We start from the raw sequence: 57671 nt of genomic DNA on the forward strand, positions 1-57671 counted from the left end.
GGCCAGTTCGGGGCCCCCCCCCCCCCCCCCCCCCCCGCGGGGGGCGGGGCGGGGCGGCGGGGGGGGCGCGGCCCCCCCCCCCCCGGGCCCCGCCCCCCCCCCCCCCCGGGGGGGGCCCCCCCCCCGGCGCTTGCGGGGGCGCGTACAGGGTGTCGGGTGACGGGTGTGAAGCCTGGGGTTGCGGGAGGTGCGGGGTGCGGAGCCTGGGCGCGCGGCTCGGGCGTCCGGGACGCGGGGGCGTGGCACAAGCCCGAGGCAGAGGCGCGGGTGCGGGTGCCGGGTGCAGGGGGCCAGGGGCCGGGGGCCGGGGGCCGGGGGCCAGGGGCCGGGGGCCAGGGGCCGGGGGCCAGGGGCCGGGGGCCGGGGGCCGGGTGTGAAGCCTGGGGTTGCGGGCGTGCGGAGCCTGGGCGCGCGGCTCGGGCGTCCGGGACGCGGGGGCGTGGCGCGAATCCGAGGCAGGGGCGCGGGTGCGGATGCGGGTGCAGGTGCCAGGGGCCGGGCGCGGGGCGCGGGGTGCAGGGGTGATGCCCGGACCGCAGGAGGGTGCGGAGCCTGGGGCCGCCGGTGCGGGATGCGGAGGGGCGGGGCCCGGGCGGCGAAGGCGCAGGGTCCGGGACGCGGGTCCCGGAACCCGGCGGCGGAGACGTGAGGACCGGGACGCCGGGACACCAGGACCCCGGGGCTCGCGGACGCCAGGACGCGAGTACCCCGGGACCCCGCGGACGCCAGGGCCCCGGGACCCCGCGCACGCCAGGACCCCGGGACGAAGGCTCCGCGCCCGGTGGTGGGTGTCGGACGTTCCGGTCCGGCGGGTGAGCAGCCGTTGCTCAGCCCCGCCGGCCGTACCCCCGGAGCCGTTCCGCGACCTCCGTCAGCTGGTCTTCCGTCAGGAGTGACGGTGTGCGGCCCGGCAGCGAGGAGGCCGTCAGCCAGAGGCGGCACATCCACTCCAGTTGGGCCGTGCGGTCGTAGGCCTGGTCCAGGGAGGCGCCGTAGGTGATCGTGCCGTGGTTCTGGAGGAGGCAGCCGGTGCGGTCGGTGAGGGCGTCGAGCGTGTTGCGGGCCAGTTCGTCGGTGCCGTAGGCCGCGTAGGGGGCGACCCGGACGGGGCCGCCGAGCGCCGCGGTCATGTAGTGCACCGGCGGGAGCTCGGGGACGAGCACCGAGACCGCCGTCGCGTGCACGGCGTGGGTGTGGACGACGGCCCGGGCGTCGGTGGCGCGGTACACGGCGAGGTGCATGGGCAGTTCGCTGGTGGGGACGAGAGTCCCGAGCACCTGCCGGCCGTCGAGGTCGACGCCGGTCACGTCGTCCGGGGCCAGACGGTCGTAGGGCACACCCGAAGGGGTGACCAGCACCGTGTCGTCGACGCGCACCGAGACGTTGCCGGACGTGCCGACCACCAGCCCGTCCGCCACCGTGCGCCGGGCCGTCGCGACGAGTGCTTCCCAGGCCGCCTCCCTGGCCTCCTCCCCGCCCCGCGTCCCGTCCCCGCGCACGCTTCCGGCCTCCGAATACGTCACAGTCACCGTCTCCTCCCGGGCGCCCCGCGCCCCTGGCCGCGCCGCCGTGTACCGGCGGCGCGGCGATCCTGCCAGGCACGTCTCCGGAGAGCATCGGGCCGGGTACACAGAGGGAGGCGGTAGCGCCGGTTCCGGTCACCGTGGCGCCCAGCCCAGTTCATCTTCCGTTCACTCTGGTTACCTACGTTCGACGCGCCAATGACCTCGAACGATTGCCTGGGTAAATGGAAAGCTTCTCGCTGATCCTCGCGATTGTGGTGGTAACCGCACTCGCGTTCGATTTCACGAACGGTTTCCACGACACCGCGAACGCGATGGCAACGACCATTTCGACCGGTGCGCTCAAGCCCAAGGTGGCGGTGGCGATGTCCGCCGTCCTCAACCTTGTCGGCGCCTTCCTCTCCGTGGAGGTCGCCAACACGATCTCCAAAGGTCTCGTCGACGAGACCGGCATCCGTCCCGAGGTCATCTTCGCCGCGCTGGTCGGCGCGATCCTCTGGAATCTGCTGACCTGGCTGGTCGGTCTCCCGTCCAGTTCCTCGCACGCCCTCATGGGCGGCCTGATCGGTGCCGCGGTCGCCTCGGCGGGCGTCGGCGCGGTCAACGGTGACGCGCTCGTCACCAAGGTCCTCCTCCCGGCGATCGCCGCCCCCCTCGTCGCGGGCCTCGCGGCGTTGCTCGGTGCGCGGCTGACGTACAAGCTCGGCCGCAAGGCCGACGGCAAGGCCGCCGCGAAGGGCTACCGCGCCGGGCAGATCGCCTCCGCCGGGCTGGTCTCGCTGGCCCACGGCACCAACGACGCCCAGAAGACGATGGGCATCATCACCCTCGCCCTGGTCGCCGGCGGCTCCCTCGCCCCCGACTCCGACCCGCCCATGTGGGTCATCCTGTCGGCGGGCGTCGCCATCGCGCTCGGCACCTACCTCGGCGGCTGGCGCATCATCCGCACCATGGGCAAGGGCCTGACCGACCTCCAGCCGCAGCAGGGCTTCGCCGCCCAGACCAGCGCCGCCACGGTCATCCTGGCCTCCTCCCACCTCGGCTTCTCCCTCTCCACCACGCACTCGGTCTCCGGTGCGGTGATGGGTGCGGGCCTCGGCCGCAAGGGCGGCGTGGTGCGCTGGTCCACGGCCACCCGGATGTTCGTCGCCTGGGGTCTGACCCTGCCGGCCGCGGCCCTGGTCGCCGCGATCGCCGAGTGGGTCTGCGGCCTGGGTGACTGGGGCACCGCCCTCGTCGCGGTCTTCCTGGTCGCCTCCAGCGCCGCCATCTGGAAGCTCTCCCGGCGCGAGGTCGTCGATCACACCAACGTCATCGACACCGACGAGCCCGAGTCGTCCGGCGTGGTGACCACGGCGATGGCCGCCGTCTCCCCGCCCCCGGCGGGCGTGACCGAGGACCTGGCCACCGCCGCCCCGGCCTCCGCGTCCGACTCCAAGGCCCCGTCGGCCACCACCACCGTCTGATCCCGCGCCCCGGGTACGAAGGAAGCGAAGAACCTCCATGAGCATCGACTGGGCAGCTCTCGGCTCCGTCTTCGGGGTCAGCCTCGTGGCCACCGTGGCCCTGGTGGGCCTGTTCACCCTCGGCATCGTCGGCCTCTCCCGCCAGGAGCGGGCGGCCGCGCAGGGCGGCTCCGCGGCCCTCGCGGTCACCGGCGCGTACGCGTGCTTCGCGGCCTGCGCGGCGGCGGTGGCGTACGGGATCTACCTGATCGTCGCCTGATCCACGAAGCACCACCTGCCCCACCAAGCAATCACCTGACGCACGAGCATCACCTGAGCCATGAGCATCGGCTGAGCCGTGAATATCGGCTGACGCGCGACGGTGGGCCGGACGCACGAACCCGTGCTCCGGCCCACGAACGACGCCTGGCCCCCGGCGCACACCAGTGAGGCGGGGCGCGGGACGGACCACCGTCCCGCGCCCCGCCTCTTCTCGTGCCGGCGCGCGCCTGCCGCGTGTGGGCCTTCGCACACTCCCCCGCAGCAGGTCAACGTCAGGTTGACGGGTGTTCGCGAGCCGTGGTGGACTTCCGGAGCCAATACGGCGGCAGGAGAGGAAGCCCGGTGCGAATCCGGCGCGGTCCCGCCACTGTGACCGGGGAACAGCCCCCGGGAGCCAGGAACTCTCACCGCCGGTCTCTTCGAACCAGGGCGTGGACACCCTGAGTGAGGACATACCGCCATGCTCGGCTGCCGATCGACGTTCAGTAGCAGGTCCTTCCCTGACCGTGTGACCGGCTGAGCCCATGCGTGCCGAACGCGTCTTCGCGTACGGTGCCGCCGCCGGCCTCCTCGGCGACCTCCTCCTCGGCGATCCGCGCCGCGGACACCCGGTCGCCGCGTTCGGCCGTGCCGCCGGTGCCGTGGAACGGGTGCTGTGGCGGGACCACCGGGGTTGGGGCGCGCTGCACACACTTGTGTGCGCCGGCGGCGCCGCCACCCTCGGATCGGCCGCGGCGCACGCCGTACGCCGCTCCCCCGCCGCCTCCGTCGCACTGACCGGCGCCGCCACCTGGGCCGTCGTCGGCGGGACCTCGCTCGCCCGCGAGGCCCGCGCCATCGGCCGGGCCCTGGAGGCCGGTGACGTCGAGGCGGCCCGCGCGCGGCTGCCGCACCTGTGCGGACGGGACCCGCAGGCGCTGGACGCCGACGGGATCGCCCGGGCCGTCGTGGAGTCCGTCGCCGAGAACACCTCGGACGCGGTGGTGGGTGCCCTGGTGTGGGGCGCCGTGGGCGGGGTGCCCGGACTGCTCGGCTTCCGGGCCGTGAACACCCTGGACGCCATGGTCGGCCACAAGTCCCCCAAGTACCGGCGGTACGGCTGGGCCTCGGCCCGCCTCGACGACCTCGCGGGCTGGCCGGGCGCCCGGCTGACCGCCGTCCTGACCACCGTGGCCGGTGGCGATCCGCAGGGTGCCGTACGGGCCTGGCGCGCCGATGCCGCACAGCACCCGAGCCCCAACGCCGGGCCCGTGGAGGCGTCCTTCGCGGGCGCCCTGGGGGTGCGGCTCGGCGGCACGCTCTCCTACGGCGGCCGGGTGGAGCACCGGCCCGTCCTCAACGGGGCGTCGGGACGCGCCGTCCGGGCCGGCAGCGGCGACATCGACCGGGCCGTACGGCTCTCCCGGCGCGTGGGCTGGCTGGCGCTGGGCGTGTGCGCGGGCGCGCGGCTGATCGCGCGCGGAGCCTCCAGGAAGGGGCGTACGTCATGAACGGTGGCATCAGCAGTGACGCGAGCGGTGACACGAGCAGACGCCTGAGCAGTGGCACGAGCGGTGGCATGGGCGGTGGCATGGGCGGTGGGCTCCTGGTCGCCGGGACCACCTCCGACGCCGGCAAGAGCGTCGTCACCGCCGGGATCTGCCGCTGGCTGGCGCGGCAGGGCGTCAAGGTCGCGCCCTTCAAGGCGCAGAACATGTCGCTCAACTCCTTCGTCACCCACGAGGGCGCCGAGATCGGGCGGGCGCAGGCCATGCAGGCCCAGGCGTGCCGGGTGGAGCCCACCGCGCTGATGAACCCGGTGCTGCTCAAGCCCGGTGGCGAGCGCAGCAGCCAGGTCGTGCTGCTCGGCAGGGCGGTCGGTGAGATGAGCGCCCGCGGCTACCACGGCGGCCGGCAGCAGCGGCTGCTCGGCACGGTGCTCGACTGCCTGGCCGAGCTGCGGAGCACGTACGACGCGGTGATCTGCGAGGGGGCGGGCAGTCCGGCCGAGATCAACCTGCGCCGGACCGACATCGTGAACATGGGGATCGCCAGGGGCGCCGGGCTCCCCGTCCTCGTCGTCGGCGACATCGACCGCGGGGGCGTCTTCGCCTCCTTCTTCGGCACGGTGGCGCTGCTGTCGCCCGAGGACCAGGCGCTGGTCGCCGGGTTCCTCGTCAACAAGTTCCGGGGCGACGTGTCGCTGCTGGAACCGGGCCTCGACATGCTCCACGGCCTCACCGGGCGGCGGACGTACGGCGTCCTGCCGTTCCGGCACGGGCTCGGCATCGACGAGGAGGACGGGCTGCGCGTCTCCCTGCGCGGCACGGTGCGGGAGTCGGCCGTCGCCCCGCCGGTCGGCGAGGACGTGCTGCGGGTCGCCGTCTGCGCCGTCCCCCTGATGTCCAACTTCACGGACGTGGACGCGCTGGCCGCCGAACCGGGTGTCGTGGTGCGGTTCGTGGACCGGCCGGAGGAGCTCGCGGACGCGGACCTCGTGGTCGTGCCGGGGACGCGCGGGACGGTGCGGGCCCTGGAGTGGCTGCGGGAGCGGGGGCTGGCGGACGCCATCTCGCGCAGGGTCGCCGACGGCCGGCCCGTGCTCGGTGTCTGCGGCGGCTTCCAGCTCCTGGGCGAGCGCATCGAGGACGAGGTCGAGTCGCGCGCCGGGCGCGTCGACGGGCTCGGACTGCTGCCCGTACGGGTGCGGTTCGCCCGCGAGAAGACCCTCGCCCGGCCGGTGGGCAAGGCCTTCGGCGAGCGCGTCGAGGGGTACGAGATCCACCACGGGGTCGCCGAGGTCCTCGGCGGCGAGGCGTTCATCACCGACGACGAAGGACACGGCCTGGACGGCTGCCGGGTCGGCCGGACCTGGGGCACGCACTGGCACGGGTCGCTGGAGTCGGACGGCTTCCGGCGGGCGTTCCTGCGCGAGGTGGCCGGCGCCGCGGGCCGCCGCTTCGTACCGGCCCCCGACACCTCTTTCGCCGCGCTGCGCGAGGAGCAGCTCGACCGGCTCGGCGACCTGATCGAACAGCACGCGGACACGGACGCGCTGTGGCGGCTCATCGAGTCCGGCGCGCCACAAGGACTGCCATTCATTCCACCGGGAGCGCCCGCATGAGCACAGTGTTGTTGTTGTCGACCGCCGACACGGATCTGCTGGCGGCCCGCGCGTCGGACGCCGTCTACCGGATCGGCAACCCGACCCGGGTCGACGTGACGGAGGAGCTGCCCGGGCTCCTCGACGGCGCGGACATCGCCGTCGTACGTCTGCTGGGCGGCAAGCGTGCCTGGGAGGAGGGGCTCGCCGCGCTGAGGGCCGCCGGTGTCCCGACCGTCCTGCTGGGCGGCGAGAGCGTGCCGGACGCGGAGCTGATGGCGGAGTCGTCGGTACCGGCCGGGGTGGTGGCGGAGGCACTGCGCTACCTCGTCGAGGGCGGGCCCGCCAACCTCACCCAGCTCGCCCGGTTCCTCTCCGACACCGTGCTGCTGACCGGCGAGGGCTTCGACGAGCCGCAGAAGATGCCGGAGTTCGGTGTCCACGGTTCCCGGGCCGTCGTGGCGGGCCGTCCGACGGTCGGTGTGCTCTTCTACCGGGCACACCAGCTGAGCGGCAACACCGCCTTCGTCGACACGCTGTGCGACGCGATCGAGGCGCACGGGGCCAACGCGCTGCCCGTGTACTGCGGTTCGCTGCGCGACGCGGACGCGGGGCTGTACGAGCTGCTGGGCCGGGCCGACGCCCTGGTCGCCACCGTCCTCGCGGCCGGCGGCACGCACGCCTCGCAGGCGTCGGCGGGCGGCGACGAGGAGGCCTGGGACATCGGCGCGCTGGCCGACCTGAACGTCCCGGTGCTGCAAGGGCTCTGCCTCACCTCCTCCCGGGCCGCCTGGGAGGCGTCCGACGCCGCACTCTCCCCCATGGACGCGGCGATGCAGGTGGCGATCCCGGAGTTCGACGGGCGCCTGGTCACCGTGCCGTTCTCCTTCAAGGAGCAGGGGCCCGACGAGGTGCCGGTGTACGTCGCCGACCCCGAGCGGGCCGGGCGGGTCGCCGGGATCGCCGTACGGCACGCGGCGCTCGGGTACAAGGCGAACGCCGACAAGAAGCTCGCGCTGGTCTTCACCGCGTACCCGACCAAGCACTCCCGCGTCGGCAACGCGGTGGGCCTCGACACCCCGGCCTCGGCGGTGCGGGTCCTGGACGCGCTGCGGGACGCCGGGTACTCCCTCACCGACTACCCGTCCGGTGGCGACGAGCTGATCCACCGGCTGATCGCGGCCGGGGGCCACGACGTCGAGTGGCTGACGGAGGACCAGTTGGCCGCCGCCCCCGCGCGGGTGCCGCTGGCCGACTACCGGGCGTGGTTCGAGAAGCTGGACCCGGAGCTGCGGGAGGGCATGCGGGAGGCGTGGGGGGAGCCGCCCGGTTCGCTGTACGTCGACGGGGACGACATCGTGCTCGCGTCGCTCCGGTTCGGGAACGTCGTCGTGATGATCCAGCCGCCGCGCGGCTTCGGCGAGAACCCGATCGCGATCTACCACGATCCCGACATGCCGCCGTCGCACCACTACCTGGCGGCGTACCGCTGGCTGGACAACAGCTTCGGCGCCGACGCGATCGTGCACATGGGCAAGCACGGCACGATGGAGTGGCTGCCGGGCAAGGGCCTCGGGCTGAGCGCGGGCTGCGCGCCGGACGCGGTGCTGGGCGACCTGCCGCTGATCTACCCGTTCATCGTCAACGACCCCGGCGAGGGCACCCAGGCCAAGCGGCGCGGGCACGCCACGGTCGTCGACCACCTGGTGCCGCCGATGGCGCGTGCCGACACGTACGGCGATCTGGCCAAGCTGGAGCAGCTGCTCGACGAGTACGCGCTCGTCTCCGACCTGGACCCGGCCAAGGCGCCGGCGGTCCGCGCGCAGATCTGGACGCTGGTCAAGGCGGCCGAGCTCCATCACGACCTGCACGTCGACGACCAGCCGGACGACGACGCGTTCGACGAGTTCGTCATGCACATCGACGGCTACCTGTGCGAGATCAAGGACGTGCAGATCCGCGACGGCCTGCACATCCTGGGCGGCGGCCCGGTCGGCGAGCCGCGCGTCAACCTCGTACTGGCGGTGCTGCGCGCCTCGCAGGTGTGGGGCGGGCAGGCGAACGCGCTGCCGGGGCTGCGGGCGTCGCTGGCCGGGCACTTCGGGCTGGTGGAGAAGGAGCTGCTGGCCGAGCCGGGCGCGCCGGTGAAGGTGCCGGTGGAGCTGACGGACCTGGTCGAAGGGCCCTCCCGCAGCGCCGCCGACGCGGTCGACCTGCTGGAGCAGCTGTGCCGGCGGTTCGCGGAGGGCATGGAGTCCCGGGCGTGGGACACCGCGGCCGTACCGGCCCTGGTGCGCGAGGTGCTGGGCTGCGGCGAACTCCCCGACGCGGTGGCCGTACTGGAGTTCGCCTGCACGGAGGTCGTGCCGCGGCTGGCCCGGACGACGGACGAGATCGGGCACATCCTGCGGGCCCTGGACGGGGGTTACGTCCCGGCCGGACCGTCCGGATCTCCGACGCGCGGGCTGGTCAACGTGCTGCCGACCGGCCGGAACTTCTACTCCGTCGACCCGAAGGCGATCCCGTCCCGGCTGAGCTGGGAGGTCGGCCAGTCCCTCGCGGACTCGCTGATCCAGCGCTATCTGAGCGACACCGGCGAGTACCCGGAGTCCGTCGGCCTCACGGTGTGGGGCACGTCCGCGATGCGCACCCAGGGCGACGACATCGCCGAGATCCTCGCGCTGCTGGGATGCCGTCCGGTGTGGGACGACGCCTCGCGCCGGGTCACCGGCTTCGAGGTGGTGCCGGTGACCGAGCTGGGCCGGCCGCGCGTCGACGTCACGGTGCGTATCTCGGGCTTCTTCCGGGACGCGTTCCCGCACGTCGTGGGGCTGATCGACGACGCGGTGCGGGCGGTGGCGGAGCTGGACGAGCCCGCCGACCAGAACTACGTACGCGCCCACGCCGACGCGGACACCGCCGAGCACGGCGACCGGCGCCGGGCGACCGCACGTATCTTCGGCTCCAAGCCGGGCGCGTACGGCGCCGGTCTGCTGCCGCTGATCGACGCCCGCAACTGGCGCTCCGACGCGGACCTCGCCGAGGTGTACGCGGTGTGGGGCGGCTACGCCTACGGGCGCGGGCTGGACGGGCGGGCGGCGCGCGGGGACATGGAGACGGCGTTCCGGCGGATCGCGGTCGCGGCGAAGAACGTGGACACGCGTGAGCACGACCTCGTCGACGCCGACGACTACTTCCAGTACCACGGCGGCATGGTCGCCATGGTGCGGCACCTGACGGGGACCTCCCCGGAGGCGTACGTCGGCGACTCCGCCACTCCCGACCAGGTGAAGACCCGGACGCTGGGAGAGGAGACCCACCGCGTCTTCCGCGCCCGCGTGGTCAACCCGCGCTGGATGGCGGCGATGCGGCGGCACGGCTACAAGGGCGCCTTCGAGATGGCGGCCACCGTGGACTACCTGTTCGGGTACGACGCGACAGCCGGGGTGGTGGACGACTGGATGTACGAGAAGCTCAGCGCCGAGTACGTCTTCGACCCGGAGAACCGGGACTTCATGAAGAAGTCCAACCCGTGGGCGCTGCGCGGCATCACGGAGCGGCTGCTGGAGGCCGCCGACCGCGGTCTGTGGGCGGAGCCGGACCAGGAGACGCTCGAGCGGCTGCGCGCCACCTACCTGGAACTCGAAGGCGACTTGGAGGGTGACGAGAAGTGAGTACCCCGTTCCCGTTCACGGCCGTCGTCGGCCAGGACGACCTGCGGCTCGCACTGCTGCTGAACGCCGTCTCACCGGCCGTCGGCGGCGTGCTGGTGCGCGGCGAGAAGGGCACCGCCAAGTCCACGGCGGTGCGTGCGCTGTCGGCGCTGATGCCGGAGGTGGACGTCGTCTCCGGGTGCCGGTTCTCCTGTGACCCGGCCTCTCCCGACCCCGGCTGCCCGGACGGTCCGCACGAGTCGGGGGCCGCCGGCTCCCGGTCGGCCCGGATGGTCGAGCTGCCCGTCGGGGCCTCCGAGGACCGGCTGGTGGGCGCCCTCGACATCGAGCGGGCGCTCGCCGAGGGCGTGAAGGCTTTCGAGCCGGGGCTGTTGGCCGACGCGCACCGCGGGATCCTGTACGTCGACGAGGTCAACCTGCTCCACGACCACCTGGTCGACCTGCTGCTGGACGCTGCCGCGATGGGCGCCTCGTACGTCGAGCGCGAAGGTGTCTCCGTACGGCATGCGGCGCGGTTCCTGCTCGTGGGCACCATGAACCCCGAGGAGGGCGAGCTGCGGCCGCAGTTGCTGGACCGCTTCGGCCTCACCGTCGAGGTCACCGCCTCGCGCGAGCCCGACCAGCGCGTCGAGGTCGTACGGCGCCGGCTGGCGTACGACGACGCCCCCGACGCCTTCGCCACGCGCTGGGCCGGCGAGGAGGCCGCCGTACGGGCGCGGATCGTGGCGGCTCGGGAGCTGCTGCCGTCGGTGCGGCTCGGCGACGGTGCGCTCAGGCAGATCGCGGCGACCTGTGCGGCCTTCGAGGTGGACGGCATGCGGGCCGACATCGTGATGGCGCGGACGGCGACCGCGCTGGCGGCGTGGGCCGGGCGGACCGACGTGCTCGCGGAGGACGTACGGCAGGCCGCGTTGCTCGCGCTGCCCCACCGGCGGCGGCGCAATCCCTTCGACGCCCCCGGGCTGGACGAGGACAAGCTGGACGAGACGCTGGAGGAGTTCGGCGGGCAGGACGGGGGCGGAGGCGGGGACGACGATCCCGATCCGGGGCCCGGCGGCGGTCCCGGTGGGCAGCCCGAGCCCGATGACGCGCCCCAGGGTGGTGGCGACACCGCCGCGCGGCCCGAGGCCGGGGAGGGCGGGGAGCCGCAGCCTGCCGGCGGCGGTGCCGGTGAGCAGTCCCCCGCGCGTGCCGCCGAGCCGTTCCGCACCAAGGTGCTGAGCGTGCCCGGACTCGGCGAGGGCGCCGCCGGGCGGCGTTCGCGTGCGCGGACCGAGCACGGGCGGACCACCGGGGCCCGCCGGCCCCGGGGTGCGCTGACCAAGCTGCACTTGGCGGCGACGGTGCAGGCGGCGGCGCCGCACCAGCGGGCGCGGGGCCGGTCGGGCCGCGGGCTGGTGATGCGCAGGGACGATCTGCGGCAGGCGACTCGCGAGGGGCGTGAGGGCAACCTCGTCCTGTTCGTCGTGGACGCCTCCGGTTCGATGGCCGCGCGGCAGCGGATGAGCGCCGTCAAGGGCGCCGTGCTGTCGCTGCTGCTCGACGCCTACCAGCGGCGGGACAAGGTGGGGCTGGTGACCTTCCGAGGTTCGGCCGCCGACGTCGCGCTGCCGCCGACCTCTTCGGTGGACGCGGCGGCGGTGCGGCTGGAGTCGCTGCCGACGGGCGGGCGGACGCCGCTGGCGGCCGGGCTGCTGCGCGCCCACGAGGTGCTGCGGGTGGAGCGGCTGCGGGACCCGGCGCGGCGGGCGCTGGTCGTGGTCGTGACGGACGGGCGGGCGACGGGTGGCCCCGAGCCGGTCGCGCTGGCCGGGCGGGCGGCGCGGCTGTTCGCGGCCGAGGGCACCGCCTCCGTCGTCGTGGACTGCGAGTCGGGGCCGGTGCGGCTGGGCCTGGCCGGGCAGCTCGCGGGTGAGCTGGGCGGCACCGCGGTGACGCTGGACGAGCTGCGGGCGGACTCGATCGCCGGTCTGGTGAGGGACGTTCAGGGCAGCAGGAGGGCCGCGTAATGCCGCAGGGCAAGCCGAGTGTCGTACCGGACGACGGGCTGACGACGCGTCAGCGGCGGAACCGGCCGCTGGTCGTCGTGCACACGGGTGTGGGGAAGGGCAAGTCGACCGCCGCCTTCGGGCTGGCGCTGCGGGCCTGGAACCAGGGATGGCCGATCGGGGTGTTCCAGTTCGTCAAGTCGGCGAAGTGGAAGGTCGGCGAGGAGAACGCGCTGCGGGTGCTGGGCGCCAGCGGCGAGGGCGGGTCCGTCGACTGGCACAAGATGGGCGAGGGCTGGTCGTGGGTCCAGCGCGACGCGCAGATGGACAACGAGGAGAAGGCCCGGGAGGGCTGGGAGCAGGTCAAGCGGGACCTGGCCGCCGAGACGTACAAGCTGTACGTGCTGGACGAGTTCGCCTACCCGATGCACTGGGGGTGGGTCGACACCGACGAGGTCGTGTCCGTGCTGCGGGACCGTCCCGGGACCCAGCACGTCGTGATCACCGGACGGAACGCGCCGGAGAAGCTGGTGGAGTGCGCCGACCTCGTCACCGACATGTCCAAGGTCAAGCACCCGATGGACGCGGGGCAGAAGGGGCAGAGGGGCATCGAGTGGTGACCTCGCTCCCGGCCGGCTCCGTGCCCCGGCTGGTCGTCGCCGCGCCCTCCTCGGGGAGCGGCAAGACCACCGTCGCCACCGGGCTGATGGCCGCGCTCGCCTCGCGCGGGCTCGCCGTGTCGCCGCACAAGGTCGGGCCCGACTACATCGACCCGGGATACCACGCGCTCGCCACCGGGCGGGTGGGGCGGAACCTGGACGCGTACCTGTGCGGGGCGGAGCTGGTGGCTCCGCTGTTCCTGCACGGGGCGCGCGGCTGCGACATCGCGGTCGTCGAAGGTGTCATGGGGCTGTACGACGGTGCCGCCGGGGAGGGCGAACTGGCGTCCACCGCCCATGTCGCCAAGCTGCTGCGCGCGCCGGTCGTGCTGGTCGTCGACGCGTCGTCGCAGTCGCGGTCGGTGGCGGCGCTGGTGCACGGGTTCGCGTCCTGGGACCCGGAGGTGCGGGTCGGGGGCGTGATCCTCAACAAGGTCGGGTCGGACCGGCACGAGGCGCTGCTGCGGGAGGCCTTGGACTCGGCGGGGGTGCCGGTGCTGGGGGTGCTGCGGCGGGCGGCGCCGGTGGCGACGCCGTCGCGGCATCTGGGGCTGGTGCCGGTCGCCGAGCGGGGCTCTCAGGCGGTCGAGGCGGTTGCGGCCATGGCCGCGCTGGTGGGCGACGGGTGTGATCTGGAGGCCCTTGAGACGTTGGCGCGGGCCGCCGGGCCGTTGCCAGGGGGCTCCGCCCCCTGGACCCCCGGGCCGTTGCCCGCCCTCCCCCACGCTCGGCTGCGCTCGCGCGGGGGGACCCCCGTCCCGACTCGGTCGGACAGGAAGTCGCCGCCGCGCGTCGCCGTCGCCGGCGGTCCCGCCTTCACCTTCTCCTACGCCGAGCACTCCGAGCTGCTCGCCGCCGCCGGGGCCGAGGTCGTCACCTTCGACCCGTTGCGGGACGAGGAGCTCCCCGAGGGGACCGCCGGGCTCGTCGTCGGGGGCGGGTTCCCCGAGGTGTACGCGTCCGAGCTGTCCGCCAACGAGCCGCTGCGCAAGGCCGTCGCCGAGCTGGCGCTGAGCGGTGCTCCCGTCGCCGCCGAGTGCGCGGGGCTGCTGTATCTGTGCCGGGAGCTGGACGGACTGCCCATGTGCGGGGTGCTGGACGCGTCCGCGCGGATGTCGGAGCGCCTGACGCTGGGCTACCGGGACGCCGTGGCCGTGTCCGACAGCGCGCTGGCCGTCGCGGGGACGCGGATGCGGGGGCACGAGTTCCACCGGACGGTCGTGGAGCCGGGGGCCGGGGCCGCGCCGGCGTGGGGGATGCGGGCGCCCGAGCGGCGCGTCGAGGGATTTGTGGAGCGCGGTGTGCACGCGAGCTATCTGCACACGCACTGGGCGTCCGAGCCCGGTGTCGCCCGTCGGTTCGTGGAGAGGTGCCGGACGTCATGAGCAGCAGGCTGATCGGGGTGGGGGTCGGGCCCGGGGACCCCGAGCTGGTGACCGTCAAGGGGGTCAACGCGCTGCGGGCCGCCGAGGTCGTCGTCGTGCCCGTGATGGCCGCGCCTGATGGAGGAGATGGTGGCGAGCGGGGGCGCGCCGAGGCGACCGTGCTGCACTACGTGGACGCCGAGAAAGTCGTACGAATCGTGTTCGCGCTGAACGAGCGGACCGACCGGGCGCGGCGCGAGGCGGCCTGGGACGCGGCCGGGGAGCGGGTCGCCGGGCTGCTGCGGAGCCACGGCCGTGTCGCCTTCGCGACCATCGGCGATCCGAACGTGTACTCGACCTTCACGTATCTCGCGCAGACCGTCGGCGAACTCGTGCCGGGCACCGTCGTGGAGACCGTGCCGGGCATCACCGCCATGCAGGACCTCGCGGCGCGGTCCGGCGCCGTACTGACGGAGGGCACCGAGCCGCTGACGCTGGTGCCGGTCACCGCGGGGGCCGCCGTGCTCAAGGAGGCGCTGAACGGGCCGGGCACGGTCGTGGCCTACAAGTTCGGCCGGCAGGCGGCCGAGGTCGCCGAGGCGCTGCGGGAGACCGGGCGGCTGGACGACGCCGTGTGGGGATCGGCGCTGGGGCTGCCGGAGGAGTCCGTACGGGCGGCGGCGGAGCTGGACGGTGGGCCGCTGCCCTACCTGTCGACGCTCATCGCGCCCGCCCGGCGCGAGAGCGGCCGGGGCGGCAAGCTGTGAACCTCCCGGGCGGGGGCGCCTCACTCGGCGACGCCCACCACCAGCCAGATGAACGCCGCGCCCGCGACCGTGCACAGCAGGGTCGAACGGGCGGGGTGCTCGTGATGGGCCTCGGGGAGGATCTCGGCCGCGGCGAGGTAGAGCAGCACGCCGCCGAACAGGCCGAGATACGCGCCGAGCGCGCCCTCCGGGATGGTGAAGAGCAGGGTGGAGGCCGCACCGGCCACGGGGGCCAGGGCGTCGGCGACCAGCATCGCGATCGCGCGGCGGCGGGCGTTCCCGTACAGGCTGGTCAGCGTGTAGGTGTTGAAGCCGTCCGCGAAGTCGTGGGCGATCACGGCCATCGCGACGGCCGCGCCCATGCCGCCGCCGACCTGGAAGGCCGCGCCGATCGCCACGCCGTCCATCGCGCTGTGCCCGACCATCGCGGCGGCGGCCGTCAGGCCCACCTGGGGCGAGCGCTGCCCGTGCTCGTCGGCGCCGTGCGCGGCGCGGCGGGCGGCCAGCAGGCGTTCCACCAGGTGCGCGAGCAGGAATCCCGCGACGAAGAGCAGCAGTGCCTCGGGCACGCCGAACACCTCGTCGCCCGCCGCCCGGAGCGCCTCCGGCAGCAGGTCGAGGCCGACCACGCCCAGCATCAGGCCGCCGGCCAGGCCCAGGACCAGGTGGCGCCGGTCGGTCACGCGCTGTGCCGTCCAGCCGCCGGCCAGCGTCATCAGGAACGCGCCGAGCGCTACGAAGACCGCCATGGGCCCTTGCTATCCGATCAGAGCGCGTATCCGTGCGCACGACAGCGGCAACCGCAGTAAATATGCGAAATATGCGCAGGAAAGGACTCCATCCCATGGCTTCTGTTGCTCCCGAGGCTTCCGTGGCCGGCGTTTCCGTGGCCGATGTCTCCCCCGGCAGGGTGACCTTCGTCGGTGCCGGTCCCGGCGCCGCCGACCTGCTGACGTTCCGCGCCGCGCGGGCCATCGCCGAGGCCGATGTCGTGATCTGGGCGGCGAGCCTGGTCCAGGCGGAGGTCCTCCAGCACGCGCGCGAGGACGCGGAGGTCCTGGACTCGGCGACGATGTCGCTGGAGGACGTCGTCGCCGTCTACCGGCGGGCCCGCGAGGAGGGGCTGCGGGTGGCCCGCGTCCACTCCGGCGACCCGGCGCTGTGGGGCGGCACGCAGGAGCAGCTGGACCGGTGCGCGGAGATCGGCATCGCGACCGAGATCGTGCCCGGCGTCTCCGCCTTCTCCGCGGTCGCCGCGCTCGCCGGGCGGGAGCTGACCATTCCGGAGGTCGCGCAGTCCGTCGTCCTCACCCGGCTCGGCGGCGGCAAGACGCCGATGCCGCCCGGTGAGGAGGTCCGCGAGTTCGCGAAGCACGGCACCACCATGGCGATCTTCCTGTCGGCGGCCCGCAGCGGCCAGCTGGTGCGGGAGCTGCTGGAGGGCGGCTACCCGACCGAGACACCGGTCGTCGTCGCGTACCAGGCGACCTGGCCGGAGGAGCTGGTCGTGCGGTGCACGATCGGCACGCTGGAGGAGACGGTCAAGGAGCACAGGCTCTGGAAGCACACCCTGTTCCTGGTCGGCCCGGCCCTCGACGCGCACGGCACCCGCTCGCACCTGTACCACCCGGGGCACTTCCACGGTTACCGCAAGGCGGACCCCGAGGCACGCCGGGAGCTGCGCACGCGGGGTGCCGGCACGTGATCACCGTGGTGGGCATGGGGGCCGGGGCGCCGCCTGCCCCGGACGTCGCCGCCGGTGCGGAGCTGGTCGTCGGCGGGCGGCGGCATCTGGACGCCGTACGGCTGCCGGAGGGGGCCGAGCGGGTCGTCCTCGGGGCGTTGGCGCCCGCCCTCGACACGGTCGCGGAGTACGTCGCCAAGGAGCGGCGGGTGGTCGTGCTGGCCTCCGGGGACCCGGGGTTCTTCGGGATCGTGCGGGTGCTGGCCGAGCGGTTCGGGCCACAGCGGCTCGACGTACGGCCGGGTGTCTCCTCCGTCGCCGCCGCGTTCGCGCGGGCCGGGCTGCCGTGGGACGACGCCGTGGTGGCCAGCGCGCACGGGCGGGAGCTGCGGACGGCGGTGAACCTGTGCCGGGCCCATCCGAAGGTCGCCGTGCTGACGGGGCCCGGGGCCGGCCCGGCGGAACTCGGCGCCGCGCTGCGCAACGACACCAGGGTCCTCGTGGTCGCCTTGGCGCTGGGCTCCGCCGAGGAGCGCGTGGAGCGGCTGACGCCCGCCGAGGCAGCCGTACGTGACTGGGGGACGGCGGTGAGCGTGGTGCTGTGCCTGGACGCGGCGCGGGAGCTGGGGCCGGTACGGACGGTCGCCGGGCCGCCGCGCCCGGTTTCCGCCGGATGGGCGCTGGACGAGGCCGCGTTCGCGCACCGCGATTCGATGATCACGAAGTTCGAGGTGCGGGCGCTGGCGCTGGCCCGGCTCGGGCCCCGCCCCGGCGACCTGGTCTGGGACGTCGGTGCCGGCTCCGGGTCCGTCGCCGTGGAGTGCGCACGCCTCGGCGCCGCCGTCACCGCCGTCGAGAAGACGCCGGACGGTGTCGGGCGCGTGCGCGCCAACGCCGCCGCCCACGGTGTCGACGTCCGGGTGGTGCACGGTGCGGCGCCCACCGTGCTGTCCGACCTGGGCGAGGACCCCGACGCCGTGTTCGTCGGCGGCGGCGGGCGTGAACTGCCCGCGATCGTCGCGCTGTGCGCGCGGCGGGCGCGGCGCACCGTGGTCGTCGCCATGGCGGCGCTGGACCGGGTGCCCGCGGCCCGCGAGGCGCTGCTCGGTGCCGGGCTGGAGTGCGACGGAGTGCTGCTCCAGTCGTCCCGGCTCGCGCCGCTGCCGGGGGACGTGACCCGGCTCTCGGCGACCAATCCCGTCTTCCTGCTGTGGGGCGTGAGGCCGCACAGCCGTACCGAAGGAGTTTCCCCTTGATCGGCCTCATTTCCGCCACCGCGGCGGGGGCTGCGGCGCGGGACCGGCTGGCCGCGGCGTGGCCGGACCGCACGCGCGTGTACGAGGGTCCCGTCGCGGACGCCGTACGGACCGCGTTCGCCGAGTGCGAGCAGCTCGTGTGCTTCCTGGCCACGGGGGCCGTCGTCCGGCTCGTGGCGCCGCTGCTGGACGACAAGCGGACCGACGCCGGTGTGGTCTGCGTCGACGAGGGCGGGCGGTTCGCCGTGTCGCTGGTCGGCGGCCACGGGGGCGGCGCCAACGAACTCGCCCGTGCGGTCGGCGAGGTGCTGGGTGCCGAGCCGGTGGTGACGACCGCGACGGACGCCGTCGGACTGCCCGGCCTGGACACCCTCGGGCTGCCCGTGGAGGGTGACGTCGCCGGGGTCTCGCGGGCGCTGCTGGACGGTGAGCCGGTCGCGCTGCGGTCGGACGTGCGGTGGCCGCTGCCGCCCCTGCCCGTCGCCGGGCAGGGGGCGTACACGGTCCGGCTGACGGACCGTCTGGTCGAGCCGGCCGAGCGCGAGGTGGTGCTGCGTCCGCCGACCCTGGTGGTCGGCGTCGGCGCCTCCAGGGGCGCCCCGGTCGGCGAGGTGCTCGCTCTGGTGGAGGAGTCCCTGCGCGGCGCCGGGCTGTCCGCCGCGTCGGTCGCCGAGCTGGCCACCGTGGACGCCAAGGCGGAGGAACCCGGGATCGTGGGCGCCGCCGAGCGGCTGGGGGTGCCCCTGGTGACGTACTCCGCCGGGGACCTGGCGGGCGTGGAGGTGCCCAACCCCTCCGACGCCCCGCTCGCGGCCGTGGGCACGCCGTCCGTCGCGGAGGCGGCGGCGCTCGTGCGCGGCGGCGAACTCCTCGTGCCCAAGCGGAAGTCGGCGGCGAGTCCCGCCATGGCGACCTGTGCCGTCGTACGGCGGCCGGGGCGCGGGCGGCTCGCGGTGGTCGGGCTCGGGCCGGGTGCCCGGGACCTGGTCACGCCGCGCGCGCGGGCCGAGCTGCGGCGGGCCTCCGTGCTGGTCGGCCTCGACCAGTACGTCGACCAGATCCGCGACCTGCTGCGGCCCGGCACACGGGTCCTGGAGTCGGGGCTCGGCGCGGAGGAGGAGCGGGCCCGGACCGCGGTGGAGGAGGCCCGGCGCGGGCACGCCGTCGCGCTGATCGGCAGCGGGGACGCCGGGGTGTACGCCATGGCCTCCCCCGCGCTGGCCGAGGCGTCCGACGACATCGACGTGGTCGGGGTGCCCGGGGTGACGGCGGCGCTGGCGGCCGGGGCGATCCTGGGCGCGCCGCTGGGCCACGACCACGTGTCGATCAGCCTCTCCGACCTGCACACGCCGTGGGAGGTCATCGAGCGGCGGGTGCGGGCGGCGGCCGAGGCGGACATCGTCGTGACGTTCTACAACCCGCGCAGCCGGGGCCGCGACTGGCAGCTGCCCAAGGCGCTGGCGGTCCTCGCGGAGCACCGGGAGCCGGCGACGCCGGTGGGTGTCGTACGCAACGCGTCGCGCGCCGACGAGTCCAGCCGGCTCACCACGCTCGCCGCCCTCGACCCGGCGACGGTCGACATGATGACGGTCGTCACGGTGGGCAACACCGCGACCCGTCGGATCGCCGGGCGCATGGTGACGCCGCGCGGCTACCGCTGGCAGGGAACGTCGTCCCGGGAGGAGCCGAAGTGAGCCGTGTCGTGCACCCCATCGAGCAGGAGTCCTTCCGGCGGCTGCGCGCCCGCCTGGACACCTCGCACTTCCCGCCGCTGACCCGGGCGGTCGTGGAGCGGGTCGTCCACTCCGCCGCCGACCTGGAGTACGCGTCCGACCTCGTCATGGACGAGGCCGCGCTGGAGAAGGCGTACGCCGCGCTGCACGCCGGGGCGCCTGTCGTCGTGGACGTGGAGATGGTCGCGGCCGGGATCACCCGGCGGGAGACCGTGTGCCGGCTGAGGGACGCCGTCGCCGAACCCGGCCTCACCCGCTCCGCGCACGCCGTGCGGCTGGCGTACGAGCAGGTCGGGCCGGGCGCGCTCTGGGTGATCGGCTGCGCGCCGACCGCTCTGGAGGAGCTGCTCACCCTGGACGCCGCCCCGGCGCTCGTCATCGGTCTGCCCGTCGGTTTCGTCGGCGCGGCCGAGTCCAAGGCCGCGTTGCGCGAGAGCGGGCTGCCCGCCGTCAGCAACGTGTCCGAGAAGGGCGGCTCGGCGGTCGCCTCCGCCGCGCTCAACGCCCTGCTGTACCACCCCACCTCGTACGACGATCCGTACGCCGACCCGCACTCCGAGGAGCCATCGTGACCACCCCGCCGCCCGCCCTGCTCATCGCCGGACACGGCACCCGGGACGAGGCCGGAGCCGAGGCGTTCCGCGACTTCGTGCGCGAGCTGGGCCGCCGCCACCCCGAACTGCCCGTCGCGGGCGGCTTCATCGAGCTGTCACCGCCGCCGCTGGGCGAGGCCGTCGCCGAGCTGGTCGAGCGCGGTGTGCGCCGGTTCGCCGCGGTGCCGCTGATGCTGGTCTCCGCCGGGCACGCCAAGGGCGACATCCCGGCGGCGCTGTCCCGCGAGAAGGAGCGGCACCCCGGCATCTCCTACACGTACGGACGTCCGCTGGGCCCGCACCCCGCGCTGCTGCGGGTGCTGGAGCGGCGGCTGGCCCAGGCGGTCGACCCGTCCTGGGACCCGGCCGAGGTGACCGTGCTGCTGGTCGGGCGCGGGTCGACGGACCCGGACGCCAACGCCGAGGTGTTCAAGGCGGCGCGGCTGCTGTGGGAGGGGCGCGGCTACGCGGCCGTGGAGACGGCGTTCGTGTCGCTGGCGAAGCCGGACGTGCCGGGCGGCCTGGACCGGTGTGTGCGGCTGGGGGCGCGGCGGGTCGTCGTGCTGCCGTACTTCCTGTTCACCGGCATCCTCCCGGACCGGGTCCGGCACCAGACCGAGGAGTGGGCCGCCGCCCACCCGGAGGCCGAGGTCCGGTCGGCCGACGTGATCGGGCCGGAGCCGGAACTGCTCGACCTGGTGTGGGAGCGGTACGAGGAGGCGGTCAAGGGCGATCTCCGGATGAACTGCGACTCGTGCGTGTACCGGATCGCGCTGCCGGGGTTCGAGGACAAGGTGGGGCTGCCGCAGCAGCCGCACTTCCACCCCGACGACGACGGCCATCACCACCACGGGCACCATCACGGGCATGGACACGCACACTCCCATGCACACTGAGGCCGCGGCCCGGGCCGGTTGTTGGGGCCCCGACCTGCGGCATCACGGGGACGCCGAGGTACGCGACGACGGCTCGGCACTGGTGGACCTCGCGGTGAACGTCCGCGCCGGCACACCGCCGGCCTGGCTGCGCGAGCACGTCGCCGCCTCGCTCGGCTCCCTCGCGGCCTACCCGGACGGGCGGGCCGCGCGGGCGGCGGTGGCGGCGCGGCACGGGCTGCCGGTGGAGCGGGTGCTGCTGACGGCGGGCGCGGCGGAGGCGTTCGTGCTGCTGGCGCGGGCGCTGAAGGTGCGCCGGCCGGTCGTGGTGCATCCGCAGTTCACCGAGCCGGAGGCCGCGCTGCGGGACGCGGGGCACACGGTCGACCGGGTGCTGCTGCGGGACGCGGACGGCTTCCGGCTGGACCCGGCGGCCGTCCCCGAGGGCGCCGACCTGGTGGTGGTCGGCAACCCGACGAACCCGACGTCGGTGCTGCACCGGGCGGCCTCGCTCACGGAACTGGCCCGCCCCGGGCGGACGCTGGTCGTGGACGAGGCCTTCATGGACGCGGTGCCGGGCGAGCGGGAGGCGCTGGCCGGGCGCACGGACGTGCCCGGTCTGGTCGTCCTGCGCAGCCTCACCAAGACGTGGGGTCTGGCGGGGCTGCGCATCGGGTACGTCCTGGCGGCCCCGGAGACCATCACCGAGCTGGAGCGCGCCCAGCCGCTGTGGCCCGTGTCCACGCCCGCGCTGGCCGCCGCGGAGGCGTGTGTGACTCCGAGGGCGCTGGCGGAGGCGGCCCACGCCGCGCACCGCGTCGCCGCGGACCGGGACCGTCTCGTCGCCGGGCTGGCTCAGTTCGCCGGTGCCGGGGTGCGGGTCGCCGGGCCCGCCGAGGGGCCCTTCGTCCTCGTCCGCCTCCCGGACGCCGCCGCCGTACGCCACCGGCTGCGCGGCCTCGGGTACGCGGTACGGCGCGGGGACACCTTCCCGGGACTGGGCGAGGAGTGGCTGCGCCTGGCGGTACGGGACCGGACGACGACGGACGGCTTCCTGCGGGCGCTGGGACGGGCGGTGACGGAAGCGGTTTGAGGGGCGCGGGGAGGACGGCTCCTGGCCCACGTCGGCCAGTGCCGCGCCCGGATCAGCCGCGCCTGCGGCGGGCGGCGAGCAGGGCGCCGCCGCCCGCCAGGACCAGGGCCGCGGCGCCGGCCGCGACGTACGGGGTCGCCGAGCTGCCGCCCGTCTCGGCCAGGCCGGCCTCGGTGCGGGCGCCCTGGGCCCGCGCACCGGCCACCGGCTCCGCGGCCGGACCGGCGTCCTGTCCCGCGTCCTGTCGGGCGGGCGGCGCCTCGGCCTCCGGGGCCGCCGGGGACTCGCAGGTCGCCTTCGCCAGGGTCAGGGTGCCGTCGACCTCGGCGACGTTCAGGTCGAAGGGGTTGACGGAGACCTCGAGTTCGAGCGCGGTGGCGGCGGCCGTACGGGAAGTGGTCCCGGTCTTCGAGAGGTCCAGCCGCACCTCGCCGACGCCGGGCACCTTCACCTCCGTCGTCCCGCCGGTGGTGAGCGTGACCTTCTTCCCGAGGACCGTCACCGCGCCCAGCAGGTTCGCCTCGGCGACCGGCTTCTTCCCGGCCTCGCAGGTCGCCGTGGAGGTGACCTGTTCGACCTCGATCACCGACAGCAGCGGCAGGCCGGGGACGTGCAGCTCGGCGCGGGCCAGCTCGGTGCGGCCCTCGCTCTTTTCCGCGGTCGCCGTCGCCCCCGCGTCGGCCACGTCGGCCCGCAGGACGCTGAAGGGCTTGCCGCCGTCGACGCCGTCCAGCTCGGCGGTCAGCGCGGTCTTCCGGGCGCTCTCGGGCGCCCGCACCTCGTTGAGGGTGACCGCGAGCGGGACGTTCACGGTCTTGTTGAGCAGGGACACGTCGAGCCCGGTGCGCAGGACGGTGGCGCTCGCGCTGCCGTGGTCGCCGGTCGCGTGGGCGGTGCCCGCGCCGGCCAGGGCGGCGGGCCCGGCGGCGAGGGCGGTGGCCGCCGCGACGGTGACGAGGCGGCGTGCGGGCATGCGGAAGGTGTTGCCGTTCAAGGTGGTGGGACCCCCGGTGAGACATACGTGCGGGACACGCACGAGCGAGACGCTCGAGACCCGGACAGGATGTCCCCGCGCCCGCCGAACCGTCAGCGATCCGAGGGCACTTCATCCCTTCGTGGCGTTTTCGCCAGCCTTTTCGAATGTGTCGGTACGGGTGTTCCCCGGCCTCACCCGCGTCGGCTAACCGACGACCCGCCCGTTCAGCACCACCCGGCGCGGAGCGGCGAGCACACGCACGTCCGCGCGCGGGTCCTCGTCGAACACCACCAGGTCCGCCGGCGCGCCCTCGTCCAGGCCGGGGCGGCCGAGCCAGCGCCGGGCGGCCCAGGTCGTCGCGGCGAGGGCCTCGACGGGCGGGAAGCCGGCGGTGACCAGTTCCCCGACCTCCGCCGCCGCCAGGCCGTGGGCCAGGGACCCGCCCGCGTCGGTGCCGACGAAGACCGGGATACCGGCGTCGTAGGCGCTGCGCACGGTGTCGTAGCGGCGTTCGTGGAGCCGGCGCATATGGGCCGACCAGCGCGGGAAGCGGGACTCGCCGCCGTCGGCGAGCGCCGGGAAGGTGGCGATGTTGACGAGGGTGGGCACGATGGCGACGCCCCGCTCCGCGAAGAGCGGGATCGTGTCGTCGGTGAGGCCCGTGGCGTGCTCGACGCAGTCGATGCCGGCCTCGACCAGGTCGCGCAGGGAGTCCTCGGCGAAGCAGTGCGCGGTGACGCGGGCGCCCAGGCGGTGGGCCTCGGCGATCGCGGCCTCGACGGCGCCGCGCGGCCAGCAGGCGGACAGGTCGCCGAGGCCGCGGTCGATCCAGTCGCCGACCAGCTTCACCCAGCCGTCGCCGCGCCGGGCCTCCTGGGCGACGTACGCGACGAGGTCCTCGGGCTCGACCTCCCAGGCGTAGTCGCGGATGTAGCGGCGCGTGCGGGCGATGTGCCGGCCCGCCCGGATGATCTTCGGGAGGTCCTCGCGGTCGTCGATCCAGCGGGTGTCGGAGGGCGAACCCGCGTCGCGGATGAGGAGGGTGCCCGCCTCACGGTCGGTCAGCGCCTGCTTCTCGGCGACGTCCTGGGGGACGGCACCGTGCTGGTCCAGGCCGACGTGGCAGTGCGCGTCGACCAGGCCGGGCAGCGCCCAGCCCTCGACGGTACGGATGTCGGCGGCGCCGGCGGGGCGGTCGTAGGAGACCCTGCCGTCGATCACCCACAACTCGTCGCGGACGTCCTCGTCCCGCGGTCCGACGAGCACCCGACCCTTCACGTGCAGCACCGTGCGATCGCTCATGCCACGCACCTTAGACCGGCCCCCCGGGGTGTTCGAGGGCCCGGTCACCGGCCGCCGTCGCGAGCGGCCGCGCGGGCTCGGAGTTCGGTCGCGTACCCGGCGGCGACGGCGCTCCCGGCGGCGGTGAGGGCGAGGACGGCGATGCCGGGGTTGACGTAGCCGGGGACGTCGTCGGAGGCGTAGCCGTCGCCGTCGGCGGTCTCGCAGTCGAAGCGCAGGGGCAGGTAGGAGACCGAGTAGTCGACGATCCGCCCGGACAGCTCCGGGTGCTCGCTCGTGCGGCAGGGCGGCAGCGGCGCGGAGCCCGTGCCGCCGTCCTCCGCCTGGATGACCGCCCCCGCCACGCACAGCGCCCCCCACACGTACAGCAGGGCGGCTCCCGCGCCGGCGCACCCCGCCAGTGCGCGGAACCCCGCACCGGCGCGGGCGGGAGCGGCCCCGGGCGACGTGGGAACGGCGCCCTCGGGGACGCCTCGGGGGTACGTGCCGCCGTGGCGGCCGAGGACGACGGCCGTCACCACCGCGACGAGGATGAGCAGCAGGAGAACGAGCACAGGGGCGAGTTCATCACCCCAACGATCATGTCGGCTATGGCGGAAGCCACGATTCCGGGCGTGGGGGTGTCGCAACGGATGGCCTCCGGCGCGAGTGGCGGCGGGGGGCATGGTTACTCTCGATTCCGTACGTGCCGTACACCTGCCCGTGAGCGAAGAGAGCACCACCGTGACCCATCCCTTCCTGGACCTCGCCCCCCTGAGCGCCGGCTCCTTCGCCGCGATCGAGGACCGGGTCGCGCGCCTGCTCGGCACCGGCCAGGACGTCGTGATCATGCAGGGCGAGGCGCTGCTGCCGCTGGAGGGCGCGATCCGCGGCGCCGCGGGACCGGGCACCGTCGCGCTGAACGTCATCACGGGGCCGTACGGGCAGACCTTCGGGAACTGGCTGCGGGACTGCGGCGCGACCGTGCACGACCTCGCCGTGCCGTTCCACACGGCCGTGTCGGCCGAGCGGGTCCGCGCGGCCCTCGCCGAGCACCCGGAGATCGACTTCGTGTCCCTGGTGCACGCCGAGGCGGCGACCGGGAACACCAACCCGGTCGCGGAGATCGGCGAGGTGGTGCGGGCGCACGGCGCGCTCTTCTACCTGGACGCCGTGGCCTCCGTGGGCGCCGAGCCGGTGCTGCCGGACGCGTGGGGCGTGGACCTGTGCGTCATCGGGGCGCAGAAGGCGATGGGCGGTCCGGCCGGTGTGTCGGCCGTGTCGGTGAGCGAGCGGGCGTGGGCGCGGATGGCGGCGAACCCCGGGGCGCCGCGCCGGTCGTACCTGTCCCTGCTGGACTGGAAGGAGCGCTGGATCGACGGCGGGCGCAAGGCGCTGCTGCACGCGCCGGCGCAGTTGGAGATGCTCGCGCTCCAGGCGTGCGTGGAGCGCGTCGAGGCGGAGGGTCTCGGGACGGTGATGGCGCGGCACGCGTCGGCCGCGGCGGCCACCCGGGCCGGCGCGCTCGCGCTCGGCGGCCTGGAACCGTACGTGTACGAGGCGAAGGACGCGGCGCCGGTCGCGACGACGCTGCGGGCGCCGTCGGACGTCGACGCGTCCGAGCTGGTGGCCCGGGCGCTGGCGTCCGATCCGGCGCTGCCGCTGGCGGCGGGCGGGGGCGCGCTGGCCGGGGAGATGATCCGCGTCAACCACTACGGCCCGGACGCGACGCGAGGGGCCGTGCAGGGCTGCCTGGCGGCACTGGGTGCCGCGCTGGCCGAGAGGGGCCTGAAGGCCGATCTGGAGGCGGCCCGCCGGGCCGTCGAGGACGCCTGGGGCGGGCCGGCCGGCCCCGGCCTTTCGGTCGCGTGAATTCAGAGAATTACCGAAGCTCACACAAACAGAATTAAGTAATTACTCTCAGCACAGCTTCCCGTATTCTTCTGCCCGCTTTCCGGGGACCTAAACACAAAGATTTCACGAACCTCAACCCTCGCATTTCGGGCACGTCTCGCACGGGTTACGCGATTGTGACCCGATCCACATGCTGCCCGCTTTGCGGCGTATGACCCGGTCAAACCCTCACAGATCGCCGCCTCCTCGCGTGGTGGCACGCGCCCGCGTGATAACACATGACGCCTTCATACGTAACCCCATCCGGCGATGCAATTTTGAATTTCTCTGGGTAAATTCAATTTGCATGACTGCCGCGCAAGCAGACCTGCAAATCGACCGTCCGAGAGTGGCCGACGGGGCCGCTCTGTGGCGGATAGCGAGGGATTCCGAGGTCCTCGACCTGAACTCGTCCTACAGCTATCTGCTCTGGTGCCGGGACTTCGCCGCCACGTCGGCCGTCGCCCGCGACGGGCACGGTGTGCCGGTCGGCTTCGTCACCGGCTACATACGGCCGGACCGGCCGGACACCCTGCTCGTGTGGCAGGTGGCGGTGGACCATGCGTACCGTGGACGGAGGCTCGCGGCTCTCCTGCTCGACGGACTGGCCGCCCGGACCGTCGCGGAACGCGGGATCACCACCGTGGAGACCACCATCTCACCCGACAACACCGCGTCCCAGCGACTGTTCACCTCGTTCGCCGAGCGGCACGGCGCCCGGCTGGAGCGCGAGGTGCTGTTCGACACGGAGCTGTTCCCCGACGGGCCGCACGAGCCCGAGGTCCTGTACCGCATCGGTCCCCTGCCCGCAGCCGCCGGCTGACCGACCGGCTTCCCGGACGACCCGGCACCCCTGGCCGTCCGGCCCCGAGACTTCCCGGCCGGGACCGCACCGGTCCCCCGGATCCGTACGACCTTCCTCTCCCACCCTCACCCAACGAGGAGCGATTCGTCGTGACCATCACCCAGCCCGACCTCAGCGTCTTCGAGACCGTCGAGTCCGAGGTGCGCAGCTACTGCCGCGGCTGGCCCACCGTCTTCGACCGCGCGCTCGGCAGCCGCATGTACGACGAGGACGGCCACGAGTACCTCGACTTCTTCGCCGGAGCGGGCTCGCTCAACTACGGGCACAACAACGCCGTTCTGAAACGCGCGCTGATCGACTACCTGGAGCGGGACGGCGTCACGCACGGTCTCGACATGTCGACCACCGCCAAGCGCCGCTTCCTGGAGACGTTCCAGAACCTGGTGCTGCGGCCGCGCGACCTGCCGTACAAGGTCATGTTCCCGGGCCCGACGGGCACCAACGCCGTGGAGTCCGCGCTGAAGCTGGCGCGGAAGGTGAAGGGGCGCGAGTCGATCGTGTCGTTCACCAACGCCTTCCACGGCATGTCCCTGGGCTCGCTCGCCGTGACCGGCAACGCCTTCAAGCGGGCCGGCGCCGGCATCCCGCTGGTGCACGGCACGCCGATGCCGTTCGACAACTACTTCGACGGCACCGTCGAGGACTTCCTGTGGTTCGAGCGGCTGCTGGAGGACCAGGGCTCCGGTCTCAACAAGCCGGCCGCAGTGATCGTCGAGACCGTGCAGGGCGAGGGCGGCATCAACGTCGCCCGGGCCGAGTGGCTGCGCGCCCTGTCCGAGCTGTGCAAGCGCCAGGACATGCTGCTCATCGTCGACGACATCCAGATGGGCTGCGGCCGTACCGGCGCCTTCTTCTCCTTCGAGGAGGCGGGCATCACGCCGGACATCGTCACCGTCTCCAAGTCGATCAGCGGCTACGGCATGCCCATGGCCCTGACCCTGTTCAAGCCCGAACTGGACGTCTGGGAGCCGGGCGAGCACAACGGCACCTTCCGCGGCAACAACCCGGCCTTCGTCACGGCGACCGCCACCCTGGAGGCCTACTGGGCCGACGGGTCGGCGATGGAGAAGCAGACCCGCAAGCGCGGCGAGCAGGTCGAACAGCACATGATCGCCATCACCGAGGAGAACCTCGCCGACGTCAAGGAGTACCGGGGCCGCGGCCTGGTCTGGGGCCTGGAGTTCCACGACAAGGCCCGCGCGGGGAAGATCGCGGCGCGCGCCTTCGAACTCGGGCTGCTGATCGAGACGTCCGGCCCCGAGAGCGAGGTCGTCAAGCTGCTCCCGGCGCTCACCATCACGCCCGACGAGCTGGACGAGGGCATGAAGACCCTCGCCCGGGCCGTGCGCGAGACCGCCTGACACCCTCGGCGCCGCCTGACAGCACCGTACTTCCGGCGCCTTCGGCCCCCGCGGCCGAGGGCGCCGGGGACCCTTGCACACCCTTCACCTAGGAGGCATCGCAACACCGTGATCGTCCGTTCGTTCAAGGAGATCGAAGGCACCGACCGGCACGTGAAGTCGGCGTCCGGCACCTGGGAGAGCAAGCGCATCGTCCTGGCCAAGGAGAAGGTCGGCTTCTCCGTCCACGAGACGATTCTGTACGCGGGTACGGAGACGTCGATGTGGTACGCGAACCACATCGAGGCCGTCGTCTGCACCAAGGGCGACGCCGAGCTGACCGACCGCGAGACGGGGAAGACGTACCACATCACGCCTGGCACCATGTATCTCCTCAACGGCCATGAGCGGCACACGCTCAAGGTCAAGGAGGACTTCCACTGCATCTGCGTGTTCAACCCGCCCGTGACCGGACGGGAGGATCACGACGAGAACGGCGTCTACCCGCTGCTCACCGAGGAGGTGTGAGTCACCGTGACCACGACCACGACCACGAACGTCACCGACCTCTATCCCACCCGCGGCGCCACCGAGGTGGCGACTCCCCGGCAGGACCCGGTCGTCTGGGGCTCCCCGGACGCCCCCGGTCCGGTCGCGCCCGGTGACCTGAGGTCCCTCGAGCGCGACGGCTTCCTCGCCATCGACCAGCTCATCGGACCGGACGAGGTCGACGTCTACCGGCGCGAGCTGGAGCGGCTCACCACCGACCCGGCCGTCCGCGCGGACGAGCGCTCGATCGTCGAGCCGCAGTCCCAGGAGATCCGGTCCGTCTTCGAGGTGCACAGGATCAGCGAGGTCTTCGCGAAGCTCGTGCGTGACGAGCGGGTGGTCGGGCGGGCCCGGCAGATCCTCGGCTCGGACGTCTACGTCCACCAGTCGCGGATCAACGTCAAGCCGGGCTTCGGGGCCAGCGGCTTCTACTGGCACTCGGACTTCGAGACCTGGCACGCCGAGGACGGCCTGCCGAACATGCGTACGATCTCCGTATCGATCGCGCTCACCGAGAACTACGACACCAACGGCGGTCTCATGATCATGCCGGGGTCGCACAAGACGTTCCTCGGGTGCGCGGGGGCCACGCCGAAGGACAACTACAAGAGGTCCCTGCAGATGCAGGACGCGGGGATCCCGTCCGACGAGGCGCTGACGAAGATGGCCTCGGAGTACGGCGTCAAGCTGTTCACCGGCAAGGCCGGCTCGGCGACCTGGTTCGACTGCAACTGCATGCACGGATCGGGCGACAACATCACGCCGTTCCCACGCAGCAACGTGTTCATCGTCTTCAACAGCGTGGAGAACACGGCGGTCGAGCCGTTCGCGGCACCGATCCGGCGGCCGGAGTTCATCGGCGCGCGGGACTTCACACCGGTGAAGTGACCCGCGTCTGAGCCCGGGCAGGGGCCTTTTCGTGTGGGACGGCAGGCCCCTGCCCGATACTGTCCCGGACCGGCGGGCTCAGCCCGCCAGCACGTCCAGCAGCCGGTCGACGTCCGCCGCGGTGTTGTACAGGTGGAACGCGGCCCGCAGACTGCCCGCCCGGTCGGAGACCTGCACGCCGGCCCGGCCCAGCTCGTCCTGCCGGTGGCCCAGTCCGGGCACCGACACGATCGCGGATCCCGGCGCGGGCACCGGCTCGTGCCCCAGGGAGCCCAGTCCGTCCCGATACCGGTCGGCGAGGGCGGTGTCGTGGGCGTGCACGGTGTCCACGCCCAGTTCCTCGATCAGGGCCAGGGAGTGCCGGGCGCCCGTGTAGGAGAAGAGGGCCGGGCTCTCGTCGAAGCGCCGGGCGGAGTGCGCGAGTTCCTCGACGGGGCCGTAGCAGCTGTCCCAGGGCCGCTCGCCCGACGCCCACCCCGCGAACAACGGCGTCAGCCCACCGAAGTCCTCCGGTACGACGAGGAAGGCGACGCCGCGCGGGCAGAGCACCCACTTGTAGCCGACGGCGGCCACGAAGTCGAAGTCGCCGGCGGCCAGCGGCAGCCACCCGTTGGACTGCGAGGCGTCGATCAGCGTCCGCGCCCCGTGCGCCCGGGCGGCGTCCCGCAGCGTCGCGAGATCGGCGATCCGGCCGTCGGCGGACTGGACGGCGCTGACCGCGACGAGCGCGGTCCGAGGGCCCACCGACTCGGCGACGCGCTCCAGCGGCACGCCGCGCACCTTCAGGTCGCCGCGCGTGTGCAGCGGGTTCACCAGGGAACTGAAGTCGGCCTCGGCGGTGAGGACCTCGGCGCCCGCGGGCAACGAGGCGGCGACGAGCCCGCTGAAGGTGGCGACCGACGCGCCCGCCGCGACCCGGGTGGCGGGCACCCCCAGGAGCCGGGCGATGGCGGACCGGCTCGCCTCGACGTCGGCGAACATGTCGAGCGGCTGGCCCTCCGCCGCGGACGCCGCCGCGTCACGCATCGCGACGAGACTCCGGGCGGGGAGCAGGCCGGTACTTGCGGTGTTCAGGTACGTGGTCTTCGGGGCGAACTCGGCGCGGACGAGGTTCTCGAAGCTCTCCATGGCATCACTGTGCGGCCCCGGCACCTCCCCGTCCATCGCGCATTTCTGCGCGGTTCCTCCAAGCAGGGCTTATGTAAGGGCCCTCACCTGGGGTTCTCGGCCCCCGGCACCGCGCACCCGTCGGGACCGCACGCCTCGGCACCCCCGTCGTCGATCAGCTTCAGGGGCGTGCGCTCGCCCCAGGCCTGGGTCAGCGCCTGGGCGAAGACCTCCGCGGGCTGGGCGCCGGAGACGCCGTACGCCCGGTCCAGCACGAAGAACGGCACGCCCGTGGCGCCGAGCTGCGCGGCCTCCCGCTCGTCGGCGCGCACCTCGTCGGCGTAGGCGGCGGGGTCGGCGAGCACCTCGCGGGCGGCGTCCGCGTCCAGGCCCGCGGCGACGGCCAGCTCCACGAGCCGCTCGTCGTCGGCGAAGACGGAACGCTCCTCGGCGAAGTTGGCCCGGTAGAGCGCGTCCAGCAGCGCCTCCTGCCGGCCCCGTTCCCCGGCGAGGTGCAGCAGCCGGTGCATGTCGAAGGTGCTGCCGTGGTCACGGCCCCGGGTGCGGTAGTCCAGGCCCTCGGCGGCGGCCTGCGCGCCCAGGTTGTCCTCACCGGCCCGCGCCTGCTCCTCGCTCATGCCGTACTTCGCGGTGAGCATCGTCAGCACGGACTGGACGTCGTCCTTGGCCCGCCCGGGATCCAGTTCGAAGGACCGGTGGACCACCTCGACGCCCTCACGGTGCGGGAAGGCCGCCAGCGCCTTCTCGAAGCGGGCCTTCCCCACGTAGCACCACGGGCAGGCGATGTCGCTCCAGATCTCGACGCGCATGTCTCGGCTCTTCTCCAGGTCGTACGGGTACGGAGGCGCTCTCCGCCTCGCACGTGAACGTCCGGGCGGCGGGCCTCATTCCCCCGGTACGTCATTCCCCCGGCACGTCGAAGCGCAGGAACAGGTGGTGGTCCCCCTCGGCGGGCGGGTTCTCCGGGTCGGGGAGCCAGCCCCGGCGGGCGTAGAAGGCCTGGGCGCGCCGGTTGTCGGTGTGTACGTCCAGGACGGCCGTCCGTCTGCCGTCGGCGCGCCACTGTTCGACGCAGGCCGTGTGCAGGGCGGTGCCGATGCCGGAGCGCCAGTGGCCGGGGTCGACGTGGAACTGGAACAGCTTGACCGTGTCCGCCGGGCCGTCGTCCGGGACGCGGAAGGAGGCGATGCCCACGAGGGCGCCCCGTTCCACGGCGCAGAGCACCTGCCCGTCGGGCCGTTCGGCGGCGGTACGCCAGACGGACACCCAGTCGAAGCCGTCGTCGGGGAGTCCGTCCGGGTAGTACGTCGCCCGGGCCCGGGCGTGCAGGGCGGCGACGGTCTCGGCCTCCACGGGCAGGGCGGTGCGGATCACCCGGCTTCCGGTCACACGTTCGCTGATCACGCGATGCAGGACGCGGAAGCCGGGGCCTCCGGTTGCGTCAGCCGCCGTCGCGCAGGTCCGCGGGCGAGGACGGCCGGAACTCCAGGTGGTCGTAGGTCACCACGCACCCCTCCCCCGTCGGTGCCTGGGCCAGGAAGCCGACCAGGGCCGCGCCGGTCTCCTTCTCGTCGCCCAGGGTGAACAGCCGGACGAAGGTCCAGCGCTCACCGTCGAGGGAGGCGTGGAAGGCGAAGGCCCGTCCGGTCCGGCTGACCCGCAGCCAGACGGAACTTCCGTCCACCGGGAAGGAGTTGCAGTCGTCGGAGTGCCCCCGGGTGACCACCGTGCAGACGGTGGGCACGTCCGGGGAGTACTCCAGGCACAGCTTGGCCCAGGCCCGGTCGCCGACGTGGACGTAGAGCACCCCGGCGTCGAAGGCGCCGTTGAACCCGACCGTGACGCGGGCGATCAGCTGGAAGTCGCCGTCGGGAGCGCCCAGCAGCCGGGGCGCGTCGGAGGCGGGCTCCAGTGCCTCACCGGTGGGCGGCACGAACCGGTCCTGCCGGGGTCCGGCCGTGCCCGTGAGCACTCCGTCCCCGTAGGTCCAGCCGCCGTCGGGGCCGTGGGGGCGGAGGGGGAAGGGCAGTTCGGGGATTTCGAGATCCATGGCCTATCGCTCCAGAATCCCGTTGAACCGGCGAGGCAGCCCCAGCGGGTTCCCGTCCCGCAGCTCCGCGGGGAGCAACGCCTCCGGCGTGTTCTGGTAGGCGACCGGCCGCAGCCACCGCTCGATCGCGGTACCGCCCACCGACGTGGACGTCGAGGTCGTGGCCGGGTACGGCCCCCCGTGCTGCTGAGCCGCGGCCACGGCGACGCCCGTGGGCCAGCCGTTGACCAGCACCCGTCCCGCGAGCGGCGTCAGCTCCGCGAGGATCTCCGCCCCGCGGCCCTCGCCGGCCGCCTCCTCGGCGGAGAGCTGCACGGTCGCCGTGAGGTTGCCCGGCAGCCGGGACAGCACGCCCCGGATCTCGGACTCGTCCTCGTAGCGGGCCACCACGGTGACCGGTCCGAAGCACTCCTCCAAAAGCAGGTCGTGCTCGCCCCGGGCCGCCAGCCGCCCGGCCGGCACGGTGAGGAAGCCGGCGGCGACGGTGTGCTCGCCGCCCGAGCCCGGCGTCACCGGGGAGTCCACGTCGGGCAGCGCCGCGCGCTCGGCGACGCCGGCGACGAAGTTGTCCCGCATGCGGTGGTCGAGCAGTACGCCGGCGTCGGTGTCGCTGACCGCGTCCGTGAGGGACTTGACCAGGCCGTCGCCGGCGGCGCCCGTCGGCACCAGGACCAGGCCGGGCTTCACGCAGAACTGGCCGACGCCCAGGGTCATCGAACCGGCCAGCCCCGCGCCGATCGCCTCCGCCCGCTCGGTGGCCGCCGCCTCGGTGACGACGACCGGGTTCAGCGAGCCCAGCTCGCCGTGGAAGGGGATGGGGACGGCACGGGCCGCCGCCGCGTCGAACAGCGCGCGGCCACCGCGTACGGACCCGGTGAAGCCGGCCGCCGCGACCAGCGGGTGCCTGATCAGTTCGACGCCCGCCTCGAAGCCGTGCACCAGGCCGAGGACGCCGTCCGGGAGGCCGTGCCGGTCGGCGGCCCGGCGCAGCACCTTGGCGACCAGCTCGGACAGGGCCGGGTGGTCGGGGTGCGCCTTGACGACGACCGGGCAGCCGGCCGCGAGCGCGCTCGCGGTGTCGCCGCCGGGGACGGAGAAGGCGAAGGGGAAGTTGGAGGCCGAGTAGACGGCGACGACCCCGAGGGGCACCTTGTAGCGGCGCAGGTCCGGGATGGGCGGGGTGGCGGTGTCGTCGGGGTGGTTGACGACCACGCCGAGGAACTCGCCCTCGTCGACGATGTCGGCGAAGGCCCGCAGCTGGTAGCAGGTGCGGGCGAGTTCGCCGGTGAGCCGGACCGGGCCGAGCGCGGTCTCCGCGTCGGCCACCTCGACGAGGGTGCTCTCGGCCGCCTTCAGCTCGTCGGCGGCGGTACGCAGGAAGGCCGCGCGGACGCTCCGGTCGGCGAGGGCGTCCCGGGCGGCGTGCGCGGCGCGGACAGCGGCGTCCACCTCCTGGGCCGAGGCTTCCACCGCGACCTGTTCACGCTGCTTCCCGGTACGGGGGTCGACACTCCAGACTGGTGCTGCTGCCACCGCGGGTCCCTTCACATGCTCTGCGTCGGACGTGCTCTGCATCGGAGGCGTTCGGTCCCGACTCGTTCGATATACTGAACGCTGTCTCTGATGATGAATATGCTGTTGGAGACTATATCTTCAGCTTCCCGTCGAACGAAGGGGTCAAGGCGATGTCTGCTGTCGAGACGGGGGGCGGAGCGCAGGTCAAGTCCGCGGTACGGACGGTCGAGCTGCTCGAGTACTTCGCCGGGCGCCCCGGTATGCACTCCCTCGCGTCGGTCCAGGAGGCCGTCGGTTATCCCAAGTCGAGTCTCTACATGCTGCTGCGCACGCTGGTGGAGCTGGGCTGGGTGGAGACGGACGCCACGGGCACGCGGTACGGCATCGGCGTGCGGGCGCTGCTGGTCGGCACGTCGTACATCGACGGCGACGAGGTGGTCGCGGCGGCGCGGCCCACGCTGGACCGGCTCTCCGACGACACCACGGAGACCATCCACCTCGCGCGCCTGGACGGCACGAACGTCGTCTACCTGGCCACCCGGCAGTCGCAGCACTACCTGCGGCCCTTCACCCGGGTCGGCCGCCGGCTGCCCGCGCACTCGACGTCGCTGGGCAAGGCGCTGCTGAGCACGTACACCGACGAGCAGGTCCGCAAGATGCTGCCCGAGACGCTGCCCGCGCTGACCGAGCACACCATCACCGACCGGGAGCGGCTCATCGGGGAGCTGCGCCAGGTGCGGGAGCAGGGCTTCGCCGTGGACCGCGAGGAGAACACGCTGGGGCTGCGCTGCTTCGGCGTGGCGGTCCCCTACCGCACGCCCGCGCGGGACGCGATCAGCTGCTCGGTGCCGGTGGCGCGGCTGACGCCCGCGCACGAGCAGATGGTGAAGGACGCGCTGTTCGACGCGCGGGACCGGCTGACCCTGGCCACGCGTAGGCTCTGACCCATGCACATCGCTCTGCGCGAGGTTCACGACAGCGATCTGCCCGTCTTCTTCCGGCAGATGAACGACCCGGAGGCCCTGCGCATGGCGGCCTTCACCCCCGAGGATCCGGCCGACCGGGAAGCCTTCGAGGCCCACTGGAGGAAGATCCGGGCCTCGGTCGACGTCGTACGGACGATCCTGGGCGACGGTGACGTCATCGGCAGCGCGGCGGTGTACGGGGAGCCGGGCGAGCGCGAGGTGACGTACTGGGTGGACCGCGCCTACTGGGGCCGGGGCGTGGCCACGGCGGCGCTGCGGGTGCTGCTGACCGAGGTGCGGGACCGCCCGCTGTACGCGCGGGCGGCGGCGGACAACACCGGGTCGCGGCGTGTCCTGGAGAAGTGCGGCTTCGTGACGAGCGCCAGCGCCCGGGGATTCGCCCCGGCCCGGGGCGAGGAGATCGACGAGGTCGTCCTCCACCTCGCGGGCTGACCCGCTCCGCCGCGCGGCGGAGGCGGATCGTCGGTGCGCAGGACGTGCCGGAGGCCTTCGCGCGGGAGCGTGGAGGCATGACGCAGACGCTCGCATCCGCTCCCGCCGCCCCGGCCGCCCCGCCCCCTGGGCCCACTCGGACCCGGGGGCTGCTGTGTGCGGTGGCAGTCGTCGCCTGCCTGCCGTATCTCGGGCTCAAGGTCGCCTGGATCGCGGGGAGTCACGCCGGGATCCCGGACGGCAGCGTGCTGCTGGACCACCGCGTCGCCATGGCGGTGGGCAACGGGCTCACCCTGCTGCTGGACAGCTGCGTGATCGTACTGGCGCTGGTACTGAGCCGGCCGTGGGGCCTGCGGGTGCCCGCGCGGCCGCTGGCCTTCCCGGTGTGGGTCGCCACGGGACTGCTCGCGCCGATCATGGCCGGGTTCCCGTCGCAGCTCCTGGTGCGGGCGCTCGGCGGCGACACCGCGACGTCGTCCGGCCCGGGGCCCGAACCCTTCCTCCACTCGTGGGTGTTCGCGGTGGTGTACACCGGGTTCATCGTGCAGGGACTCGCCCTCGGAACGCTGTTCGTGCTCTACGCGCGTGACCGCTGGGGACATCTGTGGCACGGACGGGTGTGGGAGCTGCCGGTCGCCGTCGTCGGGACGCCGTACAAGGCGGTCGCCGTCGCCGCGGCGGTCCTCGCCCCGTTCCCGCTCGCCGTCCGGCTGTACTGGGCGTGCGGCGGCACGGCGGGGCTCGGGGCGGCCACCGACCGCACCGGTGACTTCCGGGTGCTGGAGGGCATGCACGTCGCCTTCCTCCTGGCGGCCGTCGTCGCCACCCTGCTGCTCGCCTTCCGCCGCGCCCGGGTCCTGCCGGTCACGGTGCCCCTCGCCACGACCTGGGTCTGTTCCGGAGCCGCTGCCTGCTGGGGCGGCTGGTCACTGCTCGCCGCGCTGATGCCGTCCGACGATCCCGCCGGGCGCCCCGTACCGCTGATGACGCTCACCTACGCTGGCCAGATGACCGTCGGTCTCCTCCTCGCCTCAGTCGGCGCCCACTTCCTCGCCCGGCGGTCGGCCACCGCCCGCACCCGGCCGTGACCGCGCTCGCCCGGTTCCTGTTCGGCCGGCGGGCACGTCTGCGGTGGATCCACCTGATCCTCGGCGGCGCGCTCGCCATGCCGTACGTGCTGGTCGGTTCGGTCGTCGTCGGCCCGGTCACCGGGGGCGCGGACGTCTTCCGGTCCCTCACCCCGCAACTGGCCTCGTTCGCCTTCGGGTTGCCGCTCGCCGCCGTCACCTCGCTGTTCCCGCTGACCCGGCCCCTGGAGTCCGGGGTCGTGCGGTGGCTGTGCGGCGTGGCCGCCGACCGGCTCGCGTACGGGCCCGCCCGGACGAAGGGCGAGAAGGGGCGTACGGCGGCCTGGTTCACGCTGCACCTGGGGGCCGGCGGGATCATCGCCGGGATGTCGCTGGCGGTGCCGCCGTTCGCGGCCGCGCTGATCGCGCTGCCCTTCGTACCGGCGCTGCGCGACGACCGGACGGGGCTGCCCGGTGTCCTCCACCACTCCTGGGCGCTCGCGCTCGCGCCGGTCGCGGGGGCCGCGATGCTGGTCGCCCTCGCCGGATGCGCCGCCGGGTGCGGCGCGCTGCTGGCCCGTTGGGCGCCCGCGCTGCTGGGCCCGTCCCCCGAGGACCGGGTCGCGGCGGCCGAGGCACGCGCCGCCGGCCTCGCCGTCCGCAACCGGCTCGCGCGCGAACTGCACGACAGTGTCGGTCACGCCCTGAGCGCGGTCACCCTCCAGGCGAGCGCGGCCCGCCGGCTCCTGGACACCGACCCGGAGTTCGTCCGCGAGGCCCTCGCCGCGATCGAGGACACCACCCGCCGTACGGTCGGCGAACTCGACGCCGTACTGGGCGTACTGCGGGACGGCGACGCGCCCGGCACCGCGCCGGCACCGACGCTCGCCGCCGACCTCGACGGCCTGCTGCGCCGCACCCGTGCGGCCGGACTGCGGGTGACGGCCACCGTCGCCGCCGACCCGCGGGCGCTGCCGCCGCTGGTCTCCCGCGAGGCGTACCGCATCGTGCAGGAGGGGCTGAGCAACGCGCTCAGGCACGGGGGCGGGCAGGTCGCCGTGGCCCTGCGCGTCGAGGTGCTGGACGATCAGCTGCGGATCACCGTCACGAACCCGCTCGGTGAGGCCGGCGGGGCCCGCGCTCCGCGCCCCGGCGGCGGCCACGGCCTGCGGGGCATCACCGACCGGGCCCGCCTGCTGGGCGGCGCGGCGGATGCGGACGGCGCCGGAGGGACGTGGCGGCTCCACGTACGGCTGCCGCTGAGGGGCACCGCGTGACCGGCCCGGGGAAGACCGTACGATCCGCCCGGAGGCGGCCGTGCGCCCCGCCACAAGGAGAAGGCCGGGGGCCCGCCGTGCCGAGGGGCCGTGCGACCCGCCGTAAGGAGACCGTGTGACCCGCTCGCGGAGGACCCCATGACCCGCCCGCCCGTCCGGATCGTCCTCGCCGACGACGAGCGCATGGTGCGCACCGCCCTGCGCGCCATCCTCTCCGCCGAACCGGACCTGGAGATCGCCGGAGAGGCGGCCACCGGGGCCGAGGCCGTCTCCGTCGTGCGGGAGACCCTGCCGGACGTGGTCCTGATGGACGTCCGCATGCCCGGGACCGACGGCATCCGCGCCACCGAGCAGATCCTCGCCACGCTCGCCCAGCCGCCCCGCGTCGTGGTCGTGACCACCTTCGAGAACGACTCCTACGTCTACGACGCGCTGCGCGCCGGGGCCGCCGGCTTCCTGCTCAAGCGCGTCGACGCCGACACCCTCGTCCAGTCCGTACGGCTGGTGGCGCACAGCGACACCCTGCTGTTCCCGTCGGCGGTACGGAGGCTGGCGGCCGAGCACACGCGCGCGAACCCCGACCCGCCCGCCTGGGCGGCGCGGCTCACGGAACGCGAGGGCGAGGTGCTGCGGCTGATGGCGACCGGGCTGACCAACGCGGAGATCGCCGAGCGCATACGGGTGGGGCCCGCCACGGTGAAGACCCACGTCGCGTCGGTGCTGGCCAAGACCGGCACCCGGGACCGCACCCAGGCGGTCATCCGGGCCTACGAGGCGGGCTTCACCAAGCCGGGCCCGTGACTCCGGTCCCGTGATCCCGCGACATCGGTTCATATGAATGGAAGATGAGAAAACGGGGCGCATGGGAACGATTCGCTCCCGCCCGTTCGTCCTGTCAGCGGGATGAACAAGACGATCAGGCGCGCTTCGGTCTTCACGCTGCTCCTGGTGTTCGCTCTGCTGGTCAGGGCGACCTGGGTGCAGTTCTACGACGGCCGGGCACTCGCGGACGACAAGGAAAACCGGCGCAACGCGATCGAGACGTACGCGGAGCCGCTGGGGAACATCATCGTGGCCGGCCGGTCGGTCACCGGCTCGGCGCCCACGGAGGGGGGTGACCTCGCCCACAAGCGCACGTACGACAAGGGCAAGCTGTACGCGGCGGTGACGGGCTACGCCTCGCAGGCGTACGCGCCCACGCAGTTGGAGGGCATCTACCAGGACCTGCTCAACGGCACCGATCCCCGGTTGAAGACGGTGATGGACACGGTCACCGGCACACGGGCCGAGCCGGGCAACGTGGTCACGACGATCGACCCGGACGTGCAGAAGGCCGGGTTCGAGGCGCTGGGCGAGACCAAGGGCGCCGCCGTCGCGATCGACCCGAAGACGGGCAGGATCCTGTCGGTCGTGTCGACCCCGTCGTACGACCCGAGCTCGCTGACCGACGCCAACACCGCCGGTGAGGCGTGGGAGAGGCTCACCGGGGACCCGGACAAGCCGCTGACCAACCGCGCGCTGCGCCAGCCGCTGCCGCCGGGCTCGACCTTCAAGCTGGTCGTGGCGGCCGCCGCGCTGGAGGACGGGCTGTACGGGTCGGTGGACGAGAGGACCGACAGCCCGGACCCGTACACGCTGCCGGGCACCGTGACGGACCTGACCAACGAGAATCCGAACGCCCCCTGCGAGAACGCCACGATCCGCACCGCGCTGCAGTACTCGTGCAACAACGTCTTCGCGAAGATGGCCGTCGACCTCGGGCAGGACACGCTGCGGGCCACGGCCGAGAGGTTCGGCTTCAACGACGAGACGCAGGACGTTCCGGTGCGGGCCTACACCAGCGTGTACCCGAAGGACATGAACGAGTCGTCGACGGCCCTGACGGGCATCGGCCAGTTCGACGTGACGGCGACCCCGCTGCAGATGGCGATGGTGTCGGCGGCCCTCGCCAACGGCGGCGAGCTGGTCTCGCCGCACATGGTGTCGCAGATCACCGACAGCGGCGGCGACGTCCTGGAGGACTACGGCGACACCGGCTCGAAGCGGATCGTCAGCTCCTCCACCGCCGAGCAGCTCCAGTCGGCCATGGAGACCGTCGTCGACAAGGGCACGGGGTCGAACGCGCAGATCTCCGGCGCGACCGTGGGCGGCAAGACGGGCACGGCCCAGCACGGCGAGAACAACAGCAAGACCCCGTACGCCTGGTTCACCTCGTACGCCAAGTCCGGCTCGTCGGACAAGGAGGTCGCCGTGGCGGTCATCATCGAGCAGTCCGACGCGGCCCGCTCCGAGGTCAGCGGCAACGGCCTGGCGGCCCCGGTGGCCAAGGCGATGATGGAGGCGGCGCTCAGGAGCTGACCCTCCCGGACGGGTTCGGTCTGTCACACGGCGTTCGACGCACCGCACGGGCGGTGCGCCGGACGCTGCTACAGTGCCGGATTCCGGCCCGGCGCACGGCTGTTCGACGTCGGGGAAGCCGCTGCGAGGAGAGTCCGCCCGTGGGGACAGTCGTCGACGACGCCGCCTCGGCGGAGTTCCACGCCTTCTTCGAGCGCCACTACGCCGAACTCTCCCGGCTCGCCCACCTGCTGACGGGCGAGCCGGACGCCGCCGACGACCTCGCGGCGGACGCCCTGCTGGCCCTGTGGCACCGCTGGGACCGGGTCCGCGCGGCGGACCATCCGGTGGCGTACGCGCGCGGTGTCGTCGCCAACCTCGCCCGCACCCGTATCCGCGGCGCCGTGCGCGAGCGCAGGCGGGTCGCCCTGTTCTGGTCGCAGCGGGAGGAGAGGACGGAGATCCCGGACGTCCCGGGTGTGGTGGACGTCCAGGAGGCGCTGCGCCGGCTGCCGTTCCGCAAGCGGGCGTGCGTGGTGCTGCGCCACGCGTTCGACCTCTCCGAGAAGGACACGGCGCTCGCCCTGGGCGTCTCGGTGGGTACGGTGAAGAGCCAGACCTCGAAGGGAATGGCCGAACTGCAGCGGTTGCTCGGCACCCAGGCGGCCCCGAAGCAGGTGCACACGGCGATCGCGCGCAGCGGTGAGACCGCGGGAGGGAACCGATGACCGGGCAGCGGGACCGGGACGAGGAGCTGCGCGCCCGGCTGCGCGAGGCGGCCGCAGCGCACGAGCCCGACCGGGCGCGCGTCCTGGCCCGGGTCGAGCGCGGCATGGCGGGCCGGGGCCAGGACCGCGCCGGGCACCACCGGGCGACCCGTCCGCCGCTGCTGGGCTGGGCACGGGTGGCCGGCGCCACGGCCGCGGTGGCAGGAGTCCTGGCGGTCGGCGGCTACGCGGTCGCGTCCGCGGTCAGGGACGACGCTTCGCCGCAGCGCTCGGTGGCCACCTCGCCGACTCCCGCGCCGTCGCCTCGGGCCAGTACGAGCCGGGCGCCCGCCCCGCCGGCCGACCCGGCGCCGAGCACCGTGCCCGAGTCCGAGGAGGCCCCGCGGCCCCCGGCGTCCTCCCGGCCACCGACCGCACCCGGCACCGGGACCGCGTCCGCCGAACCCCCCGCCTTCGCCGTCGAGGACGGCCCGCTGTGGTCGGACGGCTCGGTGGACCCGCACAGCAACGACTTCTGGGCCCAGAGCAACGTCACCCTGAAGACCGGTGAGCCGCTGACCGCGCTCACCGTGGAGCTCAGGGTGGCGCAGACCGGCGGGGTCTCCTCCACCGGCGCCTGGCGGTCGCTGCCGGAGGACGACTTCACGTTCACGGTGGAGGAGCGGGACGGTTTCCTCGTCCACCGGTGGACGCTCGAACGGGGCCGCACGGTCCCGGCGGGCGAGTGGGTGTTCGCCGGCCAGTACGACCACGAGCGCGGCGGCCGGGACGCGGGCGGCGACAGCTACGCCGCGAAGGCCACCGCCGGGTCCGGCCGGCTGGTGGTGCAGGGCGACTTCGCGCCCCGCGACGGCGGTTCGTGAAAGAGATCCGAGGACACGGCAACCCTTTCTTCCCCAGTGGCGACCAGGAAGCGGAAGATCCTCTCCCCACGCAAGGAACATGGGCATGACTGCACGAGCCGAACAGCGCGTCCGCCACCGCCGCCGGGTCACCAAGCGGCGGGCGGTGATCGCCGGAACCGCTGCCTTCGGCCTCACCGGAGCGGCGATCGTCACCACGACGATGCTGTCCACCGCCGGTGCCGCCTCGTCCTGGCCCACGGACACCGGCAGCGAGCCCGTCTCGTCGACGATCCCGGTCAAGGGGACGTACGACGGCGGGATGAAGAAGTTCTACGGCACCGGAGCGCTGGGCGGCGACAGCCAGGACGAGGGCCAGGACCCGGTCTTCGAACTGGCGGACGGCGCCACGCTGAAGAACGTCGTCATCGGCACTCCCGCCGCCGACGGCGTCCACTGCAAGGGCTCCTGCACGCTCCAGAACGTGTGGTGGCTGGACGTCGGCGAGGACGCCGCCAGCTTCAAGGGCACGTCACCCTCGGCGGTCTACAAGGTGTACGGCGGCGGCGCGAGGAACGCCGACGACAAGGTGCTCCAGTTCAACGGCGCGGGCAAGCTCGTCGTCTCGAAGTTCCGGGTCGAGAACTTCGGCAAGCTGGTGCGCTCCTGCGGCAACTGCGGGAAACAGTACCGGCGCACGATCATCATCGACGACGTGGACGTCACCGCGCCCGGCAAGTCGATCGTCGGCGTCAACCAGAACTACGGCGACACGGCGGCCCTGCGGAACGTCCGCGTCCACGGCGACGGCGGGAAGAAGATCGAGACCTGCGTCCGCTTCGAGGGCAACAGCTCCGGCAAGGAGCCCAGGAAGCTCTCCCCGGTCGGCCCGTACGGCAGGACGTGCGACTTCACCGGCGCGGACATCGCTTACGAGTGACCGCCCGGGCGCGCCCCGACGCACCCCTGAGCCACCGGCCCGCCCCCCGGGCCGGTACGTGCCGTCCGAGCCCCCCTCGGCCGGCCCGTCGAACGCCCCCGCCGGTGACGACCGGCGGGGGCGTTCCCCTTGCCGCCGGTGGGCCGGCCCGTGGTCGGTCAGGCCGGTGTTTTCGTGACCGACTCCAGCCATGCGAAGGCGTCGTCCTGCATGCGCGCCGGGAAGGCGTGTCCGACGTCCGGCCAGGTCTCGGTGCGCAACCGGTCGGCGGCGCCCCGGGACCGCCAGACGGCACGCAGCCTCGCGTACGCGGTGCGGACGCCCTCGGCGGTGAACAGGTGATCCTCTGCGCCGCCGAGGAACAGCATCGGCCTGGGCGCGGCGATGCTCGCCACGTCGGGGATGTCGAGGTGCCGGGCGAGGCCGGGGTGGAGCATGTGGAAGGCCGACTGCCCGCGCAGCGAGTTGTTGCCGGGCACCAGCATCTCCTTCAGGCCGGTCATCCAGCACACACTCACCGCGGCGGCGACGTGGTCGCTGAGGGCGGCGGTCTGCCAGGCGCGGTAGCCGCCCAGGGAGAAGCCGACGGCCGCGATCCGGCGGGCGTCCACGCGGTCGAGGGAGGCCAGGAAGCCGGCGGCGCGCTCGTCCTCGCGGGCCAGGAGCCCGGCGAGGGAACTGCCGAGGTGGAAGAGGTTGCCGGCCAGGGCCTGTTGCCGGGTGTAGGTGAGCGGTTCGCGGTCGCCCCACCCCAGGGCGTCCGCGCAGAACACCACGTACCCGCGCCGGGCCAGTTCGTCGCCGAGGAAGCGCCCGTCGAAGTGCCGGCCGGCCCACTCCTGGGCGGCGGCGAGCCGGGTGCCGTCGTACCAGGGCCGGACCACCTTCTCCTTGCCGATGTCGAACCGGGAGCCGTGGTCGTGCAGGAGCAGGACGGCCGGGAAGGGCCCTCTCCCGTGCGGGGTGAGCAGGGCGCCGCGGACCCGCGCGTAGCGGGTGAGGGAGAGGGTGACCAGTTCCCGCGTGTATCCGTCGCCGTCCGAGCGGGCGGCGAACTCCGGGGCGTACGGCGTGGTGTCCTGCCGGTCGACGAGCAGGTGTTCCTCGACCGTCGCACGGGCCGCCCGCCGCCACGCCTCGAAGTCCTTGACCGGCGAGGTGCCCCAGGCCAGCGGGAAGGTCAGTTCGTCCTTGAGCGCCGGATGGAAGCCCGGCAGCGCGCGGGCCGGGTCGTCGGGCAGGTCACCGGAGACGTCACCGACGGCGGGCATACGGCCGCCAGTCGCCGAGGTACGCCTCCCGGGTGTGCGAAGCGGCCTCGGCGCGGGTGAGCCGGGGCCGGTTCTCGGGGACGGTGACGGCGGCGCCGGGGCCGGTGTTGCGGTACTCGCTGAAGCGCTGCTCCTGCCAGGGGTGCGCGTCCCGCATGTCGGCGTAGGGCTGGGCCGCGTCGATGCCCGCGCCGAGGTGGGTCTCGCGCACGGTGAGCATCGGGCGGGCGGTGGTGTCGGAGCTGGGCACCCAGGGGCGGGCCAGCTTGTAGTAGCCGTCGGGGGCCTCGCTGCTGATCCGGCCGCGGGTGACGAGGTAGCCGCGCGGGTTGGCGCCCGCCGTGGACGGGGCGAACACGAAGCCGTGGGGGGCGCCGGACAGGTCGGTGCGGACCAGGGTGCGGAAGTGGCAGCGTTCGTACACGGCGGTCGCCCGGCCGAAGACGAAGTCGACGTCGCCCTCGGCGTAGCAGTGGGTGTAGTACTGGCGGGCGAAGTGGCCGAGGTCGCGGGTGTCGGCGTACAGGGTGTCCTGGTGGCCGAGGAAGCGGCAGTGGTGGAAGGCCGAGCGGTCGCCCTGGACCTTGATGGCGACGGCCTGGGTGCCGGTGACGCCGGGGTGGTCGGCGCGCAGCCAGTCGTTGGCGAAGGTGATCCGGTGGGCGGTGAAGCCGTCGGCCCGCACGGTGGTGGTGGCGGAGCCGCTGGTGCCCAAGGTGCCGGAGCCGTCCGGTCTGGGGGTGCCGGCCGCGTTGTGGTAAACGATGACGGTGTCGCGCGGGTCGGCGGAGGCGCCGATCCAGGTCGCCCCGGTGCGGCCGGCGTCGACGGAGACCGTCTCGCGGTAGGTGCCGGGCGCGAGGACGAGCGTCCATCCGTCGCCCTCGGCGGCGGTCACGGCGGCCTGGACGGAGGTGAAGTCGCCGCGGCCGTGCGGGTCGACGTACAGGGTCTTCGGGGTGCGGCGGGCGGCCGGTGAGCCGTACCTGCCGAAGGGGCGCGGGCGTGGCCGGGTGCCGGCGACGGCGGGGCCGGCCGCGAGACCGAGGGCGGCGCCCGCGCCGGCGGTCGTCAGGAGGAAGCCTCTGCGGGACAGGGCGGGTCGGTGCATGCCGGTGCTCCTATCGGGGTGCGGGGCGAGGGCCGGGGCGGTGCGGGCGCCCCGGCCCTCGGTTCGAGGGGCGTCAGCGCAGGCGGCCGGCGCCCGCGCCGTGGTCGACGACGAAGGGGACCGCCCAGGCCGGGAGGACCTTGGTGCGCAGGGTGGGCGTCCAGCCCGCGCCGGAGCGCAGGGGCGTGTCCGGGTTCTCCGCGTTGTGCGCGGCGATCAGGTCGACGGGGCGGCCGTTGACGCGGTTGTGCGCGGCGGTGACCGGCGAGTCGTTCCAGCGCTTCAGCACCTTCGCGGGGCTGACACCGCGCGGCAGGGTGAAGGCGTTGTGCTCGGCGACGAGCTGGGACTCCTTGCCGACACCGAAGCTGTAGGCGTAGTCCTCGCCCGCCACGAAGTGGTTGTTGTAGACGTCGACCTGTCCGAACCGCACCCGGGGCGCCCGCTCGACGAGGCCCTTGAACAGGTTGTGGTGGAAGGTCGCCCTCAGGTGCCCGCGGTCACCGGCGGCGGTGGACTCGCTGTCGCTGTTGCCGATCAGGATCGTCTTGTCGTGCTCGGTGAAGACGTTCCAGGAGGCGGTGACGTGGTCGGCGCCCTTCACGATGTCGAGCTGGCCGTCGTGCTGCTGGTACAGCATGCCGAAGTAGGTGGGCGCCTCGCTGTCGGGGTGCTCGCCGTCGGTGAAGGTGTTGTGGTCCAGCCAGACGTGCGTCGACCCGTGGACGACGGCGCTGTCGTACTCGGAGTTCCAGTTGCCCTTGTCACCGTCGGTGGGGTCCCACTGCGGGAAGCAGTCCACGGGGCTCTCGAGCGTCAGGTTGCGGACGATGACGTTGTCCACGCCCTTGATCTGCAGGCTGGCGCCCTTGATCCCGGCGTTCCGCCCGACGCCGATGATCGTGGTGTCGGAGGGGATGTCCGCCTTGATCGCCTGGTCCTGCCGGGCGGCGGAGGCGCGGCGCAGGCCCTCGGGGCTGGCGTCGGGCTCGTCGCTCAGGTCGGTCTCCGTGCCCCAGCTCTCGGGGGCGTACTTCTCCAGGTAGGCGTCGAAGTCGTAGCCGGGCGCGGCGAAGGCCTCGCAGCCCTCGGAGACGGCGTCGATCGTGCCCTTCACCTTGATGATCCGCGGGGCGCCGCCGTCGGCGTCGAGCGCGGCCTTGAACTCGGCCCAGGTGGAGACGGTGTACACGTGCTCCGCGTCGGCGGCGGACCCGCCGGTGGTGCCGGGGCCGTGGGAGGCCCAGCCGTCGTTCGCCGGCAGGGTCTGCCGGGCGGTGTCGCGGGGGTGGTGGTGGCCGGGGCGGGCCTGGGCGGTGGCGGCGGTCAGGGTCAGCACGAGGGCGGTGCAGCCGGCGAGCGCGACCGCCCGCTTCGTGGCATGCCCATGCCATCTCCGTGTGCTCATGGTGCGGCTCTCCCTTTGGTCGGGGGTCTGGGTGGTGTTACGCGGTGGCCGGTGCCGGCCAGGTGATCCAGGACTCGGGGATCTCCTCGTCCAGCCGGCGCACGTCGCGGCGCGCCAGCACCCGCGTGCGCGGCAGCTCCCGCGCGACGAGCCGGGCGACCGCGATCGCGCCGGGCGGGTTGAAGTGGGTGTTGTCCTGCTCGGTGGCGGTCCAGTTGAAGTACGCCTTGGTCCCCTCCACACCGAGCCGCTGCCACAGGGCGAGCGACAGCGCCTGTACGTCGAGCAGCGCCACGCCCTCCCGGCGGGCGAGCGCCCGCATGGCCGCCGGGTACTCCCCGTGGCTGGGCACCGCGTCGCCCTCGGCGTCGAACCGCCGCCGCTCGACGGGCGTGACCAGCACCGGCCGCGCCCCGCGGGCCCGCGCCCCGTCGACGTACAGCCGCAGGTAGTCCTGGTACGTCGTCCAGGGCTCGGTGTGGCGGGTGGGGTCCGCTTCCTTCTCGTCGTTGTGCGCGAACTGGACGAGGAGGAGGTCCCCGGGCCGGATCGCTTCGAGGACGGCGCCGAGCCGTCCCTCGTCCACGAAGCTCTTGGAACTGCGCCCGTTCACGGCGTGGTTGGAGACGCCGAGGTCCTTGCCGAGGAAGAACGGCAGTGCCATGCCCCACCCCGTCTCGGGCGCGGCGTCGGCGTACTTCCGCGCGGCGGTGGAGTCGCCGGCGATGTGGAGGGTGCGGTGACGGCGTCCGCCGGCCCGGGCGGTGCCGGTGGCGGCGAACGTCAGGGGCAGGGCACAGACGGCGGCGACGGTGGCCTGTCTTCGGGTGACGGACACGCTGGCACACCTTTCGACGGAGGTGGGTTCAGGGGCCGGGCGGGGGCGGCCCGCATCCCGCGGACCACGGGCCGCCCCACGGCGGATCCAGGTACGGCTAGCCCATCTGCTCGGTCCACTCGGCCTGCGCCTCGTTCAGCTTCTCGGCCAGGTCGTCCAGGAAGTCCTTCGCGCTCATCCCGCCGAGCAGCACCTTCTGGAACTGCGGCTCGCTCTCCGACTTGGACAGCGTGTTCCAGTCCGGCAGGTAGTACGGCAGCTGGACGATGGTCGTGGACCCGTCGTTCAGCGCCTCGGCCGCGAGCTTGGTGGGCTCGGCCTTCTGGATCCACGCGTCCTTCGCGGCCTCCGTGTTGGACGGGACCTGTCCGGCCGACTCGTTGAACTTCGAGTTCTGCTCGGGCGCGGTCGCGAACTCGATGAACTTCCAGGCGGCCTCCTTGTTCTTGGAGCTCTTGAACACGCCGAGCCCGTCGACCGGGTTGGACACCTGCACGCGCTTGCCGGAGGAGCCGACCGGCTGCGGGATGCCGCGGAACTTCTCGACGCCGAGCGCCTTCACGTGGTCCTGGTAGGAGCCCAGGTTGTGGTTCACCATGCCGATCGTGCCGGTGTCCCACTGGGCGGTCATCTTGGCGAAGTCGTTGTTGACGTCGGCGGCCGGGGTGACCTTCTTGTAGAGGGCCGCGTACTTCTCCAGCGCCTCGACGTTCTTCGGGTCGTTGACGGTGGTCTTCTTCTTGCCGGCGTCCCAGAACGAGGTGATGCCGGACTGCCCGTACATCGCGTCGAGGGCCTGGGCGATGGAGCCGGAGCCGCCGCGGATGGTGTAGCCGAACTCGTTCTTGTCCTCGTCGGTGAGCTTCTCGGCCGCCTCGTAGAACTTGTCCCACGTCGTCGGCGCGTCCAGGCCGGCCTTCTCGAACAGGTCGGTGCGGTAGTAGAGGACGCCGTTGTTCGCGGAGGTCGGCACCGAGTACAGCGTGCCGTCGCCGCCGCCGGCCGCGCTCAGGGACTCGACCATGTCCTCGTTGAGCTTGCCGCTCAGGGAGGACTTGGCGAGCCGGTCGTCCAGCGGCTCCAGGGCGTTCTGGGCCGAGAACCCGGCGAGCATCGCCGCGCCGACACCGCCGACGTCCGGCAGGCCGCCGCCCTGGATGGCGGTGTCGACCTTGGACTGGTACTCGGTGGCGGCGATCCCGACGTACTCCACGTCGATGTCCGGGTTCGCCTTCTCGAACGCGGCGATGATCTCCTTCCAGACGGCCGTACGGATACCGCCGTTGTTGTCCCAGAAGGTGATCTTCCCCTTGCCGCTGCCCTCGGCGCCCTTGTCGCCGCCCGCCCCGCTGCCGTCGTCACCACAGGCGGTGGCGGTCAGCGCGAGCACGGCCCCCAGGGCGATGGCGGCGGAGGTCCGGCGCCCGCCTGCGCTTCTGCTGCTGCGATTGCTGATCTTCATTGGTCGGCTCTCTTCTTCTGGATCCAACAGAGGGGTGAACGGAGCGGTGAACGGGCTGAACACGTGGGGGGGGTCAGTGGGCGGTTCAGTGGTTCAGTGGGTGGCTCAGTGGGTGCCGGGCTGCTTCCTCGGTCCGGAGAAGCGCTCGACCGGTGCCGGAACGGCCGCCGCCGGGTCGAGCCGGTGGTCGTAGAAGTCACCCGGTTCGAAGGCGTCGCCCCAGGCGTCGTGCCGGCCGGTGGTGTCCTTCGGGACCGGTCCGCGCTGCACCGGTTCCGCGGTGGCGTCCGCCTGGTACGGGTGCCGGACCCCGTCGCAGTAGCTGTTCTCGATGACCATCCGCGTCGCGCCGCGCGCCCGGTTCCCGTACGTCCACGGCGGGCCGCCGTCGGCCACCTGGCCGGAGAGGTGGTTGTCGTACAGGTGCGCGTAGGCGCGGTTGTCGGCGGACGGGTCGCGCTGCCTGATGTCCGAGCCGAAGGGCGCCGCGGTGATCGAGCCCGCCATCCGGACGACGTACGGCTCCCTCGCCGCCGCGTACTTCGCCGGCGCGGCCCGGTCGGTGACGGTGACGACCTCGCCGCCCGCGCCGCCGGCGAGGGAGGCGAAGCCGTGCGCCCGGCCGGGGGCGCCAGGTGGCCCCTTCTCCGCGGCCGGGGCGGCCTGTGCCTCCCCGACCGTCCCGAGGGCGAGGGCGGCGACCAGACCGACGGCGGCCGGCGTCCTGCCGGCCCCGGACTTCAGCGAGCGCTTGCTACGGAGGTGCGTCATTGCGTCTCCCACAGGCGTACGGACAGGTCGGTTACAGCGGTCCGATCCGGAACCGCGTGAAGGTGGCGTCGCCGGCCTGCCCCTGACCGTCGGGCGCGAGCGCGAACAGGCCGAGCTGGGCGCCGATCCAGCCCCACGGGACGGCGGCGAAGACCTGGCCGGTGGGGCGCGGGCCGTCACCGAGGTCGTAGGAGAAGCGGCAGCGTGCCCCGGGGCCGGCCTCGATCCGCAGCCGGACCCGTCCCTCCGGCGCGGGGCGGGGACGGTCGGCGTCCCGCTCGGCCCGGGCGACGGACTCGGCGACGGACTCGGCGAACCGGTGCACCAGCTCCACCGTCCCGTCGGCGCCGCGCTCAAGGCCGATCCACCGGTAGGCGTCGCCGAGCACCGCGAGCCCGGCCCGCGCGCCCGGCTCCTCGCCGTCGAGGCGGAGCTCCACCTCGACGACCGCCGGGTCGCCGGGCAGCCGCTGGGTGAGCACGTTCGGCAGCTTGCGCAGGTCGTGCGCGTCGGCCGAGCGTACGCAGGCGAGCCGCAGCCCGTCCCCGGAGTGCTGGGGGGCCCAGCCGTCGCGGGGGTTGGCCGCCCACGACCACTGGCGGCCGAAGCGTCCGCCGGGAAAGTCGTCGTCGGTCGCGGGCGCGGCGGGCGGCTGCGGCGGCAGGGCGGGGCGCGCGTGCTCGGCGACCGGGGCGCCGTCGTCGCCCAGCACCGGCCAGCCTCCCCCACTCTCGGCTCCGCTCGAGCGGGAGGTGCCCCCAGTGCCCCACGTCATCGGCTGGAGGTGGACCACCCTCCCGTACGCCCCGCGGTCCTGGAAGTGCAGGAACCAGTCCTCGCCGGACGCCGTGCGCACCCAGCCGCCCTGGTGGGGGCCGTTGACGTCGGTGTCCTTCTGTTCGAGGACGACCTTCTCCTCGTACGGCCCGAAGAAGCCGCGGGAGCGGAAGGCGCCCTGCCAGCCGGTCTCCACGCTCCCGGCGGGTGCCAGGATCCAGAACCAGCCGTCGTGCCGGTAGAGCTTGGGTCCCTCCAGGGTGAACCAGCCGGGGAGGTGGTCGCCGTCGACGATCACCTTTCCCTCGTCGAGGAGTCCGGTGCCGTCGGGGCGCATGCGGTGGCCGGTGAGACGGTTCTTGATCCCGGAGCGGGACCTGGCCCAGGCGTGCGCGAGGTAGGCCTCGCCACTGTCCTCGTCCCACAGGGGGCAGGGGTCGATCAGGCCCTTGCCGGCCTTCACCAGGTGGGGCGCGGTCCACGGGCCCCGGACGTCGGGGGCGTTGACCTGGAAGATCCCGTGGTCGGGGTCGCCCCAGAAGATCCAGAAGCGGCCCGCGTGGTGGCGCAGGGACGGGGCCCAGACACCGCGGTCCTGGTGGGGCGTCGCGTACGCATGAGCCGGTTCCAGGCGGGGCAGGGCGTGCCCGACCAGGCTCCAGTTGACCAGGTCGCGGGAGTGCAGGAGCGGCAGGCCGGGGGCGCGGCCGAAGCTGGAGGCGGTCAGGTAGAAGTCGTCGCCGACGCGGACGACGTCCGGGTCGGACCAGTCGGCGTTCAGGACGGGATTGGTGTACGTCTCCGCGATCTCGGGGGTCACGTGCTCACCGCCTTTCGTACGAGGGTGGTGGCGCCTTCGGTGTCGAGGCGGCCGTCGGCCACGACGGTGACGATCCGGCGGACGACGGTGTCGCCGGGGGCGATCGCCAGCCGTTCGTCGGGTGCCAGGGAGGAACCGACGCCCGGGTACTCCCCGGTGCGGACGAACCACGGGTCGCGCCGGGTCCGCTCCGTGGCCCCGGCGAACACCAGCGACCAGGTGTCGCCGGTCAGGGCGAGCCAGTCGGCTCGGGTGCCGTGGACCTCCTGTTCGCCCTCGCGGTCGGCGGTGAAGACCCGGGGCGCCGTGCTCTCCTTGCGGGCGCGCCAGAAGAAGCCGCCGTAGGCCGCGCCGGGGCGTCCGTTGGTGGCGGGGCTGCCGATGGTGAGCGGGCCCGGGGTGATGTTGGTGAGGGAGAAGGTGAAGTCCAGCGCCCAGGCGGTGGTGGCGGGGCCCGTGGCGGTGGGCCGGGCGGCGGTGAGTTCGGTGGCGGCGACGGTGCGGCGCTCGCGCAGCAGCTCGGTGCCGGCGGCGACCCAGCGCAGTTCCTCGACGAAGCCGTCGGGGTCGCGGAGCTGGAAGGCGGTGTGCCGCTGGGCGCCGTGGTTGTCGAGCTCGGTCGGCCCCTGGTCGCGGACGTAGGTGCGCCCGCCCCAGAAGTTGTGGCCCTCGACGTCGGGAACGGCGACACCGACGCCGAGGTGATGGAGGTGGTCGGCAGGGCTGAACTCGGTCACGGCCGTGCCGGCCAGGGTGGTGACGGGGTGCAGACAGGGCCGCGGGGAGAGCCGGTCCGGCAGTTCGGGCCGGGTGACGTACCGGCCGACGGGGCGGCCCGCCACGCGCAGTACCAGGTCGTTGCCGGTCATCGGGTGCTCACCTCGTATCGCGGGTGCTCGGTGCGCGGCGCCCAGGGCGCGCCCAGTTCGGAGTAGAGGCAGAGGGTGTCGGCGGCGGCGGCCACGAGGCCGTCGATGCCGGGGACCACGCGCCGCCCCTCGCCGGGGACGTGGCGCCAGGCCGCGGCGGGCAGCCGGTCGGGGTCGGGGGCCCGGCGGATCGCCTCCACGACCCGCATGAAGGCGCCCGTCTCGTCCGGCGGGACCAGCAGCGCGGCGCCGGTGGTGAGGTGCGCGACCAGGTTCTCCAGCAGGTCGGTCCGCCCGTGGTGGTACTCCTCGGGGCCGTGGCCGCCGCGCTGGAGCAGGACGCGGTCCTGCTTGTACCAGAAGGTGATGCGGCCGCTGCTGCCGTGCAGCAGGACGTACGGCTCGTCGGCCCGCTCGGCGCACAGGGTCGCGGCGACGGTGACCCGGTGCCCGCGCGCGGTGGTGATCCGCACGCAGGAGGTGTCGTCGGCCTCGATGTCGTTGGCGTGGCTCAGCTCGGTCTCGATGCCGGTGACGTCCTCGGCGCGGGTGCTGTCACCGAGGGCGAGGGCGGTGGCGACGGCGTGCGCGAGGGGGTTGGTCAGCGCGCCGTCGATCACGTCGGCGCCGTTCAGCCGCCGCCGGCCCGACCAGGGCGCCCGGCGGAAGTAGGCCTCGTCGCGCACCCAGGCACCGGCCCCGCCGATGCCCGTCACCTCGCCGACCGCGCCCGAGGCGACCAGCTCGCGGATGGCGGGCACGGCGTGCGAGCCCATCGACTGGAACCCGACCTGGCAGGCGACGCCGGCCTCGGCGACCCCGTCGGCCATCCGGCGGAACTCGGCGTACGACGGCGCCGGTGGCTTCTCGAGCAGCAGGTGCACGCCCCGGCGGGCGGCGGTCAGCGCGAGGTCGGCGTGGGTGGGGATCGGCGTGCAGATCACGGCGATCCGGGCGCCGGTGGAATCGAGCAGGGCGCCGAAGTCGGCGGACTGCTCGGGGATCTCCCCGCCGGCCTCCTGTTCGGTGAGCGGCGTCAGCTCGCAGACGCCGGCCAGCCGGACCAGTCCCGCCCGCTCCAGGCGGCGGATGTTGGCGACGTGCCAGCGGCCGTGGCCGCGGGCACCGGCGAGGACGACGGGAATCCGGCTCATCCCTTCACCGCCCCCGCGCTGAAGCCGGTGATCAGCCACTTCTGGATGAAGGCGAAGACGATCACCACGGGCACGGCCGCGATGATGCCGCCGGCGGCGAGCGCGCCGAGGTCGACGCTGTCCGCGCTCATCAGGGTGTTGAGGCCGACCGGGATGGTCTGCTTGTCCTGGTTGTTGAGGAACATCAGGGCGAACAGGAAGTGGTTCCAGGAGTGCACGAAGGCGAAGGAGCCGACGGCGATCAGGCCGGGTCGCAGCAGGGGCAGGACGACGACCAGGAAGGCCCGCATCCGTCCGCAGCCGTCAACCCAGGCGGCCTCCTCGAGGGTGTACGGCACGTTCTTGATGAAGTTGCTGATCAGGATGATCGACAGCGGCAGCTGGAAGACCGTCTCGGCGATGATGACGCTGCCGAGGGAGTTGATCAGCTGGAGCTCGGCGAAGATCTCGAAGAGCGGGACCAGCAGCAGTGCGCCGGGCACGAACTGGGAACAGAGCAGAGCGAGCATGAAGACCCGCTTGACCTTGAAGTCGAACCGGGCGAGGGCGTAGCCGCCGGCCAGGGCGACGAGCGTGGTCATGAACAGGGTCGCGAGCCCGACGTACACGCTGTTCTCGAAGTAGGTGCCGAAGCTCCGGTCGGTCCAGACCTTCTCGAAGTGCTCGAAGGTCATGGGCCAGGGCACGAGCGAGGTCGAGCCGGCCGGGCGCAGCGCGAAGAGCAGGATCCAGTAGAACGGGATCAGGGTGAAGACGAGGTAGATGCCGAGCGGCAGGTAGATCTGCCAGCGGGGGACCTCGTCCCAGGCGGGGCGGCGCTTCTTCGCCGGCCGCGGCGGTTCGTGGTCGGCCCGCGCGGGCACGGGGGCGGGCGCGGTGGCCTCCTTGGTGATCACTTGTTCTCGCCTCCGAACTTGCTCAGCCGCAGGTAGACGATCGAGCAGAAGAGCAGGATCACGAACGCGACCGTGGTGAGGGCCGACGCGTAACCGAAGTCGTGGGCGTCGACGCTGGTGTTGGCTATGTACAGCGGCAGTGTGGTGGTCGCTCCCGCCGGTCCGCCGCCGGTCAGGGTGTAGAGCAGGTCCACGTTGTTGAACTCCCACACCGCGCGCAGCAGCGTGGAGAGGATGATGGCGTCCTTCAGGTGCGGCAGCGTGATGTGCCAGAACTGCTTGAAGCGGCTCGCCCCGTCGACCTCGGCGGCCTCGTACAGGTCCTTCGAGACGGACTGGAGGTCGGCGAGGATGAGGATCGCGAAGAAGGGGACACCGCGCCACAGGTCGGCGACGACCACCGCGGAGAACACGGTCGAGGTGTCCGACAGCCAGCTGGTGCCGTAGTCGCCGATGCCCATGTCGGCGAGGTAACGGGTGATGCCGGTCTGGGAGTTGTAGAGCAGCACCCAGATCGCGGAGGTCAGCACACCGGAGACGGCCCACGGGGAGAAGACCAGGGCGCGCCCGATGCCCCGGCCCACGAACGTCTGGTTGACGATGAGCGCCAGTGCCAGACCGAAGAGCAGTTGCAGTCCGACCTCGACGAAGACCCACTTGGCGCTGAAGACCAGGGTGTCCCAGAAGATGGGGTCGTCGGTGAAGATCTTGACGAAGTTGTCGAAGCCCGCGTAGCCGTTCCGCCACGGCTTGGTGGGGTTGTACTCCTGCAGGCTGTAGTAGAAGACGCTGATGACCGGGTAGGCGATGAAGCCCAGCATCAGCAGGGCGGCCGGTCCGATCAGCAGGTACGGGAGCCTGCGCGGCGTCGCGGAGGCACGGCGCCGCCGGGGTGGCGTGGGCGGTTTCGCCACGGCTGCGGCTTGGGCCATGACAGTTCTCCGTTCTGGTGCGTCGTGCATGGGTCTTGCGTGTGCTTGCGGCTGTCTTGCGCGTCTCTTGCGTGGGTTGGGCGTCCGTTGTACGTGGATCTTGCGGGAAGCGCTTTCTGCACGGGCAGAGGTGTGCGCGGGTCCGCCGGCGGTTCAGCCGGCGTACGGGTCGCGCACCTTGCCCGGGCGGGCCAGGAACTCGAAGTCGCAGCCGGTGTCGGCCTGGGTGATCTGTTCGTTGTAGAGCGCGCCGTAGCCGCGCTCGTACCGCGCGGGCGGCGGCGTCCACCGCGCCCTGCGGCGCTCCAGCTCCTCGTCGTCCACGCCCAGCTGGAGGGAGCGGGCCTCGACGTCGAGGGTGATCGAGTCGCCCGTGCGGACCAGGGCCAGCGGCCCGCCGACATACGACTCGGGCGCCACGTGCAGCACGCACGCGCCGTAACTCGTGCCGCTCATCCGGGCGTCGGAGATCCGGACCATGTCCCGGACGCCCTGCTTGAGCAGGTGGTCGGGGATGGGCAGCATCCCGTACTCGGGCATGCCCGGGCCGCCCTTGGGGCCGGCGCCCCGCAGCACCAGCACGCTGTCGGCGGTGATGTTCAGGTCCGGGTCGTTGATGGTGCGCTGCATCGTCCGGTAGTCGTCGAAGACGACCGCGGGGCCGGTGTGCTTGAGCAGGTGCGGTTCGGCGGCGATGTGCTTGATGACGGCGCCGTCGGGACAGAGGTTGCCGCGCAGGACGGCGACCCCGCCCTCGGCCGCGACCGGGTTGTCACGGGTCCGGATGACGTCGTCGTCGTGGACGAGGGCGCCGTCCAGCTGCTCGCGCATGGTGTCGTGCGAGACGGTGGGCCGGTCCAGGTGGAGCAGGTCCGGGATGCGGGAGAGGAAGCCGGGCAGGCCGCCGGCGAAGTGGAAGTCCTCCATCAGGTACGTCTGTCCGCCGGGGCGGACGTTGGCCAGCACCGGCACCGTGCGCGCGACGCGGTCGAAGTCGTCGAGGGTGAGGGTGACGCCCGCGCGGCCCGCCATGGCGATCAGGTGGATGACCGCGTTGGTGGAGCCGCCGAGTCCGAGGACCGTGGTGACGGCGTCCGCGAAGGCGTCCGCGGTGAGGATGTCGCTCAGCTTGCGGTCCTTGTGGACCAGTTCGACGATGCGCAGGCCCGCCGCCGCCGCCATCCGGTCGTGACCGGAGTCGACGGCCGGGATGCTGGAGGCGCCCGGGACCGTGACGCCGAGGGCCTCGGCGGCGGCGGTCAGCGTGGACGCCGTACCCATGGTCATGCAGTGGCCGGGCGAACGCGCCAGACCGCTCTCCAGCTCCTGCATCTCGCAGTCGCCGATGAGGCCGGCCCGCTTGTCGTCCCAGTACTTCCACATGTCGGTGCCGGAGCCGAGGGTCTCGCCGCGCCAGTGACCGGGGAGCATCGGCCCGGCGGGCACGAAGACGGCGGGCAGGTCGGCGCTGGCGGCGCCCATGAGCAGCGCGGGCGTGGACTTGTCGCAGCCGCCCATCAGGACGGCGCCGTCGACCGGGTAGGAGCGCAGCAGCTCCTCGGTCTCCATGGCGAGCAGGTTGCGGTAGAGCATCGGGGTCGGCTTCTGGAAGGTCTCGCTGAGCGTGGAGACCGGGAACTCCAGCGGGAAGCCGCCCGCCTGCCAGACGCCCCGCTTGACCGCCTGGGCGCGGTCGCGCAGGTGGACGTGGCAGGGGTTGATGTCGGACCAGGTGTTGAGGATCGCGATGACCGGCTTGCCGAGGTGCTCCTCGGGCAGGTAGCCGAGCTGGCGGGTGCGGGCGCGGTGGCTGAAGGAGCGCAGGCCGTCGGTGCCGTACCACTGGTGGCTGCGGAGGTCCTCGGGGCGCTTGCGACCGGGCTCGCCCGGTGTGCCCGGGGTGCCTGTTGCTCCGGTTGTGCCTGTGGTGCCTGTGGTGCCTGTCATATCGACCACCCCGCGGCGATGGCGGCGACCTCGGCGCGCTCGCTCTCGGGCAGCGGCTTGCTCGGCGGGCGGACCTCCCTGCGGCACAGGCCCAGCGAGGCGAGGGCCTCCTTGACCACGGTGACGTTGTTGGCGGAGCCGTTGGCGGCGCGCAGTTCCTCGAAGCGGCGGATCTGCTCCCAGACCTTCATGGCGGCCGTGTAGTCGCCGGCCCGGAGCGCTTCGATCATGTTCAGCGAGACGGCCGGGGCGACGTTCACCAGCCCCGAGGTGAAGCCGGTGGCGCCCGCGGAGAAGTACGAG

Annotated in this window: 52 protein-coding genes and 1 riboswitch (1 of these 53 only partly in view); of the genes, 29 read left to right on the forward strand and 23 right to left on the reverse strand. The window is 73.4% G+C overall.

The features are described 5' to 3' along the window. Positions 1-827: 827 nt before the first annotated feature. Complete coding sequence (locus tag ACH4NX_RS28985; protein WP_398129375.1) at positions 828-1523, reverse strand: class II aldolase/adducin family protein; 696 nt, start codon at positions 1521-1523, stop codon at positions 828-830. 224 nt (positions 1524-1747) lie between these two features. Between ACH4NX_RS28985 and ACH4NX_RS28990 the strand changes: the two genes are divergently transcribed. From ACH4NX_RS28990 to cobI, 9 genes are all read left to right on the forward strand, one after another. Continuing rightward, positions 1748-2989: an inorganic phosphate transporter gene (locus ACH4NX_RS28990; RefSeq protein ID WP_351399275.1), complete on the forward strand. Its 1242-nt coding sequence runs from the start codon at positions 1748-1750 to the stop codon at positions 2987-2989. 37 nt (positions 2990-3026) lie between these two features. Continuing rightward, entirely contained in the window at positions 3027-3248 is a 222-nt protein-coding gene (locus ACH4NX_RS28995) for a hypothetical protein (RefSeq protein ID WP_310874027.1), read from the forward strand. Between the two features lie 286 nt (positions 3249-3534). Further along, positions 3535-3674: riboswitch (cobalamin riboswitch) on the forward strand. A 100-nt stretch (positions 3675-3774) separates the two neighbouring features. After that, a complete protein-coding gene (locus ACH4NX_RS29000; RefSeq protein ID WP_351399278.1) occupies positions 3775-4740 on the forward strand; it encodes a cobalamin biosynthesis protein in 966 nt (321 codons plus the stop codon). Positions 4741-4820: 80 nt separating this feature from the next. Continuing rightward, positions 4821-6353, forward strand: a complete 1533-nt coding sequence (locus ACH4NX_RS29005) for a cobyric acid synthase (RefSeq protein WP_351399326.1) — start codon at positions 4821-4823, stop codon at positions 6351-6353. Beyond that, positions 6350-10006, forward strand: a complete 3657-nt coding sequence (gene cobN / locus ACH4NX_RS29010; RefSeq protein ID WP_398129376.1) for a cobaltochelatase subunit CobN — start codon at positions 6350-6352, stop codon at positions 10004-10006. Before ACH4NX_RS29005 ends, cobN begins: the two co-directional genes overlap by 4 nt. After that, on the forward strand, positions 10003-12015 hold the full coding sequence (locus ACH4NX_RS29015) for a putative cobaltochelatase (protein ID WP_351399282.1): 2013 nt from the start codon (positions 10003-10005) through the stop codon (positions 12013-12015). Before cobN ends, ACH4NX_RS29015 begins: the two co-directional genes overlap by 4 nt. Further along, positions 12015-12614 (forward strand): cob(I)yrinic acid a,c-diamide adenosyltransferase, encoded by a 600-nt coding sequence (gene cobO, locus ACH4NX_RS29020; RefSeq protein WP_351399284.1) that lies wholly within the window; start codon positions 12015-12017, stop codon positions 12612-12614. The genes ACH4NX_RS29015 and cobO overlap by 1 nt, the downstream gene beginning before the upstream one ends. Further along, positions 12611-14038, forward strand: a complete 1428-nt coding sequence (locus tag ACH4NX_RS29025) for a cobyrinate a,c-diamide synthase (protein WP_398129377.1) — start codon at positions 12611-12613, stop codon at positions 14036-14038. The genes cobO and ACH4NX_RS29025 overlap by 4 nt, the downstream gene beginning before the upstream one ends. Then, on the forward strand, positions 14035-14784 hold the full coding sequence (gene cobI, locus ACH4NX_RS29030) for a precorrin-2 C(20)-methyltransferase (protein WP_351399289.1): 750 nt from the start codon (positions 14035-14037) through the stop codon (positions 14782-14784). The genes ACH4NX_RS29025 and cobI overlap by 4 nt, the downstream gene beginning before the upstream one ends. 20 nt (positions 14785-14804) lie before the next feature. Here the strand turns inward: cobI and ACH4NX_RS29035 are convergent, their stop codons facing one another. Continuing rightward, positions 14805-15533, reverse strand: coding sequence for a ZIP family metal transporter (locus ACH4NX_RS29035; RefSeq protein WP_279566314.1), 729 nt, complete (start codon positions 15531-15533; stop codon positions 14805-14807). A gap of 95 nt (positions 15534-15628) precedes the next feature. Here ACH4NX_RS29035 and cobM point away from each other — a divergent pair, with 95 nt between their 5' ends. Genes cobM through cobC form a run of 6 tightly spaced genes read left to right on the forward strand, consistent with a single transcriptional unit; the run spans position 15629 to position 22018 of the window. Then, entirely contained in the window at positions 15629-16489 is an 861-nt protein-coding gene (gene cobM, locus ACH4NX_RS29040) for a precorrin-4 C(11)-methyltransferase (RefSeq protein WP_351399291.1), read from the forward strand. Continuing rightward, complete coding sequence (gene cbiE, locus ACH4NX_RS29045; RefSeq protein ID WP_351399293.1) at positions 16486-17724, forward strand: precorrin-6y C5,15-methyltransferase (decarboxylating) subunit CbiE; 1239 nt, start codon at positions 16486-16488, stop codon at positions 17722-17724. Before cobM ends, cbiE begins: the two co-directional genes overlap by 4 nt. Continuing rightward, positions 17721-19418 (forward strand): precorrin-3B C(17)-methyltransferase, encoded by a 1698-nt coding sequence (gene cobJ, locus ACH4NX_RS29050; RefSeq protein ID WP_398129378.1) that lies wholly within the window; start codon positions 17721-17723, stop codon positions 19416-19418. Before cbiE ends, cobJ begins: the two co-directional genes overlap by 4 nt. Beyond that, entirely contained in the window at positions 19415-20029 is a 615-nt protein-coding gene (locus ACH4NX_RS29055) for a precorrin-8X methylmutase (protein WP_351399297.1), read from the forward strand. The genes cobJ and ACH4NX_RS29055 overlap by 4 nt, the downstream gene beginning before the upstream one ends. Beyond that, positions 20026-20946 (forward strand): sirohydrochlorin chelatase, encoded by a 921-nt coding sequence (locus tag ACH4NX_RS29060; RefSeq protein ID WP_351399299.1) that lies wholly within the window; start codon positions 20026-20028, stop codon positions 20944-20946. Before ACH4NX_RS29055 ends, ACH4NX_RS29060 begins: the two co-directional genes overlap by 4 nt. Further along, the gene (gene cobC, locus ACH4NX_RS29065; protein ID WP_398129379.1) at positions 20918-22018 is read left to right on the forward strand and encodes an Rv2231c family pyridoxal phosphate-dependent protein CobC; all 1101 of its coding nucleotides are present in this window, start codon (positions 20918-20920) and stop codon (positions 22016-22018) included. The genes ACH4NX_RS29060 and cobC overlap by 29 nt, the downstream gene beginning before the upstream one ends. A gap of 52 nt (positions 22019-22070) precedes the next feature. Here cobC and ACH4NX_RS29070 read toward each other — a convergent pair whose 3' ends face one another. The 3 genes from ACH4NX_RS29070 to ACH4NX_RS29080 form a co-directional block, all read right to left on the reverse strand. After that, a complete protein-coding gene (locus tag ACH4NX_RS29070; RefSeq protein ID WP_351399303.1) occupies positions 22071-23012 on the reverse strand; it encodes an SCO1860 family LAETG-anchored protein in 942 nt (313 codons plus the stop codon). Positions 23013-23198: 186 nt separating this feature from the next. Further along, positions 23199-24296, reverse strand: a complete 1098-nt coding sequence (locus ACH4NX_RS29075; protein WP_398129380.1) for an amidohydrolase family protein — start codon at positions 24294-24296, stop codon at positions 23199-23201. A gap of 44 nt (positions 24297-24340) precedes the next feature. After that, complete coding sequence (locus ACH4NX_RS29080) at positions 24341-24850, reverse strand: hypothetical protein (RefSeq protein ID WP_351399307.1); 510 nt, start codon at positions 24848-24850, stop codon at positions 24341-24343. A gap of 169 nt (positions 24851-25019) precedes the next feature. Between ACH4NX_RS29080 and ACH4NX_RS29085 the strand changes: the two genes are divergently transcribed. The 5 genes from ACH4NX_RS29085 to thpD all read left to right on the forward strand — a co-directional run bounded on the left by ACH4NX_RS29085 (position 25020) and on the right by thpD (position 29810). Further along, on the forward strand, positions 25020-26147 hold the full coding sequence (locus ACH4NX_RS29085; RefSeq protein ID WP_351399329.1) for an aminotransferase class V-fold PLP-dependent enzyme: 1128 nt from the start codon (positions 25020-25022) through the stop codon (positions 26145-26147). A 328-nt stretch (positions 26148-26475) separates the two neighbouring features. Beyond that, positions 26476-26991: a diaminobutyrate acetyltransferase gene (ectA, locus tag ACH4NX_RS29090; RefSeq protein ID WP_398129381.1), complete on the forward strand. Its 516-nt coding sequence runs from the start codon at positions 26476-26478 to the stop codon at positions 26989-26991. A 131-nt stretch (positions 26992-27122) separates the two neighbouring features. Then, positions 27123-28394, forward strand: a complete 1272-nt coding sequence (ectB, locus tag ACH4NX_RS29095) for a diaminobutyrate--2-oxoglutarate transaminase (RefSeq protein WP_351399310.1) — start codon at positions 27123-27125, stop codon at positions 28392-28394. A gap of 108 nt (positions 28395-28502) precedes the next feature. Further along, complete coding sequence (locus ACH4NX_RS29100; RefSeq protein ID WP_043374438.1) at positions 28503-28901, forward strand: ectoine synthase; 399 nt, start codon at positions 28503-28505, stop codon at positions 28899-28901. A 6-nt stretch (positions 28902-28907) separates the two neighbouring features. Then, a complete protein-coding gene (gene thpD, locus ACH4NX_RS29105) occupies positions 28908-29810 on the forward strand; it encodes an ectoine hydroxylase (RefSeq protein WP_351399312.1) in 903 nt (300 codons plus the stop codon). Positions 29811-29888: 78 nt separating this feature from the next. Here the strand turns inward: thpD and ACH4NX_RS29110 are convergent, their stop codons facing one another. The 5 genes from ACH4NX_RS29110 to ACH4NX_RS29130 form a co-directional block, all read right to left on the reverse strand. Further along, a complete protein-coding gene (locus ACH4NX_RS29110; protein ID WP_398129382.1) occupies positions 29889-30974 on the reverse strand; it encodes an aminotransferase class V-fold PLP-dependent enzyme in 1086 nt (361 codons plus the stop codon). Between the two features lie 47 nt (positions 30975-31021). Further along, entirely contained in the window at positions 31022-31747 is a 726-nt protein-coding gene (locus ACH4NX_RS29115) for a DsbA family oxidoreductase (RefSeq protein ID WP_398129383.1), read from the reverse strand. A 91-nt stretch (positions 31748-31838) separates the two neighbouring features. Further along, positions 31839-32342 (reverse strand): GNAT family N-acetyltransferase, encoded by a 504-nt coding sequence (locus tag ACH4NX_RS29120; RefSeq protein WP_351401483.1) that lies wholly within the window; start codon positions 32340-32342, stop codon positions 31839-31841. A gap of 37 nt (positions 32343-32379) precedes the next feature. Further along, positions 32380-32988 (reverse strand): DUF1349 domain-containing protein, encoded by a 609-nt coding sequence (locus tag ACH4NX_RS29125; protein ID WP_351401485.1) that lies wholly within the window; start codon positions 32986-32988, stop codon positions 32380-32382. 3 nt (positions 32989-32991) lie between these two features. Next, positions 32992-34521: an aldehyde dehydrogenase (NADP(+)) gene (locus ACH4NX_RS29130; RefSeq protein WP_398129384.1), complete on the reverse strand. Its 1530-nt coding sequence runs from the start codon at positions 34519-34521 to the stop codon at positions 32992-32994. Between the two features lie 152 nt (positions 34522-34673). Between ACH4NX_RS29130 and ACH4NX_RS29135 the strand changes: the two genes are divergently transcribed. The 9 genes from ACH4NX_RS29135 (at position 34674) to ACH4NX_RS29175 (ending at position 43112) form a co-directional block, all read left to right on the forward strand. Then, positions 34674-35447 (forward strand): IclR family transcriptional regulator, encoded by a 774-nt coding sequence (locus tag ACH4NX_RS29135; protein WP_351401490.1) that lies wholly within the window; start codon positions 34674-34676, stop codon positions 35445-35447. Between the two features lie 3 nt (positions 35448-35450). Continuing rightward, positions 35451-35921: a GNAT family N-acetyltransferase gene (locus tag ACH4NX_RS29140; protein WP_351401492.1), complete on the forward strand. Its 471-nt coding sequence runs from the start codon at positions 35451-35453 to the stop codon at positions 35919-35921. A 77-nt stretch (positions 35922-35998) separates the two neighbouring features. After that, complete coding sequence (locus tag ACH4NX_RS29145) at positions 35999-37009, forward strand: hypothetical protein (protein ID WP_398129385.1); 1011 nt, start codon at positions 35999-36001, stop codon at positions 37007-37009. Further along, on the forward strand, positions 37006-38265 hold the full coding sequence (locus ACH4NX_RS29150; RefSeq protein WP_398129386.1) for a sensor histidine kinase: 1260 nt from the start codon (positions 37006-37008) through the stop codon (positions 38263-38265). The genes ACH4NX_RS29145 and ACH4NX_RS29150 overlap by 4 nt, the downstream gene beginning before the upstream one ends. Before the next feature lie 138 nt (positions 38266-38403). Beyond that, entirely contained in the window at positions 38404-39066 is a 663-nt protein-coding gene (locus ACH4NX_RS29155) for a response regulator (RefSeq protein WP_398129387.1), read from the forward strand. A gap of 102 nt (positions 39067-39168) precedes the next feature. Next, positions 39169-40623: a peptidoglycan D,D-transpeptidase FtsI family protein gene (locus ACH4NX_RS29160; RefSeq protein WP_398129388.1), complete on the forward strand. Its 1455-nt coding sequence runs from the start codon at positions 39169-39171 to the stop codon at positions 40621-40623. 140 nt (positions 40624-40763) lie between these two features. Beyond that, entirely contained in the window at positions 40764-41330 is a 567-nt protein-coding gene (locus ACH4NX_RS29165; protein WP_398129389.1) for a SigE family RNA polymerase sigma factor, read from the forward strand. Continuing rightward, positions 41327-42193, forward strand: a complete 867-nt coding sequence (locus ACH4NX_RS29170; protein WP_398129390.1) for a hypothetical protein — start codon at positions 41327-41329, stop codon at positions 42191-42193. Before ACH4NX_RS29165 ends, ACH4NX_RS29170 begins: the two co-directional genes overlap by 4 nt. A gap of 85 nt (positions 42194-42278) precedes the next feature. Further along, a complete protein-coding gene (locus tag ACH4NX_RS29175) occupies positions 42279-43112 on the forward strand; it encodes a pectate lyase (protein ID WP_351401507.1) in 834 nt (277 codons plus the stop codon). Between the two features lie 158 nt (positions 43113-43270). On the opposite strand, the gene ACH4NX_RS29180 is transcribed toward ACH4NX_RS29175, so the two are convergent. The 13 genes from ACH4NX_RS29180 to ACH4NX_RS29240 all read right to left on the reverse strand — a co-directional run. Further along, the gene (locus ACH4NX_RS29180; RefSeq protein WP_398129391.1) at positions 43271-44383 is read right to left on the reverse strand and encodes a dienelactone hydrolase family protein; all 1113 of its coding nucleotides are present in this window, start codon (positions 44381-44383) and stop codon (positions 43271-43273) included. After that, entirely contained in the window at positions 44367-45494 is a 1128-nt protein-coding gene (locus tag ACH4NX_RS29185) for a pectinesterase family protein (RefSeq protein ID WP_351401511.1), read from the reverse strand. The genes ACH4NX_RS29180 and ACH4NX_RS29185 overlap by 17 nt, the downstream gene beginning before the upstream one ends. Positions 45495-45567: 73 nt before the next feature. Continuing rightward, positions 45568-46902: a polysaccharide lyase family 1 protein gene (locus ACH4NX_RS29190; protein ID WP_398129392.1), complete on the reverse strand. Its 1335-nt coding sequence runs from the start codon at positions 46900-46902 to the stop codon at positions 45568-45570. A 37-nt stretch (positions 46903-46939) separates the two neighbouring features. After that, the gene (locus ACH4NX_RS29195; RefSeq protein WP_398129393.1) at positions 46940-47740 is read right to left on the reverse strand and encodes a rhamnogalacturonan acetylesterase; all 801 of its coding nucleotides are present in this window, start codon (positions 47738-47740) and stop codon (positions 46940-46942) included. 97 nt (positions 47741-47837) lie between these two features. Beyond that, positions 47838-49202, reverse strand: a complete 1365-nt coding sequence (locus ACH4NX_RS29200) for a sugar ABC transporter substrate-binding protein (protein WP_351401518.1) — start codon at positions 49200-49202, stop codon at positions 47838-47840. A gap of 105 nt (positions 49203-49307) precedes the next feature. Next, positions 49308-49973 carry a hypothetical protein gene (locus ACH4NX_RS29205; protein WP_398129394.1) on the reverse strand — a complete coding sequence of 222 codons (666 nt, stop codon included), beginning with the start codon at positions 49971-49973 and terminating at the stop codon, positions 49308-49310. Positions 49974-50004: 31 nt separating this feature from the next. Then, positions 50005-51570: a family 43 glycosylhydrolase gene (locus ACH4NX_RS29210; protein ID WP_398129395.1), complete on the reverse strand. Its 1566-nt coding sequence runs from the start codon at positions 51568-51570 to the stop codon at positions 50005-50007. Beyond that, the gene (locus ACH4NX_RS29215; RefSeq protein ID WP_351401524.1) at positions 51567-52439 is read right to left on the reverse strand and encodes a PmoA family protein; all 873 of its coding nucleotides are present in this window, start codon (positions 52437-52439) and stop codon (positions 51567-51569) included. The genes ACH4NX_RS29210 and ACH4NX_RS29215 overlap by 4 nt, the downstream gene beginning before the upstream one ends. Further along, a complete protein-coding gene (locus tag ACH4NX_RS29220) occupies positions 52436-53593 on the reverse strand; it encodes a Gfo/Idh/MocA family oxidoreductase (RefSeq protein ID WP_351401526.1) in 1158 nt (385 codons plus the stop codon). Before ACH4NX_RS29220 ends, ACH4NX_RS29215 begins: the two co-directional genes overlap by 4 nt. Continuing rightward, positions 53590-54489: a carbohydrate ABC transporter permease gene (locus ACH4NX_RS29225; RefSeq protein WP_398129396.1), complete on the reverse strand. Its 900-nt coding sequence runs from the start codon at positions 54487-54489 to the stop codon at positions 53590-53592. The genes ACH4NX_RS29220 and ACH4NX_RS29225 overlap by 4 nt, the downstream gene beginning before the upstream one ends. After that, complete coding sequence (locus ACH4NX_RS29230; protein WP_279565832.1) at positions 54486-55421, reverse strand: sugar ABC transporter permease; 936 nt, start codon at positions 55419-55421, stop codon at positions 54486-54488. Before ACH4NX_RS29230 ends, ACH4NX_RS29225 begins: the two co-directional genes overlap by 4 nt. Before the next feature lie 153 nt (positions 55422-55574). Further along, positions 55575-57368, reverse strand: a complete 1794-nt coding sequence (gene araD / locus ACH4NX_RS29235) for an L-arabinonate dehydratase (RefSeq protein WP_398129397.1) — start codon at positions 57366-57368, stop codon at positions 55575-55577. Continuing rightward, positions 57365-57671: the 3' end of a dihydrodipicolinate synthase family protein gene (locus ACH4NX_RS29240; protein WP_351401531.1), read on the reverse strand. Its footprint extends 602 nt past the window's final position; 307 of the gene's 909 nt are visible here — the last part of the coding sequence; its start codon lies beyond the right edge, outside the window; its stop codon occupies positions 57365-57367. The genes araD and ACH4NX_RS29240 overlap by 4 nt, the downstream gene beginning before the upstream one ends.

The sequence above is a fragment of the Streptomyces sp. NPDC017225 genome, assembly GCF_044331465.1.
In the GTDB taxonomy this organism is placed as follows: domain Bacteria; phylum Actinomycetota; class Actinomycetes; order Streptomycetales; family Streptomycetaceae; genus Streptomyces.

Coding starts and splice junctions, on each gene's coding strand:
- ACH4NX_RS29000 (WP_351399278.1), top strand. CDS start 3,775: ATGCGTGCCGAACGCGTCTTCGCGTACGGTGCCGCCGCCGGCCTCCTC.
- ACH4NX_RS29155 (WP_398129387.1), top strand. CDS start 38,404: ATGACCCGCCCGCCCGTCCGGATCGTCCTCGCCGACGACGAGCGCATG.
- ACH4NX_RS29190 (WP_398129392.1), bottom strand. CDS start 46,902: ATGAGCACACGGAGATGGCATGGGCATGCCACGAAGCGGGCGGTCGCG.
- ACH4NX_RS29145 (WP_398129385.1), top strand. CDS start 35,999: ATGACGCAGACGCTCGCATCCGCTCCCGCCGCCCCGGCCGCCCCGCCC.
- ACH4NX_RS29230 (WP_279565832.1), bottom strand. CDS start 55,421: ATGGCCCAAGCCGCAGCCGTGGCGAAACCGCCCACGCCACCCCGGCGG.
- ACH4NX_RS29140 (WP_351401492.1), top strand. CDS start 35,451: ATGCACATCGCTCTGCGCGAGGTTCACGACAGCGATCTGCCCGTCTTC.
- ACH4NX_RS29115 (WP_398129383.1), bottom strand. CDS start 31,747: ATGCGCGTCGAGATCTGGAGCGACATCGCCTGCCCGTGGTGCTACGTG.
- cobN (WP_398129376.1), top strand. CDS start 6,350: ATGAGCACAGTGTTGTTGTTGTCGACCGCCGACACGGATCTGCTGGCG.
- cobI (WP_351399289.1), top strand. CDS start 14,035: ATGAGCAGCAGGCTGATCGGGGTGGGGGTCGGGCCCGGGGACCCCGAG.
- ACH4NX_RS29135 (WP_351401490.1), top strand. CDS start 34,674: ATGTCTGCTGTCGAGACGGGGGGCGGAGCGCAGGTCAAGTCCGCGGTA.
- ACH4NX_RS29170 (WP_398129390.1), top strand. CDS start 41,327: ATGACCGGGCAGCGGGACCGGGACGAGGAGCTGCGCGCCCGGCTGCGC.
- cobO (WP_351399284.1), top strand. CDS start 12,015: ATGCCGCAGGGCAAGCCGAGTGTCGTACCGGACGACGGGCTGACGACG.
- ACH4NX_RS29185 (WP_351401511.1), bottom strand. CDS start 45,494: ATGCACCGACCCGCCCTGTCCCGCAGAGGCTTCCTCCTGACGACCGCC.
- ACH4NX_RS29125 (WP_351401485.1), bottom strand. CDS start 32,988: ATGGATCTCGAAATCCCCGAACTGCCCTTCCCCCTCCGCCCCCACGGC.
- ACH4NX_RS28995 (WP_310874027.1), top strand. CDS start 3,027: ATGAGCATCGACTGGGCAGCTCTCGGCTCCGTCTTCGGGGTCAGCCTC.
- ACH4NX_RS29175 (WP_351401507.1), top strand. CDS start 42,279: ATGACTGCACGAGCCGAACAGCGCGTCCGCCACCGCCGCCGGGTCACC.
- ACH4NX_RS29220 (WP_351401526.1), bottom strand. CDS start 53,593: ATGAGCCGGATTCCCGTCGTCCTCGCCGGTGCCCGCGGCCACGGCCGC.
- cobC (WP_398129379.1), top strand. CDS start 20,918: ATGGACACGCACACTCCCATGCACACTGAGGCCGCGGCCCGGGCCGGT.
- ACH4NX_RS29205 (WP_398129394.1), bottom strand. CDS start 49,973: ATGACGCACCTCCGTAGCAAGCGCTCGCTGAAGTCCGGGGCCGGCAGG.
- ACH4NX_RS29110 (WP_398129382.1), bottom strand. CDS start 30,974: ATGGACGGGGAGGTGCCGGGGCCGCACAGTGATGCCATGGAGAGCTTC.
- ACH4NX_RS29160 (WP_398129388.1), top strand. CDS start 39,169: ATGAACAAGACGATCAGGCGCGCTTCGGTCTTCACGCTGCTCCTGGTG.
- ectA (WP_398129381.1), top strand. CDS start 26,476: ATGACTGCCGCGCAAGCAGACCTGCAAATCGACCGTCCGAGAGTGGCC.
- ACH4NX_RS29180 (WP_398129391.1), bottom strand. CDS start 44,383: ATGCCCGCCGTCGGTGACGTCTCCGGTGACCTGCCCGACGACCCGGCC.
- ACH4NX_RS28990 (WP_351399275.1), top strand. CDS start 1,748: ATGGAAAGCTTCTCGCTGATCCTCGCGATTGTGGTGGTAACCGCACTC.
- ACH4NX_RS29005 (WP_351399326.1), top strand. CDS start 4,821: ATGGGCGGTGGGCTCCTGGTCGCCGGGACCACCTCCGACGCCGGCAAG.
- araD (WP_398129397.1), bottom strand. CDS start 57,368: ATGACAGGCACCACAGGCACCACAGGCACAACCGGAGCAACAGGCACC.
- ACH4NX_RS29200 (WP_351401518.1), bottom strand. CDS start 49,202: ATGAAGATCAGCAATCGCAGCAGCAGAAGCGCAGGCGGGCGCCGGACC.
- ACH4NX_RS29035 (WP_279566314.1), bottom strand. CDS start 15,533: ATGGCGGTCTTCGTAGCGCTCGGCGCGTTCCTGATGACGCTGGCCGGC.
- ACH4NX_RS29075 (WP_398129380.1), bottom strand. CDS start 24,296: ATGAGCGATCGCACGGTGCTGCACGTGAAGGGTCGGGTGCTCGTCGGA.
- cobM (WP_351399291.1), top strand. CDS start 15,629: ATGGCTTCTGTTGCTCCCGAGGCTTCCGTGGCCGGCGTTTCCGTGGCC.
- ACH4NX_RS29215 (WP_351401524.1), bottom strand. CDS start 52,439: ATGACCGGCAACGACCTGGTACTGCGCGTGGCGGGCCGCCCCGTCGGC.